Here is a 57671-nt window from a genome sequence, read left to right as displayed (position 1 = left end):
GCGCATCGCCGCGGTCCTGGCCTATATCAAGGGCTTCAAGCCCGAGCAGATCGACGGCAGCGAGGGGCGGGAGGTCGTCCTGACCATCGCCGGCAGCCCGCTGAAGCTGACGGGCGAGCAGTATCTTCTGCATTTCGCCCTGCCGAACTTCTATTTCCACTGCACGACCACCTACGCAATCTTGCGCCAGTCCGGTGTCGAGATCGGGAAACGCGATTTCTTGGGCGCGGCTTAGGAATACTTGTGCATAACCGCCCCGCGTAAGCGTCCCCAGCTTGGGCTTGGCTTGCGCGCAGCGGTGTGTATAAAGGCTCGCCAACCCGGCGGCCCTCTCCGAGGGCCGCCGTTTTTATTTCTCCACGATGGAGGTTGGTATGCAGATTCAGGAAGCGCTCACCTTCGATGACGTCCTCCTGAAGCCTGCTGCCTCGTCGGTCCTGCCCGGACAGACCGACACCCGCACACGCCTCACGCGCACCATCGAACTCAACATCCCGCTGATGTCGGCGGCGATGGACACGGTTACCGAATCGGGCATGGCCATCGCCATGGCCCAGGCCGGCGGCATCGGCGTCATTCACAAGAACCTCGACGCCGAGGCGCAGGCCAACGAGGTTCGCCGGGTCAAGAAATTCGAGAGCGGCATGGTGGTGAACCCCGTCACCATCAATCCCGAGCAGACGCTGGCCGACGCGCTGGCGCTGATGGAAGCCAACCAGATCTCCGGCATTCCCGTGGTCGAGCACAGCGGCAAGCTGGCCGGCATCCTGACCAATCGCGACGTGCGCTTCGCCACCGACACCGGCATTCCTGTCAGTGCCCTGATGACCAAGGAGAAGCTGGTCACGGTCCGCGAAGGTGCCACCAAGGAAGAGGCCAAGCGGCTCCTTCACCAGTTCCGGATCGAGAAGCTGCTGGTCGTCGACGATGCCTATCGCTGCATCGGCCTGATCACCGTCAAGGACATCGAGAAGGCCAACAAGTTCCCCGGCGCCAGCAAGGACGAGAAGGGCCGCCTGCGCACCGCCGCCGCGACGGGCGTCGGCGAGGACGGGCTGCGCCGCGCCCAGCTGCTGATCGACGCGGATGTCGACGTGATCGTGGTCGATACCGCGCACGGCCATTCGCGCGGCGTGCTCGAGGCCGTGTCGCAGGTGAAGAAGCTCAGCAACTACACCCAGGTCATGGCGGGCAATGTCGCCACGCGCGAGGGCGCCCAGGCGCTGATCGACGCCGGCGCCGACGCCGTGAAGATCGGCATCGGCCCGGGCTCGATCTGCACCACCCGCATGGTCGCGGGCGTCGGCGTGCCGCAGCTCACCGCCATCATGGAAGCAGCCGAAGCCTGCCGTGCGGCCGGCGTGCCGGCGATCGGCGACGGCGGCATCAAGTATTCCGGCGACCTTGCCAAGGCGATCGCGGCCGGCGCCGACTGCGCCATGATCGGTTCGCTGCTGGCCGGCACCGACGAGGCGCCGGGCGAGGTGATCCTCTACCAGGGCCGTTCCTACAAGTCGTACCGCGGCATGGGCTCGATCGGCGCCATGGCGCGCGGCTCGGCCGACCGCTACTTCCAGCAGGAAGTGCAGAGCACGCTCAAGCTGGTGCCCGAGGGCATCGAGGGCCGCGTGCCCTACAAGGGCGGCGTCGGCAGCATCCTGCATCAGCTGGTCGGCGGCCTGCGTGCGGCGATGGGCTACACCGGCAACGGCACGATCCGCGAGATGCAGAGCAATTGCCAGTTTCTGCGCATCACCGGCTCTGGCCTGCGCGAGAGCCACGTGCACGACGTCGAGATCATGCGCGAGGCGCCGAACTATCGTGGCGGCATGTAGGTCTTGAGGGCTCCGGAAATCCGCTCCGCCGCGATCTGGTGGCCGAGCGGGCCGGGATGCGATGTCCTGAACACGGCCGCATAGCCTTCGCGCTTCACGGCCGCATCGATGTCATCGAACAAATCGAGCGCGCCGAAGCCTGAGGCGCGGGCGCAATCCAGCACGACGGCCGACAGACGGCGCTGCTCGCGCGCATAGTCGGCGTCCTTCCAGACATAGGGATCGTATTCCGCGACCACGAGCGTCGGCACGTCGAGGCTCGCCAGGCGCTTCATCAGCGGGCAGGCCATCGCTTCGCCGGTGCCGCGCGGCAGCACGCGGGCATGGTCGATCGACCATTCGTACTGCCAGCCCTTGTGGCGCAGGATCGTGTCCAGAAGGACCGACCAGCCGAACAGGCGCTGCCAGAGATCGAGCGTCGCGGCCGGCGGCGGCGAGGGCGGCACGGGCACGTTGCGCAAGGTCAGCGTGCCGGCGTCGTGCTCGAAGTAGGGTTTCTCCGCACCCCAGACGCGCTTCATCTCGGCCCGCCGCAGATCCTCGGCGATGAAGACGACGATCAGCGCGGACGGTTTGGACTGGCGCACCACCTGCTCGGCGCGCAGCACGATCTGGTCGAGACCGTAGCCGCTCACGCCGGCATTGACCGCGCGATGCCCGATCATCGACTGCAGCAGCGCCACCCAGGTCTCGCCGTCACGCACCTCGTCGCCATGGGCGTAGGAATCGCCGACGGCCACCAAGGGCGGCTCTGCCAGCACCGTGCCGGCGGGGGCCGGCGCGAAGCGGTAGCCGTGCAGGTCGTAGGTGACGCCGTCGCCGGTGTAGCCAGGACGTGTCACGAATCCCAGGTCGCTGTGATGCGTCAGACGCCCGTCTCCCGAGCGCCGCGTCATCTCGCGTTCCTTCAGGATGATGTTAGACCAGTCGAGCAGCGCGGCGGGGCCTCGCCACAGCCGGCAGCCGAGCTCCAGGACGAACAGGCCCACCACCAGCGAGACGAGGACCAAGGTCGCCCGTCCGAGCATGTCAGTGAGCCTTGCCGCCCAGCGCACCGGCGATCAGCCGCGCGATCAGCGCGTTGCCCGCAGCATTCATGTGCCACTGGCTGTAGAGGTCGCGCGGCTGGGGCGTGGCGGCCATCGCCTCGTAGCTGTCGAGCGTGGCGAGGCCATTCTGTTTGCCGCAGGCCAGCAGGCCCGCCGTCAGGCGGCGCTGCTCGGTCGCGAAGGCCGGATCGTTCCACACGACGGGATCGTATTCGGCGACCAGCAGGACCGGCGCGCCGCTGCTTTTCTGCAGCTCGGCCAGCCGCGCCGTGAGCTGACAGGAGATCCGCTCGCCGGTACCCTTTGGATGGACGCGGACATGATCGCCATACCAGGTGTGCAGCAGGCCCAGCCGCCGGATGACGAAGTCGAAGGCGGCGGAATAGCCCAGCGTCCACTGCCAGAAGTTCAGCGTCGCGGCCACGGGCGGGGGCGGCGGCACCGGGACGTTGCGAAGGCGCAGCGCATCGCCCTCGAGATCGAAATACGGCTTGTCGGCCCCCCACATCCGCCGCATCTCGGTCCGGCGGATGTCGTCGGCGATGAAGGCGACGACGATCGATTTCGGCTTGTAGAGCGGCGCCAGTGCCTCGGCGCGCAGCACGATCTGGTCGAAGCCATAGCCGCTGACGCCGCCATTGAGCACGGGCCGGCCGGTCAGCCGCTGGAGATCGGCCGGCCAGGTTTCGCCGTCGGACACTTCGTCGCCGAACGTGAAGGAATCGCCCACGGCAAGAATGGGCGATTTGCCCTCGACAGGTGCGCTCGCCATGCCGCGCAGCCCGTTGCCGTCGATCGTGAGGCCGGGCGCGCTGTAGCCGGCCCGCAGGACGTAGCCGACCTTTTCGTCGTAGAGGCTGCGGCCGCTTTCGCGTTCGACCAGTACCTTGCGCGCATCGAGCACGAAGTTGGGCCAGACGAACAGCCAGTGCCAGGTCACGGCGCGAACGCCGATTTCGAGCAGGCCGAGGCCGATCACCACGGACACGAGGATCAGGGCCGCGCGGCGAAGGGGCTCGGACCGGGGGCGTTGCGCGTCGGGCTTATTCATCGTAGCGGCATGCTTTGAAAGGGAGACAGACGTGACACCGGGCGCGCGGGTGGCCGCCACCATAGAACTCCTCGACGAAATCGTCAGCCATAGCGAACGGCCGGCCGATCTCGTCGCCAACGCTTATTTCCGTTCGCGCCGCTATATCGGCGGCGGCGACCGCCGGGCCGTGTCCGAGCGCGTGTGGAACATCCTGCGCCGCTACGGGCAGCTCGCCTGGTGGCTGGATCGCACGCGCCATCCCGATCGCGGGGCGCGCGCCATCGTGGGCGCCGACCTGATGCTGGTGGACGGGCTCGACATCGCCGCGGTCCAGGGCATGTTCGACGGCGGGACCTATCGTCCGTCGATGCTCGACGAGGCCGAATACCGCGCGCTGCGCCAGATGGACGGCCATTCGCTGCCCCATCCCGAGCAGCCCGACTGGGTGCGTCTCAACGTCCAGGAATGGGTCGCGCCGCACTTCAAGGAAGCCTACGGCGAGAACTGGGGGCGGGAGGTCGCCGCCATCGAGAATCCGCCGCCGGTCGACCTGCGCGTGAACCGCCTCAAGGCGACGGTGGAGCAGGCGCGCGAGGCGCTGGCCCGCGAAGGCATCGACACCGAGACGATGCGCTACGCCACCGATGGGCTGCGCCTGAAACGGCGGCTGTCGGTCGTGAAGGGCGAGGCCTTCCAGAACGGCCTGGTAGAAATCCAGGACGAGGGCTCGCAGCTCGTGGCCGCTTTGGTCGATGCCCAGCCCGGCATGCAGATCGCGGACTATTGCGCCGGCGCCGGCGGCAAGACGCTCGCCATGGCCGCCTGCATGAACAACAAGGGCCGCGTCGTGGCGATGGACGTCTACGAATCGCGCCTCGACCGCTCGGCGCAGCGGCTGCGGCGGGCAGGGGCGCATAATGTCGAGCGTCGCGCCATCGATGCCGACAATCGCAAATGGTTGAAGCGCCAGGCCGGCGCCTTCGACCGCGTGCTGGTCGACGCGCCCTGCACCGGCACGGGCACCTGGCGGCGCAATCCCGATGGCCGCTGGACCCTGCGGCCGGAGGATCTGGCGGAGCTTCTCCCCAAGCAGGCGATGATCCTCGATGCCGCGTCGAAGCTGGTGAAGCCGGGCGGCGGGTTGATCTACGCCACCTGCTCGGTGCTGCCGGCGGAGAACGAGAAGCAGATCGCGGCCTTCCTGGAGCGCAACGACAATTTCGAAGTCGTGCCGGTCGCCGCCATCTGGCGCGAGGTGCTGGCCAGCGAGCCGCCGCCCGAGGCCGAGACCGCGCCCTATCTGCGCCTGTCGCCGCTGAAGCACGGCACCGACGGCTTCTTTGCCGCCGCACTTGTGCGCAAGTCGGCCCAGAAAGCCGCGCCGGCGGAAAAGGCGCCCGAAGAGCCGCAGCCCGAACAGCCGCAGCCCGAACAGCCGGAGCAACAGCCCGGCGAGTCCACCGAATGATCCGCATCCGTCGCGCGGCCCGGCGGGACGCCTCCGCCATCGGGCGGGTCCATGTCGAGACATGGCAGGCGACCTATGCCGGCCTGCTGCCCGACGCGATGCTGGTGGCCATGTCGGACGTGCGCCAGTCGGCCTGGTGGTCGCAGCTCCTGGAGGACCCGGGCGAGGCGCGGGGCGTCTTCGTGGCCGACGACAAGGACATGGGCGTCGTGGGCTTCGGCAGTTGCGGCCCGGTGCGCGACCCGCCGGAGGGGCTGGACGGCCGCGAACTGAAGGTCGGCGAGGTCTACACGCTCTACGTCGAGCCGGATTTCCAGAACATGGGGCTGGGGCGGCGGCTGCTCGATGCGCTGTTCCGCCAGCTCAAGGCCGACCGCTGCGACACCGCCGTCCTGTGGATGCTGGCCCAGAACCCGACCCGGTTCTTCTACGAGGGGCTGGGCGGGGAGCGGGTGGGCGAGCGGATCGACACGATGGGCGGCACCGACGTCGACGAGATCGCCTATGTCTGGCGCACCCTCGGCGCACCCCTGATCCGGCGCAAGCTGGCCGCGGACGACTAGGATCAAGCCGGACCGCGGGCCTCCAGGCCCGCTCAGATTCTTGAGGCGGGCTCGCGCGGGGTAACCCCCCGCGCTGAGGAGGCCCGCGGTCCGCATGAGAAGACATCCACACCACAACGGTTGCTGCCCCGGCCGGGCGCGCTTATATCGCTCCATGACCGACCGTTTGCTGATCGTTGATTTCGGGTCCCAGGTTACCCAGCTCATTGCCCGCCGCGTGCGCGAAGCCGGGGTTTACTGCGAAATCCTGCCCTTCCAGTCCGTCGACGAAGCCAAGATCAAGGCCTTCGACCCACGAGGGATCATCCTCTCCGGCGGCCCGGCGTCGGTGACCGAGGGCCAGTCGCCCACCGCCCATCCCGCCATCTTCAAGGCCGACGTGCCCGTGCTGGGCATCTGCTACGGCGAGCAGACCATGGCCAAGGAGCTGGGCGGCTCGGTGGAGAGCGGCCACCACCGCGAGTTCGGCCGCGCCGAGGTCGAGATCAAGGCCTCGACCCGCCTGTTCGACGGCGTCTGGCAGCCCGGCGACCGCAAGCAGGTCTGGATGAGCCACGGCGACCGCGTGACCAAGCTCCCGGCCGGCTTCTCGGTCGTCGCCACCAGCGAGAACGCGCCCTTCGCCGCCATCGCCGACGAGAGCCGCGGCTATTACGGCGTGCAGTTCCACCCCGAGGTGATGCACACGCCCGACGGCGCCAAGCTTCTGCGCAACTTCGCGCTGAACATCGCCGGCGCCAAGGGCGACTGGACGATGGCCGCGTTCCGCGAACGCGCGATCGCCCAGGTCCGCGCCCAGGTCGGCAAGGGCAAGGTGATCTGCGGCCTGTCGGGCGGCGTCGACTCCTCGGTCGTGGCCGTGCTGCTGCACGAGGCGATCGGCGACCAGCTCCAGTGCGTGTTCGTCGACCACGGCCTGTTGCGCAAGGACGAGGGCGAGCAGGTCGTCCGCCTGTTCCGCGACCACTACAACATCCCGCTGATCCACGCCGACGCCTCGGAGACCTTCCTGAAGGCGCTGGCGGGCGTCAGCGACCCGGAGAAGAAGCGCAAGACGATCGGCGCGCTGTTCATCGACGTCTTCGAGGCCGAAGCCAAGAAGATCGGCGGCGCGAACTTCCTGGCGCAGGGCACGCTCTATCCCGACGTGATCGAATCCGTCTCCTTCACCGGCGGACCTTCGGTGACGATCAAGAGCCACCACAATGTCGGCGGGCTTCCCGCACGCATGAACATGAAGCTGGTCGAGCCGCTGCGGGAGCTGTTCAAGGACGAGGTGAGGGCGCTTGGCCGGGAGCTCGGCCTGCCGGCTGACCTGGTGAACCGCCACCCGTTCCCGGGCCCGGGCCTCGCCATCCGCATCCCCGGCGACATCACCCGGGAGAAGCTAGACCTGCTGCGCGAGGTCGACGCCGTCTATCTCGACGAGATCCGCAAGGCCGGCCTCTACGACGAGATCTGGCAGGCCTTCGCCGTGCTGCTGCCGGTCCGCACCGTCGGCGTGATGGGCGACGGCCGCACCTACGACCAGGCCTGCGCGCTCCGAGCCGTCACCTCGACCGACGGCATGACCGCCGACTACTACCCCTTCGACCACGCCTTCCTCGGCCGCGTCGCCAACCGCATCATCAACGAATGCCGCGGCGTGAACCGGGTGACGTACGACATCACCAGCAAGCCGCCGGGGACGATTGAGTGGGAGTGACGGGAGTGGCTGAAACCGGCGGCTAGCGTCGTCGGCGTTGGATGATCACTCGAACGCCTCTTCCTGTGAACTCTCACGCTTCCGCTCGTTCGCGATCCAGTGGTCAATGGCTTTGTTCGCTGCAGCCAGCCAGGTATCGACTTCGGCGTCCCTAATATCCGCGAGTCCCGCGAGCTTCGTCTTCCTCAGCTCAAGTATCGTCGAGAGTGGGCCCCAGCCGCCGTCCGGATGGATGCGGGAATGGAAATCACCAAGGAAGGCGGCCTTGTTTGGCGCATGCTGCAACAAGACGATAAATTGCTCGGATAGACCGGTGACTTCGTCGAGGTTCCCGAGCTTGAATATTGGAAAAGCGCGCCCAAGATTTGGGTAGCGCCGCTCGGGCGCAATATTCGCCCAATCGACTAGTATCGACATCTCAACAGCAGCCAGCGGTGACAGTTGGTTGGCGTGGGTGTCGAACATATCTTCGACCAAGTCGCCGTCCTCAGGATCCACTAGGCAGTCAAGTGCTACGACCGGTTGCACTTTGAACATCGCCGAGAGCATGAAGTGAGCGTCGAATGCGTAAATCTCGTACGCCCTCACCGTCTTGAGAATGCGCTGACAAAGTCGTCGAGCCGCGTCTGCTGCGTCGACTCCTTTGAAACACAGTTCGACTAGGCTGCCGAGATGATGGTCGCGCGACTGCCTTTCCTGGCCAAAGCCGCGCTCCGTTAGGAGTTGCCGCCCATAGTCTACCAAAGCTTTTGGGGGAGGCTCCTTGTCTTTGGTGAAGGCAAGATGGAGATAAACAATATCCAATGCGACACCGAGACCGTTGTCCAACCTTGTGATCGCGTCGAGCAGTTGGATGAAATTCTCTGCTTCAGTGCGATCAACCACTCCGCCCCGTAGGCTGTAGAAATTTGAAGCTTGGACCGGCCCACCATCGGCTAGCCGGCGAAGGCGATCAAGGCCGTCCCCGTCGAGGCCGACGTGAGACTGGAGATATGGAAGACAGGGGCGCATCACGTCATCCTGCATCGCTGCCTCAAGAAACCTTGAGACGATCGCCGGCTCTGTGGTTTTCAATTGCGTGACGAAACCACCCATCACCGCGGCGTTGCGGTTTGCGGGGGCGACCTTGCGATATGCGTCTGTGAGCATAGCCCAAGCTGTCTCGACGTCGGATGTTCCCTGTGCGAGACCTTGTCCAAACTCAAACGCGCGAGCCGCCTGCTGCGCCGAGACTTCCGCAAGAAATGCAGCAAGCTCTTCGTCGTCTGCAGCCATGGCTTTGCCGAGGTCAACGGTTTGCGAGGATGCTCGCTGGTGGGCCTTCATCGGGTCGGAGTCCCCGTCATCTGCGACATCGAAGTCGACATTGTGTTGTGAGAGGACTAATGCTCGGGTGCGGTCGAGCAAGCGTGTCGGCTTCAGTCGCTCGATAAGTGCCTCTAGGCGTGGTCGGTCGACGTGCTTACCATCGCCATCCCATCGCAGTGATGCGCGCAAGCCGATCCAGCCGTCTATCCAAGCGCCATCTTTCAGGAAGTAGTCAGCGGCGGATTCGATGTGCGAGCGGCAGCCCTCTATCCGCCAAAGTCCCCGCGCGTGCTTGCCGAGCAACACCCTGGCATTGTTGCTGCTACCAAGAGCGTAGAGCGCAAGGTCGATCGCACCATTGAACCAAGCATCGACGTCATTATCCGTTGCTGGCCTCCAACCGAAATCGCGAGGCCGCGCGCCGAAGTCGAATGTCGTGCTCGAACTGAAGTGCGAAGTCTTCAAAAGACCGTTGAGGGCGATACGGCCCACCGACGCAATGGTGGGATTGCTGTCGAGGAGAAGAGTGCGGGCCAGCTCGCGGCGTTGGTCCGGTGATGCTTTGGTTCCCGAAAGGTGGATGTGGAAAAGTTCGGCAAATGGCCCGCGCGCGGGATCGGTGTTGAAGCCGTCGGGTTCGACGCTCGCGAATTGCGCTAGCATCCGCCCGGTCCTTTCAAATAGTTCCGGCGTGTAGGCCATCACCTTCAGTAGTCGGATCCACCTGAAGCGCACCCGATTTGCCAGTGCCGTCACCTGCTGACCGTCCTCTTCAGCCAGCACGTGTTCCATCGCCGCGAGGACTACATCAGGGGATGCCGGTGCGAGGTTCGTTAGAATCTCGAAGCCAATGTCTCCGAGATCAAAGATGTTGCCAATTGGCCCCGTCGGCTTGAGCAATCGGCTGACGATCGCGCGGGCTTCGGCACTGTCGTGAAGATATCCCAGTCGACGTGAGATGGATTTGATCAGTCGAAGAGATGCCGTGCGGCAAAGAGTGTCAAACTCGTTCGGTAGGACCCGTGTCAGCGCACCTGCCGCAAGTCTTGTCGCGATCGCCTGTGGTAGGACGGCGCGCCATCTGCCGCGTACCTGGACAATGTCGCGCGAGCGAAGCACCGCGGTTGCCGCAAACAAGTCTTTCACGCTCCTTGCGGTGAGCGAGGCGAGCCTCGCCATCTCTCCGCTAGGCGAGTCGTCCTCGCCGTCATACGAGTAGGTGAGGGCAAGAATCTCAGCATCGCGCAGAAGTTGCTGGTCGGGTTCGTTGCGTTGAAAGAACAGGCGCGCGAATAGGTCTAGATTGCGAAGTTGCCCCAGAGTCTCCCCATGCTTGAGCGTCTCAGCCAAGGCGCGTGCGACACGAAAATTCCCGGTACTGAACTCGGCAATCTTCCACCTATCGATTTGTGAGATGTGCGGGAATTCGCGGCGAATCCACTCTTCGACGGTTTTGCCCGACCCGCCGACGAGGCGGAAGACCTCCGTGCTCTCCGGCTCGTCGTCCTTAACATCGTATTCAATAGTTAGCAGGCTCACCGAACTATTTGCGGCCGAGCAAATAGCAGCAAGCTCCCCGTGTGTGGTGGGATTGCAGTTGTCGATGACGAGAATCGCTCGCTGTTTGGCGGCGATCAGTCGCCGTGCCATCTCACGCGCAGTCGGCGTGATGTCCTCCGCGTAATCCGTGTAGACCGCAAGTGCAGGATCAAGCGGAGATGCGTCGCCGATGCCGGATTCGAAAAGCGCTTTCACGAAGCGTGTCTTGCCGACGCCTGACATTCCAATCAGCCGAATGCAGTGCTGGGGTTTATCAAGCTTGGCGCGCAGCGTATCGAGTCCCTGCGGCACTGACATTGCATCGCGCCCCCCTGTCTGCTCGCTGATAACCTTCGCATCTTCACTGACGAGGTAAGGATGCTCTTGGGAGATCTCTGAATCCTTCCAAGTGCCGATCACATTCCAGCCCGAAAGCGTCTTGCCGATACACGCGCGGACCCATGCCGCCGCGCCGGGGTAGAGATTGGTCCAATTTGCTAAGCGTTCGCGATCATAGAAATCGGTATGAAGATTTTCGCGATTTGGGCAATCCGCTAGCGCACTGCGAATCGCCTTTCGGCGACTTTTGAGAGGCTTGTCTGCCACAGAACCTTGCGCGCTAACTATAATATAGGCGCCGCCACGTTCTGCGAGTTGCCTGATGGAAGGACGTAAGGAGTTCGAAGGTCGCATCTCTTTGGTGATCTCAGAGGCGGGCATGTCGGGCCGCTTGACCTGGAAGCCAGTCACGGCTCGGGGCACAAAGTCGGCATTGGGCATGCTCGCGGTAACCTCGACACGTACGTCAATTCCGCCGTCGGTGGCATCTTGGTGGCCACCTGCGGTGACGCTTGAGCGTGGCAACCCCTGGGCAGCGAGTTCGGCGAGCGCCAAGCGCACAACAAGCGTGCGGAGGTCGGCATCGCCAAGCTTATCAATGTCGTCACCGATGATTTCGAACATCCAGACAGCGTAGCCCTTGCATTGGCAATCGTGAAGATTTTACCGCAAACCAGAGAAGTCGATGTTCAAGCGGCTGTCGAATTTCACTCTTGCAGATAATATTCGGCATCATCCAAAGTCACCTAAAGATCAAAGGCACCCATGGACAACCGCGCAGGCGAGATGTTGGTGTTTGTCCGGGTCGTGGAGGCGGGGAGCTTCTCCGAGGCGGCGCGGGCGATGATGATGACGCCGTCGACGGTCTCGAAGCTGATCGCGCGGCTGGAGGCTCGCATCGGGGTCCGGCTGATCGAGCGGTCGACGCGGCGGCTCGTGCTCACCAGCGAGGGGCAGTTCTACTACGAGCGCAGCCGGTCGCTGGTCTCCCAGATCGACGAGACCGAGCAGCTTCTGGCGCAGGGGAATGCCAAGCCCGAGGGGCTCATCCGCGTCAGCTCCTCCGTGACCTTCGGGTCGGCCGCCCTGGAGCCCGTTCTCGCTTCCTTCCTGGAGGCCTATCCCGGCGTCGTCGTCGACCTGTCGCTGTCCGACGAGATGGTCGATCTCTATCTCGACCGCACCGATGTCGCGATCCGCGTCGGCTCGCTGCCGGATTCGACCCTGATGGCGCGCAAGATCGGCGAGACGCGGCGCTGCATCGTGGCGTCGCCGGCCTATCTGGAGCGACGGGGAACGCCGCGCACGCCGGAGGATTTGGGCGTGCACAATTGCCTAGGCTTCAACTTCCGCCGCTCCCAGCCGGTCTGGCCGATGCGGGAGGGCGGCCGCATCGTCGAGCGCATGCTGAGCGGGTCGCTGCTGGCCAACAACGCCGAGACCCTGCGCCGGATGGCCATCGCCGGCGTCGGCATCGCGCGGGTCGCCGAATATCATCTGCGCGAAGCGATCGACCGCGGCGAGCTGGTCGAGGTTCTGGCCGACCATGGTCTCGAAACCTGGGACGAGATCCATGCGGTGTATCGGGGCGGCCAGTTGCTGCCGGCCCGGGTGAAGGTGTTCTTGGACTTCGCCGTGCCCCGGATGGCGAAGTTTCTGGCGGCCACCAGCTCGCGCGGCCGCGCCGCCGGTCAGTCGACGAACCAGGCCTCGACCTGAGCCGCGTTGGCCGCCATCCACGCCGCCGCGGCTTCGCGCGGTGTCTTGCCGCCCGCGTTCACCTGCCAGTCCATCTCGGTCACCGCGTCAATGCCCAGCGACAGGCGGGCCAGCACGGTGCGGGTGCGGGCGGGCAGGGCCTGCCAGCGCGCCTCCGGGGCGACCAGGCTCGCGTGGTTCTTGCCGCCCAGGATGCCCTTGGGATCGCCGAGCGGGCGGAGCTTGCCGTCGCGGTTGAGGTATTGCGGCGCCCAGGTCGGGAACACGACCCAGGCGTTCGCGGCCCGCGCCGCTTCATAGGCCTGTATCCATTGGGCCTGCGTGCCGGGCGTGAAGCTGTAGCCCAGCGGTTCGAGCCCGTAGGCCGGCAGCGCGGCCTTCGTGAGCTGTGAGATGGCCGCTCCGGCGCCGATGCCCTGGATGCCCTTGGTGAAGCGGTTGGCGATCTCAGGCTTGGCGAGGTCCGCCATCGTGCGGACGGCGTCGGCGGGCACATAGTCCGGCACGCCCCAGAAGAAATGGGCGCCCTCGTAGAGCCGGGCCACCTCGCGCGCCGAGCCGCCGTAGCGGCGCCAGTAGTCGGCATGGCCCTCCGGCAGCCAGGCGGCGGCCATCAGGTCGATCTCGCCGCTGGCGAGCAGGGGGAACATCTGCTCGTGCAGGCCCTCGCGCACCGTCACCTTGTGGCCGAGCCGTTCGAGCACCTGATGCACGACGGCGCCAGTCACGGCGTAGAAGCTGAGGGACACCTGGCCCAGGGTCACGGGCCCGGGGTTGCTGCGTTCCGCGAGAGCGGGAGCCGCGAGGGTGGCGAGGCCGGCCGTCAGGACCGTTCGACGCGAGAGGGACAAAGCGCGCATGACTTTTCTCCGGGGGAAAGGGCTTTAGCCGGCGATGGGCAGCGGCGCGGCCGGATCGACCAGACCGCCGTCGCGCAGCTCCCGCCAGAAGGCGGCGGGAATCTTCTCCGCCAGCGCCGCGCTGTCCTCGGCGATGCGGCTGGGCTGGCTGGCGCCGGGAATGACCGCGCCGACCGCCGGATGGGCGAGCGAGAATTGCAGGCCGGCCGCCTTCATCGAGATGCCGTGGCGATCGGCGATCGCCTTGATGGCCGCCACCTTCGCGAGGATCGCCGGAGTCGCCGGCGCATATTCGAAGTTCGGCCCCCCGACCAGCGCACCGGAGCTGTAGGGGCCGCCGACGACGATGCCCAGGCCACGCTCCGCGACCATCGGCAGGGTACGTTGCAGCGCGTGGCTGTGGTCGAGCAGCGTGTAGCGGCCGGCGAGCAGGAAGGCGTCCGGCCGCGGCTCCTCGAGGGCGAGCAGCAGCTCGATCGGCTCGACCTTGTTAACGCCGAGGCCCCAGGCCTTGATGACGCCCTCGTCGCGCATCCGGTCGAGCGCCCGGAAGGCGCCCTTGCGCGCGCTCTCGAACACGCCCAGCCATTCGTCGCGATAAAAGTCCTGGGCGACGTCGTGCACGAAGGCGATGTCGATGTGATCGGTACCCAACCGCTTCAGGCTGTCCTCGATCGAGCGATAGGTCGCGTCCTCGGAATAGTCGTTCACGACCCTGTTGGGGCGGCCGTGCTTGAAGACGTCGCCCTTTTCGCCGAGGTCGCGCGCCGAGACGTCCTCGACCTCGTCGAGGATGATCCGGCCGACCTTGGTGCTGATCACATACTGGTCGCGCGGCTTGCCGCGGAGTGCAGCGCCCATGCGGATCTCGGCCAGGCCCGCGCCATAGAAAGGCGCCGTGTCGAAATAGCGGATCCCGTCGGCCCAGGCGGCTTCGACGGTGGCCTGCGCTTCTTCCTCGGGGATGGCGCGGAACATGTTGCCGAGGGGCGCGGCGCCGAAGCCGAGCTTGCTGGGAAGAATGTCGGTGAGTTTCACGCCTTACTCCTGTTTCGTCGAACCGGCGCGACTGACCGCGCCACTCCCGACGAAATAGGCACTCCCTCCGCCGGGCAGTAGCCAGCGGAAGGTCGAAGGATCTGTGAATTCCGTTCACAGACCGGCCGGGGGCTCCCTGGCCCGGTTGGAGAAGTCCGGTCAGAGAATGAAGTCGCCGGCGACGAACGCGATGTTGCCCTTCACCAGGATGCTGAAATCGGCCACGGCATCGCCGTTGATGTCGCCCGATACCAGCGTATTGGCGCCGCTCGTGGAGGCGCGCAATTCGCCCGAGGTGCCGGAGAAGGCCGCGTTCGAGATGAAGGTGAAGGTCTGATTGCCGGCGGCGGTCGTGCTGGCATCTATGGTGACGAGGTCGATCCGGTCGCCCTCGGCCTGGCTGAAGTCGGCGACGAGGTCGCGGCCCGCGGCGGCCACGGTGCTGTCGGCCACCGAGTCGAAATCGAACGTGTCCGCGCCCAATCCGCCCTCGAGGCGGTCCGAACCGAGGCCGCCGTTCAGTTTGTCGGTGCCGCCGCCGCCCGTCAGGTTGTCGTCACCGTCGCTGCCGGTCAGCGTGTTGTTGGCGTCGTTTCCGGTGATCTTGTTGGCCAGCGCGTTGCCGGTGCCGTTGATGTTCGACGCGCCGGTCAAGGTCAGGTTCTCGACGTCGCCCAGCACCTGGGTGCCGGGCACCAGGCTGAGCGTCCGGCTGCTGGAAATGGTGTCGATGCCGTTGCCGCCGGTCTCGTCGGCCACATCGCCGGCATTGTCGATGACGTAGGTGTCGTCGCCCAGCCCGCCGACCATGCTGTCCGCGCCGCCGCCGCCGTCGATCGTGTCGTCGCCGGCGCCGCCGTCGATGAAGTTCGCGCCCGACGTGCCGGTGAGGCTGTCGTCGCCGATGCCGGAGATCAGGTTCGCCATGTTGATGAAGGATTCGCCGGAGAACCGGGTCAGGCCGGTATCCAGGTTCACCGAGTAGTTGCCGGTGAAGGCGGTGGTGTCGAGCGTATCGACGCCGGCGCCGCCGTTGATCGTCTCGCGCGTGCCGACCGCGGCGAAGATGTAGTCGTCGCCATCGCCGCCGTTCAGCGTGTCGATGCCGTCGCCACCGTTGATCGTGTCGTTGCCGTCGCCGCCGCTGATCAGGTTCGCGCCGGACGTGCCGGTGAGGCTGTCGTTGCCGCTGCCGGAGATCAGCTTCTCCATGTTGACGAAGGACTCGCCCGCGAAATTGGTCAGGCCGGTCGCGAGATTGACGACGTAGTTGCCGGTGAAGGCGGTGGTGTCGAGCGTGTCGATGCCGGCGCCGCCATCGATCGATTCCGGCGTTCCGAGCACGGCGAAGATGTAGTCGTTGCCGTTGCCGCCGAGGGAAGTATCCGCGCCGCCGCCGCCATTGATGGTGTCGTTGCCGTTGCCACCGCTGATGCGGTTCGCACTCCCCGTGCCGGTCAGGCTGTCGTTGCCGTTGCCGGAGGAAATGTTCTCCATGTTGATGAAGGACTCGCCCGCGAAGCTCGTCAGGCCGGTGGCCAGGTTGACCGTGTAGTTGCCGGCAAAGGAGGTAGTGTCGAGCGTGTCGATGCCGGCGCCGCCGTCGATCGTCTCGGTCGTGCTGGTCCCGGCAAAGATATAGTCGTTGCCGTTGCCGCCGAAGGCGGTGTCGGCCTTGCCGGCGCCGTTGATCGTGTCGTTGCCGTCGCCACCGTTGATGAGGTTCGCGCCGGCGGTGCCGGTCAGGCTGTCGTCGCCGGAACCCGCGATCAGGTTCTCCATGTTGACGAAGGATTCGCCCGCGAAGTTGGTCAGGCCCGTCGCCAGGTTGACGACGTAGTTGCCGGTGAAGCGGGTGGTGTCGAGCGTGTCGTTACCGATGCCGCCGTCGATCGACTCCGGCGTGCCGAGGACGGCGAAGATGTAGTCGTCGCCGCTGCCGCCGAAGGACGAATCTGCGCCACCGCCGCCATCGATGGTGTCATTGCCGTTGCCGCCATTGATGCTGTCGTTGCCGGTGCCACCGTTGATGGAGTTCGCGCCGGCGGTGCCGGTGAGCGTGTCGTTGCCGGAGCCAGCGATCAGGTTCTCCATGTTGATGAAGGATTCGCCCGCGAAATTGGTCAGACCGGTTGCCAGGTTGACCACGTAGTTGCCGGTGAAGGCGGTGGTGTCGAGCGTATCGGTCCCGTCACCGCCGTCGATCAATTCCGGCGTGCCGAGCACGGCAAAGATGTAGTCGTTTCCGTCGCCGCCGAAGGACGTGTCCGCGCCGCTGCCGCCATTGATGGTGTCGTCGCCGTCGCCGCCGCTGATGCGGTTCGCGCCGGCCGTGCCGGTCAGGCTGTCGTTGCCGCTGCCGGAAATCAGGTTCTCCATGTTGGTGAAGGATTCACCGGCGAAGTTGGTCAGGCCGGTCGCAAGGTTGACGACGTAATTGCCGGTGAACGGCGTGGTGTCGAGCGTGTCATTGCCAGCGCCACCGTCGATCGACTCGGGCGTGCCGAGGACGGCGAAGATGTAGTCGTCGCCGTTGCCGCCGAACGAGGTGTCCGCGCCGCCGCCACCGTTGATCGTGTCGTCGCCTTCGCCGCCGGAGATGCGGTTCGCGGCCCCCGTACCGGTAAGGCTGTCATCGCCGGCACCGGAGATCAGGTTCTCCATGTTGGTGAAGGATTCACCGGCGAAGTTGGTCAGGCCGGTCGCGAGGTTGACGACGTAGTTGCCGGTGAAGGGGGTGGTGTCGAGCGTGTCGTTGCCGGTACCGCCGTCGATCGACTCGGGCGTGCCGAGGACGGCGAAAATATAGTCGTCGCCGGCGCCGCCGAACGAACTGTCGGATCCGCCGCCGCCGTTGATCGTGTCGTTGCCATCGCCGCCGATGATGAAATCGGCAGAGGTCGACGGAAATCCGCCTGACACACCGGACGAGATGACCGATGGGGTGATGATGTCGTTGTTCGAGGTCCCAACGATGGTCGCCATGCGCCGTCTCCCCGTGGTTCGCGTCCAGCCCTAAGTCAGATCGTGATGTCCTCGTCCGATCGCGTTGGCAGAAGCGTCAGCAACGCGATGCCTCAGATAGTAAATTCCGTGTACGGTACTATCGCGCAGAGGCCGTGAATGTAGTTGAAACCGGAAACAGCCGGAAGACTGCGGCGCGTTCGGAAGGCGGCCATTCTGTGACTTATGTGTGACCTTCCCCGCGGGCAGGGAACGAGATCATTCCAGCCGGGATTTTGCCGGCAGCCACCCGTTCATGAACGCGCACCATTTCGGAAACGTTCGTGTCTGGAAATCATAGTCGGCCAGGATTCTTTTACGCGCGGCCGTTCCGATCGATCGGAAGTTCGACTTGTCGGCGAGGACGTCGGCAATCCGCTCCGCCAGTTGCGTCGGCTGGAAGAAATCGACCAGCAATCCCGTCTTGCCGTCCGTCATGATCTCGCGAACCGGGTCGACGTTGCTCGCCACGATCGTCTTCTCCAGCGCCATCGCTTCCAACAGCGACCAGGAGGGCACGAAGGGGACGGTGAGGTAGACGTGGCAGCGGGCGAGCTTCAGCAGCTTGATCAGCTTCGCGTAGGGGATCTGGCCGAGGAAATCGACGCGGGACCAATCGACCGAGTCGCCAAGCTCCTTGGTCAGCCAGTCGCGAAACGTGTGTCCCTTGGCAAGCCTGCGTCCGTAAGAGACGTCGTTCCCGCCGACGATCGCAACCCGCGCCTTCGGCCGCAGCGCCTGCAACCGCGGCAGCGATCGCATAAAGGTGTGGAAGCCGCGCGCCGGCTCGAGGTTGCGGGCGACGTAGGTCACGATCTCCTCGCCGCGCGCGAACTTCGTCGCGGGAAATTCGACGGTGAAATCGCTCTCGTGATCGGGGATCAGGCGGTCGGTACGGACGCCCTCGTGAACCACGGCGAGCCTGTCGCGCATTGACGGCGGGTGCGTGCTCTTCTGCCACTCGGTGGCGGTGAGGCCGAAGTCGCAGCGTTCGAAGGTCAGGTGATTGATGGCATTGTTCGCGAACAGGCGGGGCCCGATGTCGCCGGGCTCGGGAAACTCCGGATCGAAGCCGACCAGGCCGCCTTTGGCGATGAAATAGTATTCGAAGTAGCCGATCAGGGGAGAGTCGGGCCAGGTCTCCTTGAGATAGAGCAGCTCTCCCCAGTTGGCATGCCCGATCATGAGGTCGGGCTTGAAGCCGTTCTGCTTCAGCACCTTGCAGGCATCGCCGGCGCCGATCGCATTGCCGATCGATTCCTCGAACCACACTGAATATTTCCACGCATCCTTGGCCGGCTTGTGAGCCGATTCGTAGACCGCGATCATGTGGTCCTTGGCCTGGGGCAACTTCTTCTGCTGCGTCAGGAACGCGATGCGGTGCCGGCCGGTCGCGGCGAGCTTCGGAACGATCTCCCGGAACTGGCCGGGATAGTTCTGATGAACAAACAGGATGTCCATCAGTTGAGCCTGTCAGGCTTTTCCGGACACGGCTACTCCGCAGATCTTTGGGACATGGTCAGAAAAAAGCCGCCCCGGTTTCCCGGAGCGGCTTCTTTGCCTGTCTCGCGCCGTCTTTAGAGCGCGGCGAGGGCGTCGTTCAGCGTCTTGCTCGGGCGCATGCCGGCGTCGGTCTTGGCTTGGTCGGGCAGGTAGTAGCCGCCGGTGTCGACCGGCTTGCCCTGCGCGGCGATCAGCTCGGCGTCGATCTTGGCCTCGTTCTCTTCCAGCGTCTTCGCCAGCGGCTTGAAGCGGGCCGACAGCGACGTGCTGTTGTCACGGCGGGCCAGCGCCTGGGCCCAGTAGAGGGCCAGGTAGAAGTGGCTGCCGCGGTTGTCGAGCTCGCCGACCTTGCGGGCGGGGGAGCGGTTGTTGTCGAGGATCTTGCCGTTGGCCTCGTCGAGCGTCTCGGCCAGGACCTTCACGTCCTCGTTGCCGGTCGTCTGCGCCAGATGCTCCAGCGAGGCGCCCAATGCCAGGAACTCGCCCAGCGAATCCCAGCGCAGGTAACCCTCGTGCTGGAACTGCTCGACATGCTTGGGCGCCGAGCCGCCGGCGCCGGTCTCGAACAGACCGCCGCCCTGCAGCAGCGGCACGATCGACAGCATCTTGGCCGAGGTGCCCAGCTCCATGATCGGGAACAGGTCGGTCAGGTAGTCGCGCAGCACGTTGCCGGTGACCGAGATCGTGTCCTGGCCCTGGCGGATGCGGTCGAGCGAGAACTTCGTCGCCTCGACCGGCGGCAGGATGCGGATGTCGAGACCCTTGGTGTCCTCGTCCTTTAGGTACTTCTCGACCTTCTTGATGAGTTCCGCGTCATGGCCGCGCTTGGCATCGAGCCAGAACACCGCCGGGGCGTTGGTGAGCCGCGAGCGGCGCACGCCGAGCTTGACCCAGTCGCGGATCGGCTCGTCCTTGACCTGGCACATGCGGAAGACGTCGCCTTGCTCGACCTTCTGCTCCATCAGGACCTTGCCGTCCTCGGCGACGACGCGGACGGTGCCGGCCGTGGCGAGTTCGAAGGTCTTGTCGTGGCTGCCGTATTCCTCGGCCTGCTGGGCCATCAGGCCGACGTTCGGCACCGAGCCCATCGTCTTCGGATCGAAGGCGCCATGCGCCTTGCAGTCGTCGATGACGGCCTGGAACAAGGTCGAGTAGCAGCGATCGGGGATCGCGGCGATGACGTCGTGCAGCTTGCCGTCGGCACCCCACATCTTGCCCGACTCGCGGATCATCGCCGGCATCGAGGCGTCGATGATGACGTCGCTGGGAACGTGAAGGTTGGTGATGCCCTTGTCGGAGTTCACCATCGCGAGGCCCGGGCGCTTGGCGTACTCGGCCTGGATGTCGGCCTTGATCGCGGCCTTCTCGGCCTCGGGCAGGGTCTCGATGCGGGCCAGCATGTCGCCGAGGCCGGTGTCGGGATCGACGCCCAGCTTCTTCAGCGTCGCGCCGTGCTTGGCGAAGACGTCAGCGAAGAACACCGAGAGGCAGTGGCCGAACAGGATGGGATCGGAGATCTTCATCATGGTCGTCTTGACGTGCAGCGAGAACAGGATGCCTTCCTTCTTCGCCGCCTCGATCGCCGAAGCGTAGAAGGCGTTCAGCGCCTTGGCGCTCATCACCGAGCAGTCGATGATCTCGCCGGCCTTCAGCGGAATCTTGGGCTTCAGCACCGTGGTCGTGCCATCGGCGGCGACCAGCTCGATGCGGGCGTTGGTCGGCGCCGCCATCGTCGTGGCGACTTCAGATCCATAGAAGTCGTTGCCCGTCATGTGGGCGACGCGCGTCTTCGAGTCCTTGCTCCAGGCGCCCATCTTGTGCGGATGATTGCGCGCATACTGCTTCACGGCGCCGGCGGCGCGGCGATCGGAATTGCCCTCGCGCAGGACCGGGTTCACGGCGCTGCCCAGCACCTTGCCGTAGCGGGCGCGGATTTCCTTGTCGGCCGGCGTCGCGTCGGTGTCGGGGTAGTTGGGAATGTCGTAGCCCTTGCCCTGCAGCTCCTTGATCGCGGCCTTCAGCTGCGGGATCGAGGCGGAGATGTTGGGGAGCTTGATGATGTTGGCTTCCGGCTTCATCGCCAGCTTGCCGAGTTCGGCGAGCTCGTCGGGGATCTTCTGGCCGGGCTTCAGCTTGTCGGGGAAGTTGGCGATGATGCGACCGGTCAGCGAAATGTCCGCCAGCTTCATCTTTACGCCGGCCGTGGCAACGAAGGCCTGGACGATCGGGAGCAGGGAAAACGTCGCAAGCCCGGGGGCCTCATCGACCTTCGTCCAGACGATTTCGAGATCTGACATACCTGCACCTCCGTGCGCCGCTTTGGGGTCGGCTGGGTTGATCGATAGCTGAATTTGGCCCGTCTTGTTGCACCACCGGGCGGGTAAACGCAACGCTCGGCGCGGCGCCTCAGCGACCGTGCAAGCGGGTGTTTTGGCGCAGTCCGGGGCGCCTAACGGCGGCGTATCAGGCGGAGGCGACTGCCGGACAGGCGGAGCAGGGCGCGGCCGACGATCTCGCTCTCGGACGCGTGGCCGAGATCTATGGCGGGAGCAGAGGCGGGGCCGTCTCCGGACAGGCCGAATCGTCCGGCCCCGTCGCGCGCGCCCAGTCGCTTGATCAGCATCGGTCCGTCGCCGCGGCGGATGCAGGCCACGTCACCGGGCCGCGGCCGGCGGAACCGGCCGTAGCGTTTCAGCAGGACATGATCGCCGTCGTCGAGTGTGGGGATCATGCTGCGGCCGCGCACGCGGATGATGCGCCAGCCGAACCAGCCTCGGCGAGCTCTCTCAGAGGACGGGATAGACGACCTCGATGTTCGGCGGATAGGGGCAGGGCTTGCGCACGGTCTTGATGTCCTTGGTCGCCCAGTAGATCTCGGCGAAGCGGTTCACGAGGTCGACCAGCTTCAGCCCGTCGGCGCGATGGACATCCTGCTTGCAGGCGCTGCCGGCCAGCATGATCTTGTGCGCGAGGTCGTGGATCTCCGGATACTTCTCGATCTGCGGCGCCTTGAAGTAGTCGCCCCAGATGATGCGGACCTCCTGCTTCACCTTCTCCGCTTCCTTCTCCTTCATCGCGACGTTGCGCGCGATCGTGTTCTGCTTCGACACCGGATCGACGTCGGTCTTGGCGGCAACCTCGTGGAGGATGTCCATCATGCGCACCACCGAAACGGCGGCGATCAGGGCCGGGGCGGTGTCGTAGATGCGGCAGGGAATGTCGCAATGGGCGTGGGCTTCCTCGATGCCGGGCACGCGGTCGAGCAGCTTCTGAATGGAAATCATCGAACGGTCCTTCACTCTCAATGTTGGTTGGTGTTTCGGGCGATGTATCGAAGTGCGACGTCCTTCACCTGCAGGGCCTCGCGCTCCGTGCGCGCCTGCGGCCAGCCGGCGCGCGGGAGCTTGTCGAGCAGTTCGGCGACCAGCGATCGCAGCTGGCGGAAGCATTGGTCGCGGACGTCCTGTTTCGTCTCCCTGGCCTCGATGACTGCGCATAGGCGCCGGCGGAGCGCGACCAGGTGGTCGGCGGCGCGGACGGCCTGATCACCTTGCGTCTCTCCGGCAGCGAGCCAGCATTCGACGAGATTGGCGGTGGCGACGACCAGCAGCGGTGCCGGATCGGCGTTCCCGGCGAGCCGTCCTTCGCACCAGGCGTTGAAGATCATGTCCGCTTCCGCGAGTGCCTCGAGGTAGAGGCGCTCGGCCACGTGCCATCGCTTTGCCGCGAAGGCCGCATTGGCGGAGGTCGTCAGTTCCTTCCACGGCCGGTCGTCTCGCCGGAGGGCAGGCTCCGCCTCCGGTGAGGCGGGCAGGGTGGCGTGGAGAAGCGCGGGCTTGGGCGAGCGGGCCATGGGACTGGCTCCCGTCGGCGCCTCAGTGCGTGGTCAACCTGCCGCGGGCGATAAGGCCGATGCCCAGACCGGCGAGCATCCCGGCACCCTGAAGACCGGCCGTCCCAGCGAGGAAGCCGCCGACATAAGCGAGCGAAAGGGCACCCTCCGCTTCGGCGCCATGGGCGTGGCCGTGGAGTAGCGCGGCTGCAGCGACCAGCGGCGCGGCGATCGTCAGCGGCGTGCGAATCCGGAATGCGACAATGGCGCCGAGCCCGACGACCGACAGCGCGATGCCGATCTCGGCGGCCGACGAGGTGATGCCGGACACGCCCGCCAGGCTTCCGACCGTCATGGCTGCGAGGAAGGTCGAGGGCAGCAGCCAGAGCGCCCGGCCGCCGAGCTGCACGGCAAAGAGGCCGACCATGACCATCGCCAGCAGGTGATCGGCACCGGAAAGCGGATGGAGCAGGCCCTGCAGGAAGGTGGCCGTCTCGTCATGGCCGGGATGAGCGAAGGCCATCGAGGGCAGGAGAGCGAGGGTGGCCGAAGCCAAAATGATCCTGGGGCGCATGTGCCGTCTCCGGTGAGGGTGGAGCTGGCTCATGGCTGGCGAGTAATAATTACTCGCACTTATCGGTCAGGCAAATCAAGAGTCAAAGGTCCCTCGCTGCGTTCGGGATGACATTGCTTTCTGCACCGGCGCACTGCGCCGATCTCAACAAAATTGTCATCCCGAACGCAGTGAGGGACCTTTGAACCAAGTGCGACAGCCTTGCTACGCGGCGGTCCGCTTGAGGGCGGCGAGCAGTTCCTTCGCCAGCGGTCCCGCCGAAGCGGGGTTCTGGCCGGTGATGAGGCGGCCATCGACGACGACGTGGGGCTGCCAGTTGGCCACCGACGAGTAGTCGGCGCCTTCGGCCCGCAGCGCGTCCTCAAGCTCATAAGGGACGTCTTCGCGGGCGTAGTCGAATTCTTCCTTGGTCGAGAACGAGGTGAGCTTCTTGCCGCGCACGAACGGCGTGCCGTCGCCCAGGTCCACGCCGAGCAGCGAGCACGGCCCGTGACAGACGGCGCTCACGATCTTGTTGGTGCTCCAGGCGCGCACGACGGCCTTCTGCACTTCGCCATTGCGCGCGATGTCGACCATCGGGCCGAGGCCGCCGGGAATCAGGATGGCGTCGTAGTCCGCGGCGTCCACTTCGGACAGCTTGCGGCTCCGATTGAGACGGCGGAACGCCTTGCTCTCGAAGAATTCCTTCTGGGCGGGATCCTTCTCGTCGTAGGCGTCATAGGGCGTCCATCCGCCGGCCGGCGAGGCGAACTCGATCGCAATGCCTGCCTTGTCGAGCACCTCGAAGGGATGGGCGACCTCGGCGAAGAAGAAGCCGGTCTTGCGATTGTGCGGGCCGATCACGGCAGCGTTGGTGACGATGAAGAGGACGTGCTGGGTCATCGTTTTCTCCTTGGAGGGCTTGGCTTGTTTACCATCGGAGCCGGCATCCCGGAGGATAAGTTAGGTAAATCGCGGCCGTCGGTCGGGAACGGGGAGACAATCAGCCGCAATATTGTCATCGGCCTGTTGCTTGCGTTGCCCGGGCTTTCCCGCCAGCACGTGCGCCATGATTCGCCTCGACAACATCAGCAAGCAGAACGGCCACCAGATCCTGTTCATCGATGCCTCCATGGGCATCCAGAAGGGCGAGAAGGCGGGGCTCGTCGGTCCCAATGGCGCCGGCAAGACGACGCTTTTCCGCATGATTTCGGGGCAGGAGCAGCCAGATGACGGCCAGGTGACGATCGATCCCGGCATGACCATCGGCTATTTCAGCCAGGACGTCGGTGAAATGTCGGGCATGAGCGCCGTCGCCGCGGTGATGGACGGTGTCGGCCCGGTGAGCGCGCTGGCGATCGAGATCGCCCAGCTCGAGGCGGCCATGGCCGACCCGGAGCAGGCCGACAAGATGGACGCGCTCGTCGAACGCTACGGCGAGGTGCAGGGACGTTTCGAGGAGCTCGACGGCTATGCGCTCGACGCGCGGGCGCGCGAGGTGCTGGCGGGTCTCAGCTTCAGCCAGGAGCGGATGGACGGCGATGTCGGTCTCCTCTCGGGCGGCTGGAAGATGAGGGTCGCGCTTGCCCGCATCCTGCTGATGCGTCCCGACGGCATGCTGCTCGACGAGCCCTCCAACCATCTCGATCTCGAAAGCCTGATCTGGCTGGAAGACTTCCTCAAGAAGTACGACGGTGCGCTGCTGATGACCTCGCACGATCGCGAGTTCATGAACCGCATCGTCGGCAAGATCATCGAGATCGACGGCGGTACGCTGATCACCTATTCGGGCAACTTCGATTTCTACGAGCAGCAGCGCGCGCTGGGCGAAAAGCAACGCCAGGCCCAGTTCGAGCGCCAGCAGGCGATGCTCGCCAAGGAGATGAAATTCATCGAGCGCTTCAAGGCGCGCGCGAGCCACGCCGCCCAGGTGCAGAGCCGGGTGAAGAAGCTCGACAAGATCGAGAAGGTGGAGCCGCCGCGGCGTCGCCAGTCCGTGATGTTCGAGTTCCGCACCCCACCGCGCTCGGGCGAGGACGTCGTGAGCTTCAAGAACGTGCACAAGGGCTATGGCGCCCAGCCGATCTATGAGGGGCTCGATTTCCGGCTGCGTCGCCAGGAGCGCTGGTGCGTGCTGGGCGCGAACGGCGCGGGTAAATCCACCTTGCTGAAACTGGTGGCGGGCGAGACCGAGCCGGATCAGGGCGCCGTGAACGTCGGCGCCAGCGTCAAGATGGGCTACTTCGCGCAGCATTCCATGGATCTGCTGGACGGCGACGATACGGTGTTCGAATCGCTGGACGGGTCGTTCCCGCAGGCGGGCACGGGCGCGCTGAAGTCGCTGGCCGGCTGCTTCGGCTTCTCCGGCGACGATGTCGAGAAGCCCTGCCGCGTCCTGTCCGGCGGCGAGAAGGCGCGTCTGGTGATGGCCAAGATGCTGTTCGATCCGCCGAACTTCCTGGTGCTCGACGAGCCGACCAACCATCTCGACATGGCGACCAAGGAGATGCTGGTCGCCGCGCTGGCGGACTTCGAAGGGACCATGCTGTTCGTGAGCCACGATCGCCACTTCCTGGCGGCGCTCTCGAACCGGGTCCTCGAAGTGACGCCCGAGGGCGTTCATCAGTATGGCGGCGGCTACACCGAATACGTGGCGCGGACGGGTCGGGAAGCGCCCGGGCTCCATCCGGGGTGATGCCGGCCTGGCGGGAGGTCCTGACCGACAGCGGCGTCCTCGATCTCCTGGCCGGCTTCGATCCACGGATCGCGGGCACGCTGCCGCTCGGCGTCTCGGTCGCAGGCAGCGACATCGATCTGCTATGTCACGCGCCGGAGCCCAACGACGTCGCCGATCGGCTGTGGCAATCGCGCGACCGGCTTTCCGCGCTGAGCTTGCGACGGTGGATTTCGGGAGGGCGACCGCTCGTCGCGACATTCAATCTCGACGACTGGCCCGTCGAAATATTCGCCAGTCCGGTCGAGGTCGACCTGCAGGAGGGCTGGCGGCATTTCGTTGCCGAACAGCGGCTGCTGGGACTGGCGGGCGTTGCGCTGCGCGAGCGTGTCGTGGATTTGCGACGCGCCGGCGCCAGGACCGAGCCGGCCTTCGCTGCGGCACTTGGACTTGGCGGGGATCCGTATGCCGCGCTTTACCGCCTTTCGCAGGCACCGGACGCCGAATTGAACGAATTGTTGATCGCGGCAGGTTTTTAGCCGGCACGGAATATTCGCGAGGACCTGTCGGTTCCGAGCAGCCTCGTTCGTCGTTCCATCACAAGCCGGCGAGGCCGGCTCGAACAGGAGACTGACGATGCGCGTGATGGTGATCGTGAAGGCGACCGAGGACAGCGAGAAGGGGTTTTTCCCGACGCCCGAGACGGCGGCGATGATGGAAGCCATGGGTAAGTTCAATGACGAACTCGTGAAAGCCGGCATCCTGCGCGATGGCGACGGGCTCAAGCCGACGTCCGAGGGCAAGCGGATCGCCTTCGACGGTCCTGGTCGCACGGTGGTCGACGGGCCGTTTTCGCCGGCTCGCGAGCAGATCGCGGGTTTCTGGCTCTGGGAGGTCAAGGACATGGACGAGGCGGTGGCCTGGGTGAAGCGCTGCCCGAACCCCATGAAAGGCCCGAGCGAGATCGAGATCCGGCCGCTCTACGAGATGGCCGATTTCGCCTGAGCCCTGGAGCCGGTCGTTCCCTTGACGCCCCACAGGGCGTAGAGGGTGCGCTGCAGAGTCGCCGCAATCGCTATTATAGTGGGCGGCAAGCTGGCGCGCATGCCGGCAAGGGGATGGGATGTCTGGCAAGGAGATCGAGGGTACGAAGCTGGCGAGCGCCGCCATCGAGGATATCCTGTGCCACTCCTCCGCGCTGGGCACGCTCGACGATCTGGTGCCGCGTTCACCCGAGGCTTGGTCGGTCACCTATCCGGGGCTGAACAGCCTTCGCCGCTTCGACGGCGAGACGCGCCGGCTTCGCATCTGCATCGCCACCGAGGATATCGTCGGACCGGTGCGTAACGGTGGCATCGGCACGACCTATGCCGCTCTGGCGGAGTTGCTCGCGACGCTCGGTCACGACGTCACGATTCTCTATCTCAAGGGCCACGAGGTCGAGAACGAGACGATCGAGCACTGGTCGGATTTCTACGCCCTGAAGCAGGTCCGGTTCGTGCCGGTGCCGAACTACGCCCGGCTCGATCGTTATCCCGCGGGCGGCGATCGCTGGGCGCACGCGTCCTACAACATGTTCCGGTATCTCTCGGACCATCCGATGGACGTCGTGCATTCCTCCGAGTGGCGTGCCGCCGGATATTTCAGCCTTCTGGCCAAGCGGCAGGGACTGGCCTTCCAGGACACGCTCTTCATCGTGAAGACGTCGTCGCCGTGGCTGTGGAACAGGCTGTACGGGCTGCAACCCTTCCAGCGGCTGGACGATCTCGCGAAGGTCCATGCCGAGCGGCGATGCGTCGAGCTGGCCGACATGGTGATCGGCGGCAGCCTTCACTTGCTGCGCTGGATGCACAGCCAGGGCTACGACGTGCCCCGCGACCGGACTTTCGTGCAACCCAACGTCGCCACCTTCGACCATCTCGCGGGCCTGGCGAGAAGCCGCGACTGGGAGCGGGGCAGCCGGCATCCGGTCGACGAGATCGTCTTCTTCGGGCGGCTGGAATCGCGCAAAGGCCTGCTGATCTTCATCCAGGCGATCAAGCGCCTGATCCGGCAGGGCGTGAAACTGCCGCCGGTCATATCCTTCATGGGCAAGCCCGGCGCGCCCGTGCTGGAGCACCGGGGCGAGGATGTCGTCGGCTACATAAAATCGGAAAGCGCGAGCTGGCCGACCAAGGTCGAGATCCTGTCCGACTTCCAGCAATACGAGGCCGTCGAATATCTGCTGGGCGGCAACCGGCTGGCGGTGATGCCGTCGATGATCGAGAACTCGTCGCTGGCCGTCTATGAAGCCGTCCTCTGCAAGGTGCCGTTCATCGCCTCGGATTCGGGCGGAACGCCGGAGCTGGTCGATGCCGCCGACCATCCTCACGTGCTGTGCGCCGCTCATCCGATCCCGCTCGCAGACAAGATCGTCGAGGCACTCGACATCGGCGCCTATGTCGCCGCGCCGAGCTTCGACAACGAGGAGATCCTCGCTGAGTGGCGGCGCTTCCACGACGATCTGGGACGCGGGCTGCTGACCGATCTGCTGCCACCGTCGCCGCCCAAGCCGGATGCGCCGACGAAGATCTCGGTGTGCATTTATCATCCTGAGTCCGACGACAAGCTCGGCGCCACGCTGGCGTCGCTAAAGGCGCAGGACCACCTGGCCTTCGACGTCTTGATTGCCATCGACACCGACGACAAGGACGCGGTGGAGCGAGCGCGCGCGCAAGCTGGCGAGGTCGGCCTGTCCGCGACCATCGTCGCGACCTTCGACTTCGATGCTGGCCTCGCTTTCAACCGGCTGGCGGGCGACAGCACGGGCGACTTCGTGCTGTTCTTGTGGTCGGGCTCGACGCTCACGCCCGCGGCGCTCACGACTCTCGCCAACGTGGCAGCCGGCTGCAAAGCTGATCTGCTGACCTACTTCTTCCGTGTCGTTTATGACGACATGGAGCCCAGCCGCTCCACCCTCAACGCCGCCGTCCTGGGGGACGTCGCACAGGCCTTCTTCAACACCGATGTGACGCCGCTTCCGCTGTTCATGCGGCGGGAGGCTTTCCTGAAGCTTGGCGGCTTCTCCCACGATTACCGCGTCCTGGGGCACGATCACGAGTTCGTCGCCAAGGCGCAACTGGCGGGAGTCCAATGCCAGACCGTGATCCGGGAACTCGGCCTCGTCGAGGGCTGGAGCGACGAGCGGTTGCGCGCGCGTGGCTACGATCGCTCGGTATCGGAATACAGGTCGTCGCGTCCCCAGCTTGCGGCAGCGCCGCTGGCGCTTCGCGAGCTCTTGATCATGGCCAAGGGCCTGCAGAAGAACCTCGGCCGGCGCGGCAGGCTGAGCGGTTCCGCGCCACAGCCGGCGCGGCCGCCCAAGGAACCCGGGACCGCCCGCAAGCTGGTGCGGCTGCTGGCGGTCCTGGCGCCCAAGCTCACCGGAGGCAGACAAAGCAGGAAGGCGAAGGCCGACCGCCGCGCGCAGTTCGTCGCGTCGCGCGACATCGCGCAGGGGCGCAGTCTCGTTCATCTGGTCAACGATCAGCCGGTGGCGGACGAGAAGCCGGCGACGTCGCAGTCGGCGGTGCGCAATCTCGCCATCCACTGGCACTCGGAAGCCGACGGCAAGCGTTATGTCGGGCGTCTCTTCGGCGTGCACAAGGGCGTCATCTACGGCTGGGTCCGGGACGAGGACCGGCCCGACAGGACGGTCGAGGTCGAGGGTGACTTCGGCGAAGGCCGCACGCGCGTGGTCCCGGCGAACATCGGATCGACGGCGATCCTGCCGGCGCGAGTCGGGATGAGGGGCCATGGCTTCGCCTTGCCGATCTGGCGCGGGCCGCGGGGCTTCCGTGGAGACTGGCGGTCGACCGACGTCATCCTTCGCGTCAAGGGAACGGACCTGACGCTCGGCGAGCTCTCGGTGTCGGCCGATCCGCGGGCCCTCGAGACGAACGGCTACGACGGCTATTGCGACCTGGTGGATTCGACTATCCGCGGCTGGGTCTGGCAGCCCGCGCATCCGGAGAACTCGGTCGACGTCGCAGCCTTCGTCGATGGCAAGTTCCTGGGACGTGCAACCGCCAATGCCGTTCGCGACGATCTGCGCGCGGCCTATATCGGCACGGGTGCCTACGGCTTTGCCATGTCGGTGCCGCGGCAGCTGCGCGATGGCGCGCCGCATCGGGTGGATGTCGTCGTGGCCGATGCGGGTGTCCTGCTGAAGCACGGCCGCCTGCGCCTGGAAGGCAGCAAACTGACGGCGCTGAAATAGCGCTTCAGAGATCCGACAGTTCGGTCTTCTGGGCGTAGCGGGCGACCAACCGGGCGTCGATGGAATCGCCGCACGCCTCGAAGACCAGCGCCCGCGCACCGGCCTCGTCCAACTTGATCGACTGCATGTCGGCGCGCGTTGTGTTGCGGCGATAGCGGACGGTGGGCCATTGAAGGGCGCCAATGCGCAGCCCGGCGCCCTGGGCCTTGGCGAGAGTGACCCAGTCGAGGCTCGGATAATCGTAGCCCAGTTCGTGGAAGCCGCCGAACGCCAGGAACGAGTCGCGTCGCACGGCCATGGCGGTGTCGCCGAACGCATTGAAGAACAGGCCGGCCGAATGGGCAGTGCCGAGGAAGAGCAGGCGGCCGGCGCTGGCGATCGACGAAGGATCGCCTTCGCCGTCGTCGAAGACATCCAGCGACGTGACGACGATATCGTGCGTGCCTGTCGAGGCCGCGCGAGCGAGGCGCTGCAGGCCGTCGGGCAAGAACAGGTTGTCGTCGTCGAGGAACACGACGATGTCCGAGCGTGCGTCCGTGAGGCCCCGATTGTAGGCCGCGGTCTGCGGCAGCGGTTCGGTCAAGGCAAGGACGCGCAGGCCGGGGCGATCGCCCGAGGTTTCCCGAATGGCGCGCTCGACCTCGGCGATCGGGCTGGCATTGTCGATCACCAGCACTTCGACATCCTGACCGTCGATCGTGCGGGGAATGGACGCCAGCGCCTGGCGCAGGAAACCGAGACGATTGTAGTGCAGGACGCAGACCGTGACCTTGTCCGTTCCCTTGGGGCGAGGAGGCGAGTCGAGACGCGTCACGTCTTCGAGAAGAGTCGCCCAATCGATTTCTTCGCGACGCTCGGCCGTGGGGCCATGCTCGAGTGCGGCCGTGATGGCATCGACGAGTTGGGATACGAGGCGCAGATCGCTCATCGGTCGCGCTACGAGCGCCACATGATGGGGATTGCAGGCGCGAAGCGCGTTGAGTTCGTCGGAGTCCGGAGAGAGGCCAACGACCAATCGTCCCGGCTCACTGGCATAGTGCAGCGCTTTTGCTTTTTCGGTCTCGTTGACGACCCGGAAGGGGAACGGCCAGGCGGTGGCCTTCTGGCCGAGCCATTCCTTGCTGAGGCCATGTGCCGATTCGCTGACAGGTCCCAGAAAGGTCACCGTCCTGTCGCCGAGCCGACCCGCACGAGCGAGCTGTTCGATCGCTTCGATGAATTCGCCGGCTCCAGTGGAGCGCTGAAAGGCGCCCATGAACACGATCTCATGAATTTGTGTTCGGGCGCGAGCGCTCGCGGCGCCTGCGACGCGAGGACAGCGCAAGAGAGGGATGCGTAGGTCCAGTCCGGGAAACGAGGGCGCCGCTGTCTTCGGGTCGGACAGGATCAAGGCATCGGCGAGGGTGACGCACTGTCGTTCCATCGCATCGGCGATCAGTGGACTGATATCGGAGGCCATCGCATCGCCGGCCAGGAACGCGTCGCGGCTCGCTCGATTGCCCCAGAGCACGACACGAGTGTCCGCGAATGCCTCGCCGCAGGCCCTCGCCATCAAGACCGCCTGGGCGATGCCGCCGCGCAGCGGTGCGATCAACAGATCGGGCGGATGTCGTGACAGTTCATGAGCCAGTCGATGGCTGTCGGTCATGGGACGGACGGCAACCGCTCGATTGAATCCCGTGAGCAGGGGCGTGTCCTGCGAGAGATTGGCGATCGCCGAATCGTCGATCGACCGGACATCGTGACCCAAAGCTGCGAGCGCGCGTGCAGCGCCGTCGAAGAGGCCGACCGGACCTTTCCATCCGTCCAATGGACAGGCGTCGACGAGAGCGATGCGCAGACCCACGATCAGGCGATCCGGAATTCCAGCCCGCCCGCCAGATCATCGACGAACAGGGGGCCGGTGTTCGTCGGCAGCGGGAGGGAGAAGCCATGGAAGCCATCGCTGCCCCGTTCGACACAGTCGGGACGGAAGAGCGTGGCTGTCTGCTGGCTGAGGATCTGTTGGCCGGCACGCAAGCGAAGGCGTCGCCGTTCATCGGGATGACGCCGATGGATGGCCCAGCCGGTGAGGGAAGGACCGACCGGCTCATGGTCGAGATACAGAACGTAGTCGGCGCGTTCGAAGATCTTGTGAGGGGAAGTCGTCGAGGTGGGCCTGGGTCGTGGCAACTCGGTGCGGGCTTCGCCGCAGAAGAAACGCATCCTGTCGATGGCGGCGAGACCTGATGCCGACATGGCGAAGCCGTAGTGACCGTCGCCGTGGCCTGCCTTCTGTACGTCGGCGCGATAGCGATCCGCGAGGACCTTGGAGATCGCTTCGCCGGCTTCGTTCTCGACATACACGACGAGGCGCGAGGTTGGCGCGGCCAGGTCCATGGCCCATCCGCGAATCATGCCGCGGCGTTCACCGTCGATGCAGCCCACGATCGTGGTCCGCTTCGCGGATGCGCCCCATCGAAGGAGATTCGTCGTGTCGAGGAGCTTGGCCAATGTGGAAATCAAGAATCCATTATCGGAGGTGGACCTATCTGGTGCAATCCGGCGATGCGATGTCCGATCGGTTGCCCACCGCTGACGGATTGACCCGTGTTGGCTTCGCGGATACCCATTGTTGCCAGAGAAAATCGCGCTCCGCGTTCTTCGATTGCAGTTCTGATTTCGGTATCGAGAAAGTGTCTACTCCTATGACTCTCTTGAATTTTTTGCCGTATCAGCGCGCTGGAATGAATGTCGGACAGGACAACGAGCTTCTCCACACTGCTTCGATCGGGAATGGGATCGCTGGCCGGCTGAAGAGAAAAATGGCGTCGACGCTGCGGGTCTTCGGCTGCCTGCTCAGTCTCTCCGCCGTCAGCTGCAGCAGCTTGCCGTCTGCAGCGCCGACATCGGCGCAGCTCATTCGTACACAGGATGAGAACTGGGAAGTCTATGTCGTCAAGGTGACGTCGTTGGTCACCAAGGCGCTGGCCCAATACAAGGGCCCGACTTTCCCACAGGCTTTCCGCGTGGCCAAGTATACGCCGAGTGTGGCGTTGAAGCCGGGCGATACGATCGGAATCACTGTCTACGAAACTGCAGGCTCGACGCTGTTCCAGGGAACGGTGCCGCCGCTGATGACGGGCACGCCCGGACTGCCGGCGCCGCAGTCGTCGACGCTGCCGCTTCAGCTCGTCGAAGCCGACGGCAAGATCATGGTGCCTTACGTCGGTCGTGTGCATGTCGCGGGCAAGACGCCCTCGCAGGCCGCCGCGATGATCCAGGACGGTCTGGCCTCGCAGACGGTGCGCCCGCAGGTCGTCGTCTCGCTCGCCGCCAACACGGCCAACACGGTTTCGGTCGGCGGCGAAGTGAACAAGGCCGGCCTCATGCCGCTCACCCTGCGCGGCGAGCGGTTGCTCGACGTTGTCGCCTGGGGCGGGGGACCGAAGTTCCCGGCGGTCCAGACAGACCTTCGTCTGATGCGCGGACAGCAGGTCGTGTCGGTTCCGCTGCAGCAAGTCATGGCCAATCCGGCGGATAATGTCGTGGCGCAGCCGAACGACAACGTTGTGCTCGTGCGCAATCCCAAGACGTTCCTCGTCATGGGCCAGACCCAGAAGGTCAACCAGTATCCGTTCGAGACAGAGTCGGTGACGCTGGCCGAAGCCATCTCGCGGGCCGGCGGCGGCATCGACGCCACGAGCAATCTCGCCGGCGTCTATCTCTTCCGGTACGAGCCCGGCAATTTCGCCAAGACCCTGCTGACGGCGGACAGGCAGGCCGTCGATGCGTCCTACGTGAAGAATCGCGTGGGCGGCCTCGACAGCGGTGCCGACGCGCCGATCATCTACCGGATCGATCTCACCCAGGCCGACGGCTACTTCTTCGCCCAGCAGGTCCAGCTTCGCGACAAGGATGTCGTCCTCGTGACGACGGCTGATTCGGTTCAGTTCCTGAAGATGATGCAGGTCCTGCGGTCGATCACCGGCGCCTACTACGACGTGACCAGAAGCTCGAACTTCTAGCGGCGGATCAACAGGCGGTTGTTGGCCAAATTTCGGCTGGCATGAATGATGCCTCAGGTCGGTCACACTCGTGTGTCTGACTGCAGGCTGCAGTGAGCGTGCCATTGCTCCACTGTGCGGGGCGTTGTAAGCAAATGAGGGGCGGGGTTCGCCCTGTATCGGGGTGCGGGAGGCGATGAAAAAAGGCGTCGTGATCGTTTTCGGCGGCGACGGCTTTTGCGGCTGGCCGACGAGTTTGCACCTCAGCAGTGCAGGCTATGACGTCGTTATCATCGACAATCTGTCCCGCCGGCGTATCGAGGCCGAACTCGGCGCCGAGTCGCTGACGCCGATCCGCACGCTGGCGGAGCGGCTGGACGCCTGGCACAAGATTTCCGGCCACCGGATTGCCTTCCACCAGCTCGACGCCGCGACCGATTTCCAGGCCATCAAAGAAGTGTTCACAACGCACAAGCCGGTCGCCTGCGTTCACTTCGCCGAGCAGCGGGCCGCGCCTTACTCGATGAAGTCGGCGCAGCACCGGATCTACACCGTCAACAACAACCTGAACGCCACCAACAGCATCCTCGCGGCCATCGTCGAGGCCGATCCGTCGATCCACTGCGTCCATCTCGGCACCATGGGCGTCTATGGCTATGGCGCGATGGGATCGGTCATCCCCGAAGGCTACTTCAACGTGAAGATCCCGCAGGAAGACGGCAGCTACCTGGATCGCGAGATCCTGTATCCGGCCGATCCCGGCAGCATCTATCACATGACCAAGACGCAGGATGCGCTGCTGTTCCAGTTCTACGCCAAGAACGACAAGCTGCGGATCACCGACCTGCACCAGGGCATCGTGTGGGGCACGCAGACCCCCGAGACCGAACTCGACGAGCGCCTGATCAATCGTTTCGACTATGACGGCGACTACGGCACGGTGCTGAACCGGTTCCTGATGCAGGCGGCCGTGGGCGTGCCGCTGACGGTGAACGGCACGGGCGGCCAGACGCGCGCCTTCATCCACATCCGCGACACCGTGAACTGCATCCGGCGCGCCATCGAATCGCCGCCGAAGAAGGGCGACAAGGTCCGCATCCTCAACCAGATGACCGAGACCCATCGCATCCGCGATCTCGCCAAGCTGGTTCACGGCATGACGGGCAGCCCGATCGTCAATGTCGTCAATCCCCGCACGGAGCTGGAAGAGAACGACCTGCAGGTCGCCAATCCGCAGTTCCGCGCCCTGGGCGTGGCGTCGACGACCCTGGAGCAGGGCCTGCTCGAGGAGGTCTCGAACGTGGCGCGGCGCTATCGCGACCGCTGCGACTTCTCGAAGATTCCCTGCGTCTCATATTGGACACAGGAACGCGCTCAGATCGCCTCGGCAGCCTCGGGCAAGCTCGTCGCCGAATAGGCGATTGGCCTCCGGGCTGCCTTCGACTCTTCTTCTGAATAAGGGCGGCGGATCGCTGTGACGGCGCAAAAGATTCTCATCACGGGCGGCTGTGGTTTTGTCGGTTCGAACCTCATCCGGCGCCTCGCGGCGTCGGGCAGGGCCGCGAACCTGGTCGTGCTCGACAATGAAACCATGGGCTCGCCCGGCGAATTGCCATCGAACGCCTTCGCCTACGAGAAGGGCGACGTGCGCGATTTCGAGGCCGTGCTTCGCGCCGCCAAAGGCTGCGACGCGATCATCCATCTTGCAGGCCATACGCGGGTGCTGGAATCCATCGAGGATCCGGTGGGCGATTTCGAGATCAACGTGCGGGGCACGCTCAACGTGCTGATGGCCGCCCGCGACCTGGGCGTGCCTCATGTCGCGATGGCCTCGACCGGCGGCGCGCTGTTCGGCAGCGAGACCGCGCCCATCCATGAAGGGATGGTGCCCGAACCGCTGTCGCCCTATGGCGCCTCCAAGCTCGCGATGGAGGGGTATGCCCACGCCTTTGCGAGCTCTTACGGCTTTCGCACGACGGCGCTGCGTTTCACCAACGTCTATGGCCCTTACTCGCGGCGCAAGGGTAGTGCGGTCGCGCATTTCTTCCGCCAGATCCTCGCGGGCCAGCCGATCACGGTCTATGGCGACGGCAGCCAGGCGCGCGACTTCGTCTTCGTAGAGGATCTGTGCGACGGCATCCTGCAGGCACTCGATGCCTCGGCGACGGGTGTGTTCCATCTGGGGTCGGGCAAGCCGACGACCATCACGAGCCTGCTCGATGGCATGCGTGCCGTGGTCGGCCCGGAATGGCCGTTCGAGATCCGTTACGCGCCCTGGCGAACCGGCGAGGTCGTGCGGACTTACAGCAACATCGACAAGGCGGCTCGCGCGTTCGGCTACCAGCCCAAGGTCTCGCTCGACGCCGGCCTGCCGCGGACGTGGCGCTGGTTCCTCGATCAGTAGTTGTCGTTGCCGGGCAGGACTTTTTCGAAGAGCTCGATATAGGCGCTTCGCACGGCCTCGGGCGAATGACGCCGCCACATCTCCTGTTGCACGTCGCTCACATATTTGCGGCGGTATTCCGGATCCGAAAGCCTGGTCATGGCTTTCCCAAGGGCGAGTGGGTTGTCGACCGAGAACATTCCGTAGCCCGTCGCATCCAGGATCTCCGAACAGGAGGGCGAATTGCTGACCAGGGTCGGCACGCCATGCATCATCGCCGTGATGAAGCGGTTGGCGCTTTTGCTCGGCTCCTCGGCGGCGTGGGAGACGATGCAGAGCTCGGCCGTCGCCAGCTCGCGCTGCATCGTCTCGACCGACCAGGGGATGCAGAAGGGAGCGTAGTCGGGATACTTGCGCGCCATCGGCCGGGGCGTGGTCACGAGGACCGGCTGATAGTCGTAGTGCGATCTCACATAGTCGATGATCCAGCGCGCGCTGTCGAAGTTCCCTCGCGTTATGTGGCCGAACCAGAGAAGGCGGCGCGATCCCGTGGCGGTCGCGGGATGGGGAGAGGCGCCGTAGTCGACGGGCTCCGGGATGAAGAAGCAGGGCTTCTTCGGGAAGAGCCGGGAGATCTCGGCCTGCAGTTGCCGGGTCGGCGCAATCAGGACCTTGGCGCGGTCGATCACCTCGAGGCAGCGGCTGCGCGCGTGGATCGCTCCTTCGTCGGTCTTGAAGACGTTGTCGGTCGCAAAGAAACGATCGCAGATGTCGTAGATGACGATCTGGTCCGGATTGTCGGTGATGCATTCCAGCGTGTGATCGCTGCACAGTTGGACGATGACGGCAATGTCGGCGGCCGCGTCGTATTCCAGGTCGACATGCCACGTCGGATCGCCAGCGAGCAGTTCGACCACGTACTTCGCGCGCAGGCGCGACGTGGCGTACTGCTCGGCGGGATACCAGATCGGCGCAAAGGATACTTTCGGCACGAGCCCGCCCTGACCTCGATATACGCTTGAGTGAACCCGCTTGCGCGACTGCCCGCCAGGGTTTTATCGGTCCGAAGCGGGGACCTCACCGATGACGGCCTCCAGTCCCTTGGACCAGGAGGGCGTCGATCTACCCAGCAAATTGGACAACTTTGTGAGGTCGAGCCGGGAATTGAGCGGGCGCTGCGCCTTCACCGGATATTCGTGGGTTGCGATCGGCACGATGCGGGTGGTCTTCAACTTCAGTCCGCTGGCGCGCAATCCCTCGATGATCGCCGAAGCGAAACCGTGCCAGCTGGTGCTGTCCGATGCGGTCAGGTGAACGAGGCCGCCGGAGCGTGCGATCACGTCGGAGACACCACGCGGGTCGGCAAACATCGCAGCGATCGTATCGGCGATGATCGCGGCCGATGTTGGCGCCCCGAACTGATCGGCGACGACGCGCAGTTCCTCGCGCTCCTTCGCCAGGCGCATCATGGTGCGGAAGAAGTTGGCGCCGGTCGGTGCATAGACCCACGCTGTCCGCGCGATGAGATGCGGACCGCCAACGCTCCGGATCGCCGTTTCGCCCGCAAGCTTGCTCGCGCCGTAAACGGAGAGGGGAGACGTGGCATCCGTCTCCTTGCGCGGCGCCGTGCCGCTGCCGTCGAACACGTAGTCGGTCGAGAAATGGATCAGGGGCACGCGCTTGCCTGCGGCCCAGTGGGCGATGGCGAGCGGTGCGGTCTCGTTCACGAGGAAGGCGAGGTCGCGCTCGTCCTCGGCCTTGTCGACGGCGGTATAGGCCGCGGGATTGACGATGATGTCGGGTGCCAGTTCGTCCAGCCGTTGGCCGATCTCGTCGGGCCGCGTCATGTCGATGAGTTGTCGCTGGGCCGGGATGACCGTGCCGAAGGGCTGGAGGCGGGGGATCAGCGCCGATCCGACCTGGCCCGTCACACCTGTGATCAGAATGCGCAACGTCTAGCCTTCGTAGGTGGGCAGGCGGTCGATCTGCGAAAGCGGCAGCGCGGCGGCGTCCTTGGCCGAGATCTTCGGATCGGGAACCCGCCAGTCGATGCCGAGTTCGGGATCGCACCAACTCACCGTGAGCTCGTCCTTCGGGCTGTAGAGGCTGTCGCACTTGTAGAAGAAATCGGCGGTCTCGGAGAGGACGACGAAGCCGTGGGCAAAACCCCGCGGAATGAACATCTGGCGGCCGTTCTCCTCGCTCAGCTCGACCGTGACCGACTTGCCGAACGTCGGGCTGCCGCGTCGCACGTCGACGGCAACATCCATCACCGCGCCGCGCAGAACACTGACGAGCTTGCCTTGCGGGTTCGGGTTCTGCAGATGCAGGCCGCGCAACACCCCGTAGGATGATCGCGAAAGATTGTCCTGGATGAACGGTCCGGGAACGCCGAGTGACGCGTAGCGTTGCGCCTGGAATGTTTCGACGAAGAAACCACGTGAATCGCCAAACCGGCGAGGTTCGAAGACAACCACTCCCGCCAGTGAAGTCTCGAACGTTTGCATACGCACTCACCTGCCAATCACGTAGCGCTTTTTATAGGAACGATTGTGGGCTATTGGCAAGAACATGAGGGGTGCAGTGCGATGAAGGGTATCATCTTGGCGGGTGGTTCGGGCACCCGGCTCTATCCAGTGACGGCCGTCGTTTCCAAGCAGCTGCTCCCCGTCTTCGACAAACCGATGATCTACTACCCGCTGACGACGCTGATGTTCGCCGGCATCCGCGACATTTTGATCATCTCGACGCCTGCGGATAAGGCGCTTTTCCAGCGCCTCCTCGGGGACGGCAGCCAGTGGGGAATGAGCTTCTCCTATGCGGCCCAGGACTCGCCACGCGGCCTTGCCGATGCCTTCATCATCGGGCGTGAATTCGTGGGCTCCGACCGCGTGGCCTTGGTGCTGGGCGACAACATCTTCTATGGCCATGGTCTTTCGAATGCGTTGGCCAATGCGGTGGCCCGCGAAGAGGGTGCCACCGTGTTCGCCTATGTCGTCGCCCAACCCGAGGCGTATGGCGTTGTGGAGCTGGATCCGAGCGGCCGCGCGATCTCCATCGAGGAGAAGCCCGCCCATCCGAAATCGAATTTCGCGGTGACCGGCCTCTATTTCTACGACAATCGCGTGCTGGATATTGCGGCCGGGCTGAAGCCCTCACCGCGCGGCGAGATCGAAATCACCGACGTCAACAGGGCGTACATGGAGGACAGCAAGCTTTTCGTGGAGATTCTGGGCCGGGGCTTTGCCTGGCTCGATACCGGTACCCACGAATCGCTCACCGAGGCCAGCCAGTTCGTCCAGATCCTGGAACAGCGCCAGGGATTGCGAGTGTCGTGTCCGGAAGAGATCGCCCTGAGGCTGGGTTACATAACGCTCGACCAGTTCCACAAGCTCGCGACCATGGCGAGCAAGAGTCGCTACGGCCTCTACCTTTTGAACGTGCACCGGGCTTTTGCAGCCGGTCAGGAAAGACTTGAGGCGAAGTGAGCCCGCTTGTCATAATGGCCTGACATATCTCTGCCATCGTGGCATGGCTACGTTGGCATTTTTATTGCTCATTTCGGCGTGAAGGCGGGGCAGGGTATGTCTGGGACTACCGGCGGCGACCAGCAGATCAATTCGAAGTTTTCGGAATGGGTTTCGGCAAATGTTGCGAACCCCAAGAATGGCTTTGTCTTCTGCCGGGACTGGTTCGTAACCAACGTGAACCGCGGGCGGCCGATGGATATCGCGCTGGAGCCGCTGGATGCCCAGGGTGAGAGTGGCGTCAGGTTGCTGCTGCGCGATCCGCCTGAGCAGGTGCGGATGTGGCACGCCCTGCCGGACGGTCTCGTCGAGCCGGCAACGAAGGTCGTGAAGGTGCGCATGCGCGGCCTGCCGACCGACAAGGAGCCCCTGCAGCTCGATTCCATGGCGCTGTTCAACGGCGACGATACCGAGCGCAAGGTCGACCGCCGGCTGGTCGGTGCAATCCCCCTCAATTCCAACTGGCATGAATTCGCTGTCCCGCTGAAGGCGAGCGGCATTGCCGTCGACGGTCGGCGCTACCTCTCCCTGCGCTTTTCCGGCAAGGGCACCGTCGAGGTCGACTTCTGCCGGATTGAGGACAGCGCTTCGGCCGCCGGCGTTCTCTCTTCCGCCAAGACCCTGGCGGCGAAGGTGTTCGCCGGTTTCCGCCGGACCGTACCCGCCGAGGAAGTGCCGACGCCCGAGGACGAGCGCGTGATCGCCGACGCGCCGCTGGTGGTCAGCCGCGACGATGTCGACGAGATTCCCAGCGTGAAGAACGCGCCGGTCGAGGCGCCGGAAAACACGCGCAATCCCAACGTGCTGCGTAACGCCGATTTCCAGTCGTGGTCGGGCGCGCAACCGGACACCTGGAAGATCTCCATGCCGGGTGGCGTGTCGCTGAAGCGCCAGCCGCCGTCGCGCGAGCAGCCGTTCAAGACCAGCTATCTTTCGATCAGCTTCGACAAGCCCGCGTCCGACCAGACCGTTTCGCTCGCACAGCGCATCGTGGGGCTGGGCGCCCAGCAGTTCGTGGATGTCGCGGTCGTCGGCAAGGCGGACACGCGCACCGAGATCGAGATCGTTCTCACGAATCCCGCCGGCAAGGTCATCGCCGGATCGAGGGCGGTGATGACGCTGTGGCCGGCCTGGCAGTTCCGGACGGTGGGGATCAGGTTGCCCGCCAAGCTTGCCGACGGTCAGCACGGCTTTGCCCTGATCGTTCGCGGCGGACAGAGCCGCACGGTGAACATCGCCTTCGTCGCCGCCAGCGTCGCGGGCCGGCGCCATACCGGGCATTTCGAGTTCCGCGAGACGCCGACGATGGGCAGCAACGCCGTCGTGAACGGCAAGTTCGATCATTGGCAGGGGCCGCTGATGCGGAACCTGGCGACGCGCCGCACCGACGTCACCGACGAATGGCAGCTGGTCGCCAAGTCGCCGAGCCCCGAGGTCGAGGCACGCCTTACGGAGATCTCTCCGCGCGGACTGCGCGACGGCCGCGACCATGCCGACGTGCTGGGCATCGCGCTGCATGGCGAGGTGACCGGGCCGTATCTGCGCATGGAGGGGACCCTCGACGCGCTGCAGATGCTGGCGGGCCCGCCACGGCAGCTTCGCTTCTATGCGCGCACCGCGCTCACCTCGCTGCCGGCGGCCGGTCGCGAGCGGCCGGTCATCCAGCAGGTCTTCGTCGCCGAGCGCGTGCGGATTTCGCCCGAGCGCAACGAATACGACGTGAAGCGCCTGTTCACGCTTCGCCGCAACATCCGCATCGGCAAGATCGGCGAGCTGCACACGCTGCCCCTGAGGGCCGATCAGCGGACCGTCCTGGCCGGCAAGGTGAAGGAGACGCTGCGCGACCCGGGACATTCGCTGCTCCTGATCTTCGAGTTCGCCGGAACCGTCGACGTTGCCATCGGCGACGTCTATCTCGGCAACGACGGCGCGGCCTCCGATGTCGTGGCGCGCCCGGTGCTGAACGATGCGGCGATGGAAGACGCCAACATCGCGGGTCAGCTCATGCTGCTGAAGGGGCTGGACCACTGGCGCTCCAGCCAGCCCCTGTCGGCCGTGCCCTACAGCCCGCAGACGGCCACGCTGCAACAGCCCCACTGGAGCTGGCTGCCGGATTCCAAGCTGACGGTGGACATCGTCATCTGCGTCCACAACGCCGTCGAGGAAACGCTCGGTTGCCTCGACTCGATTTGCCGTCACACGACGGTGCCGCACACCGTCACGATCATCGACGACAAGTCGAGCGACGTGACGCGCGAGCAGTTGCGCCGCTATGTCCAGGGCAAGCCGTGGATGCGGCTGTTCGAGAACGAAACGAACCTGGGCTACACCCGGTCGGCGAATATCGGGCTCAGCTCGTCGACGGCCGAGTGGGTGGTCCTGCTCAACAGCGACACGATCGTCACGGCCGGCTGGCTCGAGGGCATGTTCGAGGTCGTGAAGGCACAGCCCAACGCGGCCATGATCGGTCCGCTGTCCAATGCGGCCTCATGGCAGTCGGTGCCGAACCTGCATGACGTGAAGGGCGGCTGGAGCAGCAATCCGTTGCCCGAAGGCTTCTCGCCCGACGATATCGCCGGCCTGGTGCGGGAGCTGTCACCAGCGCAGTTCCCCGAGGCCACGCTGCTCAACGGGTTCTGTACCCTGATGCGGCGCAGCGTGATCGAGGAAGTGGGCTATCTCGACGAAGCCTCGTTCCCGATGGGCTACGGCGAAGAGAACGATCTTTGCCTGCGGGTCCGGAAGGCCGGCTACTTCCTGGCACTCGCGGACCATGTCTATGTCTATCACGTCAAGTCGGCGAGCTTCGGGACGGCCCGTCGTGCCGAGCTCTCCAAGCGCGGAACGGCGCAGTTGCTGGCGAAGCATCCCGACGTGGACATCAAGGCCGTGCAGCGCGACATGGCCGAATTGACGTCGCTGATCGAGCTGCGCAAGAGGCTGCGCCGGAAGCTCGATCCCGAGCTGGTGCAGCGGGAGAAGCGGCCGCTGGAAGGAACCGCCACGGCGGCTCCGCCGCGCGTCGTATCCTCCCAGTTGCACTGATCGGCGCGACAGACCTGAGATCGGATTGATGTGAGCGGCAATATGGAAACCGTCAGCGTGATGTTCGTCCTGCCTTCGGGAGGCGGTGGCGGCGGTTCGAACTCCGTGGCTCAGGAGGCGATGGGTCTGGCCCGACTGGGCGTCGACGCGCGTCTTGCCGTCAATGCGCCGAACTACGAGAAGTTCGTCGCCGGCTACCCGGAGCTGCAGGCGTTGAAGGTGCCGGTCCTCTCCTACGCGGATGCGGCGGAGCTGGCGCCGCAGATGGCTTCCTGCCAGGTCGTCGTGGCGACGACCAACCGTTCGGTCTTCGACGTGAACCATGCGCGCATCGAGTTGCAGAAGAGCAACCCGCAGGCGCCCGTGAAGTTCGCCTATTACGTCCAGGACTACGAGCCGCTGTTCTATGCCGCGAACAGCGACGCGTGGACGAAGGCGTACCAGTCCTACGGGATCCTGAAAGACGCGATGCTGTTCGCGAAGACGAAGTGGCTGTGCGACATCGTCTACGCGAACCACGGCCTCCGGGTGATGAAGGTCGCGCCGTCGATCGATCACGATGTCTATTTCCCGGACCTGAAGCATCGCAACCCGAAGCTCGTGATCGCCGCGATGTTGCGGCCGTCCACGCCCCGGCGCGCGCCCTGGCGGACCATTCGGATCATGGAGGCGATCGCCAAGAAGCATGGCGATGTCTCGATGCAGGTCTTTGGCGTGACCGAGGAAGAGCTCAAGGTCGCCGGGATCGAGCTGCCGTCGAACATCAAGAACTGGGGCGTCCTGCGGCGTGCGGAAGTGCCGGACCTCCTGCGTCACAGCGATTTGTTCCTGGATCTGTCGGACTACCAGGCCTTCGGTCGCACCGGGCTGGAGGGCATGGCCTGCGGCTGCATTCCCGTCGTCCCGGTCCTCGGCGGCACCGCGGAGTATGCCGAGCACGGGCGCAATGCCTTCGTCGTCGACACGCGCAGCGACAAGGAGATCCTGGCCGCGGTCGATACCTTCGTTGCGATGGCGCCGAAGGAACGCGCCGAGATGCGGCAGGTCGCCCTCGAGACGGCGGCTGGCTTCACGATCACGAAAGCGGCGCTTTCCGAACTGCGTATCTTCCGGCAGCTGGCGGCCAGCGACGCCTAGCTTCGAGATCGCTCGCAGCGGCGCGCGCGGCGGGCGGAAAGGCTGCCCGTTCAGTGGATGTGATATTGCAGCCGCTGGGGGTGTGCGCTGTCAGAGCCTGTGGCGGCATTGTGCCGCCGGATCACACGTTCGCCGCAATAATTGGCTATGAATCCTGCGTTTTCCGCTGGGAGCTGCTCGCTAAAAGGGTCTTTCCGCGCGAGAGGCCGAATGCGGCGCTCGCTACATGTGGTAGTATGGCTCCCGTCGGACGTTAGGAAATCCGCTTGAATTAGTGGAAATTCACTCACGCGGTAGGACTGTCTGTTTGCAATTCCCCTTCGAATTCCGATCCGCGCCGGGGACCGGGGCAGTCAACCAGCTGTGTTAGGCAGGAAGCATGTCGAACGCTGATAACATCAAGCGCTTTTCTCCGCTGGATCCGCCCTCCGACGACCCGCCGGCGCCGAGTGACAAGCAGACACCCGCCGCCCTCAATCCCGAAGAGACGAACCTGAGGGCGAGGCGGGCGGGGAGGAGAGCCGCAACTCCGGACGAACCCGCTTCCGAGCGAGCCCCGGTTGCGCCCAGGAGGCCGCCGCGGGCACGGCAAGATCTGGAAGCCCGGACGACGCCGGAGCTGCAGGAAGTGCAGACCACCGTACCGGACGAAGCAGCGCTCGCATCGATGCCGCAAAAGAGGCGCAGGGGCTCCATCGGGGGCTTGGTCTCGTTCATTTTATGCGTGCTGCTACCGACCGTATTGGCTGCGGTTTACTATATCGGCTACGCCTCCAATCAATACGTTTCAGGCTTCCATTTCTCGGTTCGCACCACGAGCACGGCGGCGAGTACATCGAGCGCCTCCTCAAGCCTGACGGCCCTTCTCGGTGTCTCGACCTCTTCGAATCCTGCCGAGAATTACATGGTGGCCGACTACATCATGAGCCGGCAGGCCGTGGACGACCTTCAGGCGAAGATCGATGTGACGAAGCTATATGGGCGCTCCACGATCGATTGGTGGGCCCGCTTCGATCCCTCGTTGTCGATGGAGCGGTTCCTCAAATATTGGCAGTACGTCACCACGGCGACCTACGATGACGTTACGGGAACCGGCATGGTGCAGGTCCGGGCCTTCACGCCGGAAGACGCCTATCTCATCGCCAACACTTTGATCACCCTGTCGGAAGACCTCGTGAACGAGGTTGCCCAGCGTCCCCAGAGAGAGGCGGTGGCGTACGCGGAAAGCGAGGTTAAGCGTTCCGAAGACCGGCTCAAGCAGAACAGGGCAGAGCTTACCGAGTACCGGAATAAGGAAGCCATCATCGATCCGACGTCGAGTGTCGTGCTGGGCAATGCCACGCTGACTTCTGCTCTTCGCACGACCCTGGCGCAGATCCAGACCGATCTGGCGGCCGCTCAAGCCCAGAAACTCAATCCCAACGCACCGGCGGTCGTCTACCTGAAGAGCCGCCTGAAGGCGACGCAGGATCAGCTGGCTGCTGTCGAGGCGGAAGTCAGGACAGCGAAGGAGGGGACCGGCGCGCTGTCGCAGGTGGTCGCGAAGTACGAGCAGCTGGATCTCGAGCGCCAGTTTGCACAGAACATGGTGATCTCGACCATGCAGTCGCTCGAGCAGGCACGCTCCAATGCGATGGCAAAGCGTGTCTTCATCACGCCCTACGTGCGTCCTGTGCTGCCGCAGACCTCTCTCTATCCCAATCGAACAATCGCCATCCTGACCGTTGCAGGCGCGAGCCTGCTGCTTTGGACGATCGCCCTCCTGTTGGCCCGCTCGATAAGAGAGCATCTGGCCTGAACTCGACTGAAGTTTGACGCTGATGATCGCAGCAATTCACAACAATTTCGTCGCCTTCTCCAATTGGAGGCAGATGATATGGCTGGCCGTTTGCCAGATCCTCAATGCCCAGACGCGAGGCAGCAAGCTTGCCATGGTCCTCGCGCTGGCGGAGCCGCTGATCTTCATCGGCATTCTCTACTTCGTCCGAGGGTATCTGAAGGGCGCCGTTCCTAAATTCGGCCCCTCCCTGTTGTTGTTCCTGTGCTCCGGCGTGCTTCCATTCTTCCTGTTCATCCGGGTGTCGTCGCGGACACGAGGGATCAGTACGCACCCTCGCTCGCGCCTTCCGGGTCTCAGCGCGCTGGATATCTACATCGCCACGGTGATGCTGACCTCGATCATCTGGGTTGGCATGCTGGTCGCCATGTTCGTGGGCATGTGGCTATACGGCATCGAGGCGGCGCGACCCGCGTCCATGCTCGATTGCGCCATTCCCATCATCCTGCTGATCCTGCTCGGCACCGGGCTTGGCATGATCAACAACGTCATCTCGCGCTATTTTCATTTGTGGACGCGCTTTTACAGCTTCTTCAGCCGGGCGCTCATCCTGACCTCGGGCGTCATGACCGTTGTCGACTTCTATCCCTACTGGATACGCCAGTGGTGCATTCTCAATCCTTTGTCGCATGCGATCGAATGGTTCCGGGTAGGTGTGTACGGGCGCTATCCGCACATCTTCCTCGATGAGAGCTATCTAATTACCTGGACCGTCATCGCATTGTTCCTTGGGTTTGTCGTCGATCGTGCGGCGCTCCGCAGCCTCGGCAAGTGAGGGCGTCCGGGCCGGAAAGAGGCTCGTCGACCAGCCAGTGATTGCAAGTCGGGCAGTCGGAAGGCTTTAGCCAACCTTCGCGGCAATCATCACAACTCGACCAGCGGGCTGGCGGTACCTTTAGGGGGCGTTGCCGGAGCATCCGGGCCTGCAGCAGGCTTGGCGGTTGTTGACGGTGCCGGTTTCGCCGCAGCCTTCGGGGCAATCGCCGGCTTCGGCTTCGTCACCGCCGCCTTCGGTTTGGCGGTGAGTTCTGGCTTGGCCTTGCCTTTGCCCGGGGAGTTGGCGGCACTTGCACCCAGTTGCTCCTCGACCACCCCATCGATCTGCTTCAGGAATCCCTGGATGCGCTCCGAGAGCATCGTTCGCAGGCGGCGGAAATTCTCATCCTGGTTCAGCCTGGCCCAGTTCTTCTTCTGGGATTCCACACCCCAGCCGGGCTTGACGTTGCCTTTCTCATCCAGCGTTTTCAGCATGGAGCGATTGGGGCTGATGTGAATGCCGTGGATGGGGCGAAACCAGCGGTCGGGGATTATCTGCAATCCCTTTCGCTCGACCATTATGTAGAGCAGCGCTTCGTCGTTGGTGTTCGTGAGCGTGAGGTCGCTGATGTCCGGCAACGGATAATATGCGTCCATCCTCGTGAAGTGGAGGCCCGACATTCTCTTCGTGCCGGGACGCACGGAATTGCTGTAAGGCAACCCGGTCTGGTTCATGCTCTCCAGATGGCGGGGCACCAGCTGGCTGTCCAGAACAACGATATCGACGTCGCCGATATAGACATATTCGGCTTGGGTGTCGGGAACGTTGATGAATCTGACGCTGTTGGGGAGGATCTTGGCCCCGCTGGCCGTCGACCACGGCACGCGCCCGATCCGGACGCGGTCGTCGCCATAGGTGGCGGATATCAGATCTATCGCCTTGCCATGGTCCTGGCGGAAGCCTTCGACATCCTCGACGCCGAATTCGACCTTCGAATCCGCAATGTGGTGCAGCACCGAAAACGCATAGAGCGGGATGAAATCTTCATAGGGCTTGTTCGCGCAGGTATAGAACAGAACAGACATCACCCTATGCTCCCTCCAGGGGCTTCGGCGGCACGTTAGACGTCGAAGAGTCCAATGCCAACCGATCGCTCGGATGACTTGGACGGCGAGGATCCGGTGTCGATGCCCAAGTCCGAGCCGACGGCATCGACGATCTTCAGGAGTGGCGGATAGCAGGCCTCCCGGAAACTCGGCTCAAACGAGGCATCGAAAAACTGCTGCACGACCGCGGACGGAACGGTGCGGAGAGACGGCAGGAATTCCCGCGCTTTGATCGGTTTGACGGCGGGGGCGGGAATGGGAACGCCGGTTTTTCCTCCGACATACTCTAGGTCGTTCCTGTATTGCGTCGCGAGTTCCTCGGACTGGTCTTTCGTCAGATATTCCGCGCGACCGACCCGGTGGGCCTCGATGCACTTCCTGAGGCGCTCGCGGGGCAGCCGTATCGCCGTCTTGGCCTGGGGGTCCTTGCGGAAGGTCGGGGAATGCTGATGGATCGCGCGAATGAATTCGATCTCGGCCCAATGCGGGGACAGGTTCGTATCCGAGGTTTCCTTCAGCTCGACGTCGAGGATCGATGAAAAGTCCGTCATGATGTCGCCGCCGACGAGGGACGCAGCATCGAGCGATCGAACGCGAAGCTTTTCCCAACCGAAGGCGTCTGCCCAGCAGTCCAGATTGCGGACGATCGAGCACCTGGATTTGGTGCGTTCGAAATATTCGTCAAAGTCCTTCTTGTTCTTGCCGGTGCGTGTCGACTGCGCATAGAGCGAAGGCAACCAGCCCGTATAGTCGCGTACATAGGCGACGAGCTGAACCTCATGCCTTCCCAGCAGTCCCTTGAGGGTCTCGATCTCCGGCGGGCGTAGCGGGAACATGAACTCGCTGGAAATCACGACGCGCTTGGGATGTGCCTGTTCCAGGAACTCGGAAAACGCCTGGAGGGCAGGGCGGTCGCCGGCCTTCAAGGCCGCGGGCAAGGCGGCGAAGTGGCCGCCCTGGAGGCGAGCGGGCATCACGATACCGTGCTCCTCGAGCAGGGCGCGATTGGCCACCAAGCCGCGTTGGATCGTGCTCGAACCCGCTTTGCCTCGGCCTATATGCAGCACTAACATGAACAAACGCTCTATGCTGGAGCCCGATTGGGAGACATCGGGCAGGATCTATTCAAGCGATCCGCGCGGGATCGGGCTCTGTCGTCAGGTCAAACCAGCACAGATCACTATAGCTCAGCAAGGGGACTGAGCCGTGCCGATGACACGCTGGCCGGCTGCTCCTTTTTTCCCTGGAAGGGGAACGACTGGACGAGACGCTCCCGGAGCGTGTCCAGCGAAGGCAGCGGAAACTTCTCGACGAATCCGATCCAGTCGTTCAGCTCGAGCGGGCGCCCATCCGCGACATCGATCCGGGCCGGCAGCTCGTAGCGCCCCGTCGACTGATGATAGTCGATGAACTTGAAATCTCCCCCCGACAGGCGATCCCCGAAGCTGACGGGCGCACAGGGTACGCCGAGCGCCTGCGAGAAGATGAGGCCGTGGAGGCTGCTGGAAACGACCCTTTTGCAGCGCACGATGTCGGCGGCAAGGACGGTGGGCAGATCCGTGTTCTGAAGTATGTGGGCGGCGGGCCATTTTTCCCGGAAGAATGGCTTGTCGACCGAATGCACGATGAACCCGCATTCGATGTCCGGGCGCCGAGTCGGAACCGGACAGACTTCATTGATGAGCAATCCCGGATCGCCGACGACCGGCGGATTGATGCCGAATCGCCGAAGTATCTGTTCCCGGGATCGTGGGCCGCGGACCCCCAGGAAGACCGAGCGCGTCGGTCGCGCCTGCGCTTCGAAGCCGAGCGGCTGGATACAGCCCGACCCCCAGACGAGTCCGCGATCGCGGGCATGCTGCATGATCGAGCCGACGCTCATCATTACGGGATGGTCGTTCTCGACCCAGGTCCCGAAGGGCGAAATCGGCCGTTTGCCGAGATGGGCCGTTACATGAAGCCCGAAATTGTCCCCGACGTTGCCGCGTTGTCCGATAAGGCGCTTGGCCTTCTGCTTGGTCGAAATGAGCAGCTGAATCTCGCCGTCGACGACGAAGCGCTGCTCCAGCTCCGCCTCGACCGGGCGTGCGTCCGTGCCCTGCTGGTAGGTGGTCGGGACGAAAAGATCCAAGGCCCTGTCGAGATTGTAGTCGCGACGGCCTTGCGGCGATAACCGGGTATCGCCGACCTCGAGGAACCCATGTGCCCGCAGGTCGTGGCTGAGGGTCTCGATATCGTCCCTTGCCAGCGCCGCTCTTGCCAGGTCCGTCCAGTCAGAATTTTGATCGAGGCGAACGGCGTTTGGAGAGGGCAGATTCGGCTGCCCACTCCCTTCGCGTTCGCGCAGCCAGGGCGTCAGCAACATCTGACGCGCATCGGCCGGCGAAAGCTTCTTGTCGGGCATGAGAAGATCTACCTGATGGATCGGGCCGAGCGAGAAGGGGGATATCGCGCCGGAACTTCACTGCCGCGAGTGCAGCGGCCTATCAGCCCTGCGGCTTTCGAGCCGGCGCAACAATGCGCATGAGGCTACGATTGACGGTACGGCTCGTCCTCGCCAGGGAGTTCGGCCGGGCGGCAAGCGCCGACGAGACGAGGGGTTGCAGGCTCGCATTCAGCTTCTTCATGCGATCGGTCCCGAGCGTGGTGATCGTGATGAGCTTCTTCCGCGCATCGCCCTCGACCGCCGAGAGTTCGATCAGCTTTTCCGTCTTGAGCGAGTCGATGATCTGGCTCACCCGCTGCTTGCTGACGCCAAGCGTCCTCAGCAATTGAACGCTGCTCATCGGCTTGCCCTTGGACAGGATCGACAAGACCGACCATTCGGCAAATCCCAGTTTGGCCTGTTCGAACTGCGGCAGCTTGGAGAGGCCGCTCATGAAGCGGCTGAGGCCAGCGACGAGCGCGGCCAGGTCTTCCATTTGCGGCTCGGCAGAAGCTTTGACGTCGCTCATCGATAATTCTCCCTTTTTCCCCGGATGTGCGAGGGTGCAAGAAAACCAGTTAGTCTAGTATATTGACTATATGGTCGGGCCGGCAAGAGGTTCTTGAGGGCGGAGGAGGCAAGGTCCCCGGCAATTTGATCCCGTGTGCCGGGTCTGCTGAGTGGCGTGACGGCGCCCGCCGCCCAGACAGGAAGTGGTGGGCCTGCAAGCCAAGGATCATGGGGCGATATTTGATCTGGATCGGCCGGAATTGCGTAGTCGAGGTCGACGATACCGCCGGAAAATTCCCCCCGGTCATCCCGCTGCAGGTGTTGTTAGCCACTCTGTAGATGTGGGATTGTAGCCTATGTCGATTCTCTTCTTTACGTGCGCAAATATTCCGTACGAAGACTTCATCCCGCTCTACGCGTTTTCAGCACTGTTCCATGTCGACGAGGCCCGTCTTGAGTTTGGAGTTGAGGACGTCCCTGGGTTTTCTGCGCGCCATGGGCGGGCGCTTGGACTTCTGAACGAAGTCTACGGCGGCGACAGGATGCATATCCGGCAGGTCCCATGGAGTACGCCGGAAGGCGGAAAAATCGTGCCCAACAGCGTACGTTTCGTCAACGAACCGGAGTCGCGCGCGAAGTACGTCTATATCGGCGATGTTGACATCATCGTGCTGGATCGGGAGCTGGTGTCGAAGCACGTCGCGCACATGGAGAAGATGAAGCTGCCGTACAGCAATTCGGTTCGGCCCGGGACGAAGCGAATGTCCGGCCTGCATTTCGCGCCAATGGATGTCTATTATCCAGTCCCCGACGTGAGCGACCTCGATGTCGGGACGATGAACGACGAGATGCTCCTCTACAAGATGGTGGAGCGGAAGGGGCTGCCGATCATCGACGATCACTGGTTCCGGCCCACGCATGGAATTCACATCAGCCCGAATCGTCCCGTGCTCAAGACAACCGACGAGAAGGGCAATGTGACGCCGGGATGGAGTATCGACGCTCACAAGAAGCCGTGGCTCGCGCTCAGCCGGAATCCGTCATTCCGGCGCTTGCGAGGCATGCTCTCCCCGAGGGTTCAGAGTTGCCTGCGGGAGATCGACCGGGTCGTGGAAGATATCGAGCGCAAGGCCACGAGCCGCCTCGGGGAGCTCTGAGGGAGCGGTCGATCGCTTGACCCACTCCGCCTTACTTCGCTGCGCCTGACAGTCTGCGGATTTCACTCAGTAGACCGTCGATATCGGGAACGACCCACGTGTCTTCTTCCCGGATCGCCTCGGGAGGGGAATTGATCGAGTGGTGGATCGCGCCGGCGCGCGTGGCATATGTCTTCCAGAGAGCCGTCGCTTCGTGCTTGGGCGGCTTCAATTCGATGACAATCGCGCCGCGCTTGCAGAATACCGTATTTATGAAGCCGGCACCCATTGGCCCGACGACGACGTCTGCCTGTGCGAACGTCAGGACCTGCTGGTCGTAGGTCATTTCCGCGGGGCGCAGTACGAGAAACCCTTCCTCCTGAAGTCGTGCCGCGAGTTCCAGCTCGTTCAGGCACCGGCGCTTGGGGTCACCTGATCTATCGAGATAGATGCGTTGAGGCTTGGGAAGCTCGTTCGCGCGCATCGCCGCCACAAGGATGCGATCGTAGACATTGCGTTGAGAGAGGGCGACGTTTCCGTAATGGACGGATAGAGGCGACGGAAACAGGAGCCGCTCGCAGGATACGTGTCCGTCCAAATCGGAGATTTCCTGTACCTGGCTGAAATCGACACCCAGCAATTCGAGGCTTCGCCGCCTGTAAGAATTCAAGGTCGATGTCAGGAGCTTCACCTTGCCGGCGATCTGGAGCTCCTGCAGCAGCATGAGGCTCGGCAATACATCGATGTGCCAGTGGCCGTAATTCCGGTTCGCCTGGGCCAGCAGGGCGGCGGTACCTTCGATTCGAAGAGCGCAATGCGTTGCGAGGGCCCGTCGAATGCGCGGCTCCATCCGTGCGAGCGAGCTGCCGCTTCTCCTTCTGACGCGCCCATTGAGAAACTCGATCCTCGGAGTACGCGGAATTGTCTCTCCGACCAGGGTGTTTCCCGTGGCGACGATGAATCTGTTCGTGATGATTTTGGCATCGTTGACGCCACCGACGAACAGCGCAGGTGACACCCGCGCCGGCGAGCCACCCTTGAGGTGTGAGGTGTAGCGCAGGACCGACAAGGGCTGTTGCTTGAAATCGATGAAGTCTTCGACGTCAGCAATTTCCTTTACGCTCTCATGTGCATGCTTGCCGTCCAGGAAGCGAACGGCATCGTCACTGCTAAACAGGCTCTCGGTCATTGGCTACCTTCGTGGCGGGATGTTCCCAGCCAGCTCGGAAAATTCTCTGGCATATGCCCGTCCTGGATCAAACACGAATCAGGATCGATCGATCATGCTCCGGCGCTATCGTCGGGAGGCTGCGAGCGCGCATCTGTTCGCCTGGTTCGTCCGGTCTGCTCGTTCGAATGCCTGTCGATCTTGACTCGATCCCGAGTAAGAAGCCCTATCACCGCCGCGATTGCCAGCACAACGAGGGCAAGGCCGACAACGTAATCCGTTCTGCCCCACAGCATGATCAGAACTCCTCCTCTTCTTCGGACTCCAGTGGGACCGAAGCATCGAAGGGCGTGGGGACGACATCTTCTTTCGGCAAGCGCTCGAATACCGTGATCGCCTCTTCGACCGTCTGGTACAAATACAATTTCCTGCGAAAAAGAATCCCTCCTGCGGCGTCCTTTCCGAGGGTTCGGGCCGTTTTGGCCGAGTTTGTCGTCACGATCGTGGCGGCTCGTTTCTGGCGTAACTGAAAAGCCTGCTCGCAGAAGCTGCGAAACTCAGGGTCCCGGCCCGCGCCGATGAACCCGTCGAAAAGATAGTAGTCGCAGGGCAGGGCGTAGGTCAGGGTGACGGTCAGCTGGGAACGCGTAATGCCGCGCAGTTGGCGTATGGGAACATCCAGGATGTTGTGCAGGTTGGGCCGGCGTTCGGTGAAATCCACGATCTCCTTCGGATCCACCTTGTATATCTCGGCCATCCGATAGATCAGCTTACGCGCGGTGTCGTGAGGGCCGTATTTCAGAATGCCGCCGGGAATCGACACGATGGCGCGGCGGTCGATCCAACCTTCGGAGGGCATCATCAGGCCCGACAGGAGCTGCAGCAGGACGGACTTTCCTGCCCCCCGTTGCCCCAGGATCAAAAACTGGCTTCGACGCGGGATTATCCAGTTTATGTCTTCGAGAACGAGCTTTCTCAGCTGGCCTCTGCCGACTTCTTTCGAGACTGAATGGAAGGCAATCATGAGGTCGAGCCCTGAGCTACCCGGATATGTCGCGGAGCGCGACAAGGCCGGAACACGGCGACATTCGACACTCGTTCAAATGCACAGCACGAACCAATTTCCACCTTATTCAAGGGCAAAAATGCGGTCAGACCGGCAAGCAGAGAGACAGCAGCGGAGAGCCTGCCAGCCAAGAAAGCCTGCATCTATTCATTCGAGCCCCAATTGCCGGGAAATGCATCTTATATCGCCGGCAGTATTGTAGCGCAGAACGTGGGCGGCTAAAAAGAAGTCAATTGACTAGACAGACGCCTGCCCCACGAGGAGGAGTGATCAAGTGCCCGACGTCGCTCATCGGCTGACGCATCTCCAACGGCTCGAGGCCGAAAGCATCTTCATCATGCGCGAGGTGGTCGCGGAATGTGAGAAGCCGGTGATGCTCTATTCCATCGGCAAAGACTCTTCCGTCATGCTGCATTTAGCCATGAAGGCCTTCTATCCGGCGAAGCCGCCGTTTCCCGTGCTGCACGTGGATACGACCTGGAAATTCAAGGAGATGATCGCGTTCCGGCAGGAGATCACGAGCAAGCTGGGCCTCGATCTGATCGTTCACATCAACCAGGACGGCGTCCGGCAGGGCATCAACCCCTTCAGCCACGGCTCGTCGATTCACACCAATGTCATGAAGACGGAAGGGCTCCGCCAGGCGCTCGACCAGCACGGTTTCGACGCAGCCCTCGGCGGCGCCCGCCGCGACGAGGAGAAGTCCCGCGCCAAGGAACGCATCTTTTCGTTCCGCTCCCAGCAGCATCGCTGGGATCCGAAGAACCAGCGTCCGGAACCCTGGAACCTCTACAACACGCGCAAGAACAAGGGCGAGAGCATCCGGGTCTTCCCCTTGTCGAACTGGACCGAGCTCGACATCTGGCAATACATCTACCTCGAGAACATTCCCGTGGTGCCGCTCTACTTCGCCAAGGAGCGCCCCGTGGTGGAGCGCGACGGGATGCTGATCATGGTCGACGACGATCGCATGCCGCTGGAAGTGGATGAACGCCCGCAGATGAGGAAGGTGCGTTTTCGCACGCTCGGCTGCTATCCGCTGACCGGCGCGATCGAAAGCGACGCGGACACCATGCCGGCGATCCTCGAGGAAATGCTGCGCGCCCGGAACTCGGAGCGTCAGGGTCGGATGATCGATCGCGACAGCGCGGGCTCCATGGAGAAGAAGAAGCAGGAAGGCTATTTCTGATGAACGTGGAAGCACCTGGCCTGGATGCCTACCTGCGGGCCCAGGAGAAGAAGGATCTGCTCCGTTTCATCACGTGCGGCAGCGTCGACGACGGCAAGTCCACCCTGATCGGGCGGCTGCTCTATGAAGGCAAGATGCTGTTCGACGACCAGCTCGACAGCCTGAAGAGCGAGAGCGCGCGTGTCGGCACGCAGGGCGGGGACCTCGACTTCGCGCTGCTGGTCGACGGCCTGTCCGCCGAACGCGAGCAGGGCATCACCATCGACGTCGCCTATCGCTTCTTCGCGACGGACAAGCGCAAGTTCATCGTCGCCGACACGCCGGGCCACGAGCAATATACGCGCAACATGGCGACCGGAGCGTCGACTGCGGACCTCGCCATCATCCTGGCCGACGTCCATCGCAGCAGCGAATTGCTGACCCAGACGCGCCGGCATTCCTACATCTGCTCGATGCTCGGAATCCGGCACATCGTGCTGGCGGTCAACAAGATGGACCTCGTCCAGTACGACCACGCCGTGTTCGAGGCCTATGCCGCCAAGTACATGGCCTTCGCCAAGGAACTTGGTCTGGCGCAGGTCGAATGCATCCCGATCTCGGCCCTGCGCGGCGACAATGTCGTCGCCCCGAGCAAGCACATGACCTGGTACCGCGGGCCCGCTCTGCTTCCGTACCTGGAAACCGTGGAGTTCGGTCGGGAAGCCTCGACGCGGCCGTTGCGCATGCCGGTGCAATGGGTCAACCGGCCCAACGCGGATTTCCGCGGCTTTGCCGGAACGATCGCCAGCGGCACCGTGAAGCTCGCGGACAAGATCAAGGTCCTTCCGTCAGCGCAGGAAGCCACGGTTGCTCGCATCGTGACCCAGGACGGCGACCTGGACACGGCCGTCGATGGCCAGGCCGTGACCCTGGTGCTGGACCGGGAAATCGACGTCAGCCGAGGCGACGTCGTCTGCGCGGCCGGCGCGCCTGTCGCCATCTCCGACCAGTTCGTCGCGCATATCCTGTGGATGGCGCCCGAGGAACTCCTGCCGGGCCGGACCTATCTCATGAAGTCCGGCACGATCACGGCGCAGGCCACGGTGACCGCGCTCAAGCACAAGGTCAGCATCAATACGCTGGAGCACACCGCCGCCAAGACCCTGCATCTCAACGAGATCGGCCTGTGCAACCTGTCCCTGGACAAGCTGATCGCGTTCGAGCCGTACGCGGAAAGCCGCGATCTCGGCAGCTTCATCCTGATCGACCGCATCACCAACCAGACGATCGGCCTGGGGCTGATCGACTTCGCACTGCGCCGGGCCAGCAATATCCACTGGCAGAATCTCGAAGTGAGCCGTGTGGCGCGCGCCGAGCAGAAGGGCCAGAAGGCGGCGGTGATCTGGTTCACCGGTCTGTCGGGGTCGGGCAAGTCGACCATCGCGACGGCTCTGGAAAAGCGGCTGTTCAGCCTCGGGCGTCATACCTACGTCCTGGACGGCGACAATGTCCGCCACGGCCTCAACCGGGACCTGGGCTTCACCGATGCCGATCGCGTCGAGAATATCCGGCGCGTCGCGGAAGTGTCGAAGCTGATGGTGGATGCCGGCCTGCTGGTGCTCGTGTCCTTCATCTCTCCCTTCCGCAGCGAACGCGATGCTGCGCGCAGCCTGATGGGCGAGGGCGAATTCATCGAAGTGTTCGTCGATGCGCCGCTCGACGTCTGCGAAGCGCGCGATCCCAAGGGCCTCTACAAGAAGGCCCGGCGGCAGGAGCTCATGAACTTCACCGGTATCAGCTCACCGTACGAATTGCCGGCGAATCCCGATGTCCATCTGGAAACAGCCAATCTCACGGTCGACGCTGCCGTCGAGCAATTGATTGCTGCGCTGGATGCCAGGGGCCTGACGAAGGGACGGTAGCGAAAGCAGACGAACCCGGGTCGATTGTTTTCACCCAAGCGGGGTTAACATGATGAAGCTTGCGGCGACCTCCTTCCTGCAACTGTTCGGGCTCGTTGCATTTCTTGGCCTGGCGGCGGTGCCCGCACGCGCTCAGGCATCATCCGGGTTTGAGCAGCGCCGTCAGGCGGCGTTGGCGCAGTTCACGCAGAAGGCATCGGTCAAGAAGGACTGCGAGGA

General features: G+C 64.1%; 46 protein-coding genes (2 of these 46 only partly in view). 22 read left to right on the top strand and 24 right to left on the bottom strand.

What is annotated here, in order from left to right:
* Together AC1RP5_RS20800 and guaB are read left to right on the top strand one after the other, a co-directional pair.
* Positions 1–235 carry the 3' portion of a DUF1993 domain-containing protein gene (locus tag AC1RP5_RS20800; protein WP_493113858.1) on the top strand. 275 nt of this gene lie to the left of the window's left edge, so 235 of the gene's 510 nt are visible here — the last part of the coding sequence; its start codon lies off the left edge, out of view; it ends in the stop codon at positions 233–235.
* 139 nt (positions 236–374) lie between these two features.
* Entirely contained in the window at positions 375–1835 is a 1461-nt protein-coding gene (guaB, locus tag AC1RP5_RS20795) for an IMP dehydrogenase (RefSeq protein WP_493113856.1), read from the top strand.
* Here the strand turns inward: guaB and AC1RP5_RS20790 are convergent.
* Both AC1RP5_RS20790 and AC1RP5_RS20785 read right to left on the bottom strand, forming a co-directional pair.
* On the bottom strand, positions 1817–2863 hold the full coding sequence (locus AC1RP5_RS20790; protein ID WP_493113854.1) for an SGNH/GDSL hydrolase family protein: 1047 nt from the start codon (positions 2861–2863) through the stop codon (positions 1817–1819). The two genes, guaB and AC1RP5_RS20790, sit on opposite strands and share 19 nt — an antisense overlap.
* A gap of 1 nt (position 2864) precedes the next feature.
* Positions 2865–3935 carry an SGNH/GDSL hydrolase family protein gene (locus tag AC1RP5_RS20785; protein WP_493113853.1) on the bottom strand — a complete coding sequence of 357 codons (1071 nt, stop codon included), beginning with the start codon at positions 3933–3935 and terminating at the stop codon, positions 2865–2867.
* 31 nt (positions 3936–3966) lie between these two features.
* On the opposite strand from AC1RP5_RS20785, the gene AC1RP5_RS20780 reads away from it, so the two are divergent.
* From AC1RP5_RS20780 to guaA, 3 genes are all read left to right on the top strand, one after another.
* A complete protein-coding gene (locus AC1RP5_RS20780) occupies positions 3967–5385 on the top strand; it encodes an RsmB/NOP family class I SAM-dependent RNA methyltransferase (RefSeq protein WP_493113852.1) in 1419 nt (472 codons plus the stop codon).
* Positions 5382–5948 (top strand): GNAT family N-acetyltransferase, encoded by a 567-nt coding sequence (locus AC1RP5_RS20775; protein WP_493113850.1) that lies wholly within the window; start codon positions 5382–5384, stop codon positions 5946–5948. Before AC1RP5_RS20780 ends, AC1RP5_RS20775 begins: the two co-directional genes overlap by 4 nt.
* Positions 5949–6102: 154 nt before the next feature.
* Positions 6103–7653: a glutamine-hydrolyzing GMP synthase gene (gene guaA / locus AC1RP5_RS20770; protein WP_493113848.1), complete on the top strand. Its 1551-nt coding sequence runs from the start codon at positions 6103–6105 to the stop codon at positions 7651–7653.
* Between the two features lie 45 nt (positions 7654–7698).
* Here the strand turns inward: guaA and AC1RP5_RS20765 are convergent, their stop codons facing one another.
* On the bottom strand, positions 7699–11463 hold the full coding sequence (locus AC1RP5_RS20765; protein ID WP_493113846.1) for a hypothetical protein: 3765 nt from the start codon (positions 11461–11463) through the stop codon (positions 7699–7701).
* 141 nt (positions 11464–11604) lie between these two features.
* Between AC1RP5_RS20765 and AC1RP5_RS20760 the strand changes: the two genes are divergently transcribed.
* Positions 11605–12558 carry a LysR family transcriptional regulator gene (locus tag AC1RP5_RS20760; protein ID WP_493113845.1) on the top strand — a complete coding sequence of 318 codons (954 nt, stop codon included), beginning with the start codon at positions 11605–11607 and terminating at the stop codon, positions 12556–12558.
* Here the strand turns inward: AC1RP5_RS20760 and AC1RP5_RS20755 are convergent.
* The 10 genes from AC1RP5_RS20755 to AC1RP5_RS20710 all read right to left on the bottom strand — a co-directional run bounded on the left by AC1RP5_RS20755 (position 12531) and on the right by AC1RP5_RS20710 (position 24250).
* The gene (locus tag AC1RP5_RS20755) at positions 12531–13418 is read right to left on the bottom strand and encodes a glycine betaine ABC transporter substrate-binding protein (RefSeq protein ID WP_493113843.1); all 888 of its coding nucleotides are present in this window, start codon (positions 13416–13418) and stop codon (positions 12531–12533) included. The genes AC1RP5_RS20760 and AC1RP5_RS20755 overlap by 28 nt on opposite strands.
* Before the next feature lie 24 nt (positions 13419–13442).
* Positions 13443–14456 carry an aldo/keto reductase gene (locus tag AC1RP5_RS20750; RefSeq protein WP_493113841.1) on the bottom strand — a complete coding sequence of 338 codons (1014 nt, stop codon included), beginning with the start codon at positions 14454–14456 and terminating at the stop codon, positions 13443–13445.
* A 159-nt stretch (positions 14457–14615) separates the two neighbouring features.
* Complete coding sequence (locus tag AC1RP5_RS20745; protein WP_493113839.1) at positions 14616–17441, bottom strand: beta strand repeat-containing protein; 2826 nt, start codon at positions 17439–17441, stop codon at positions 14616–14618.
* Positions 17442–17678: 237 nt separating this feature from the next.
* Positions 17679–18920, bottom strand: coding sequence for a glycosyltransferase (locus tag AC1RP5_RS20740; protein ID WP_493113837.1), 1242 nt, complete (start codon positions 18918–18920; stop codon positions 17679–17681).
* A gap of 116 nt (positions 18921–19036) precedes the next feature.
* Entirely contained in the window at positions 19037–21259 is a 2223-nt protein-coding gene (locus AC1RP5_RS20735; protein WP_493113835.1) for an NADP-dependent isocitrate dehydrogenase, read from the bottom strand.
* A gap of 152 nt (positions 21260–21411) precedes the next feature.
* A complete protein-coding gene (locus AC1RP5_RS20730) occupies positions 21412–21708 on the bottom strand; it encodes a S24/S26 family peptidase (RefSeq protein ID WP_493113833.1) in 297 nt (98 codons plus the stop codon).
* Between the two features lie 40 nt (positions 21709–21748).
* A complete protein-coding gene (sodN, locus tag AC1RP5_RS20725) occupies positions 21749–22246 on the bottom strand; it encodes a superoxide dismutase, Ni (RefSeq protein WP_493113832.1) in 498 nt (165 codons plus the stop codon).
* A 17-nt stretch (positions 22247–22263) separates the two neighbouring features.
* Entirely contained in the window at positions 22264–22815 is a 552-nt protein-coding gene (locus AC1RP5_RS20720; RefSeq protein ID WP_493113830.1) for a DUF2753 family protein, read from the bottom strand.
* 22 nt (positions 22816–22837) lie between these two features.
* The gene (locus AC1RP5_RS20715) at positions 22838–23368 is read right to left on the bottom strand and encodes a HupE/UreJ family protein (protein WP_493113829.1); all 531 of its coding nucleotides are present in this window, start codon (positions 23366–23368) and stop codon (positions 22838–22840) included.
* 204 nt (positions 23369–23572) lie between these two features.
* Positions 23573–24250: a type 1 glutamine amidotransferase domain-containing protein gene (locus tag AC1RP5_RS20710; protein WP_493113827.1), complete on the bottom strand. Its 678-nt coding sequence runs from the start codon at positions 24248–24250 to the stop codon at positions 23573–23575.
* Positions 24251–24416: 166 nt separating this feature from the next.
* On the opposite strand from AC1RP5_RS20710, the gene AC1RP5_RS20705 reads away from it, so the two are divergent.
* The 4 genes from AC1RP5_RS20705 (at position 24417) to AC1RP5_RS20690 (ending at position 30279) form a co-directional block, all read left to right on the top strand.
* Positions 24417–26042: an ABC-F family ATP-binding cassette domain-containing protein gene (locus AC1RP5_RS20705; RefSeq protein WP_493113826.1), complete on the top strand. Its 1626-nt coding sequence runs from the start codon at positions 24417–24419 to the stop codon at positions 26040–26042.
* Positions 26042–26560, top strand: coding sequence for a DUF4269 domain-containing protein (locus AC1RP5_RS20700; RefSeq protein WP_493113825.1), 519 nt, complete (start codon positions 26042–26044; stop codon positions 26558–26560). The genes AC1RP5_RS20705 and AC1RP5_RS20700 overlap by 1 nt, the downstream gene beginning before the upstream one ends.
* Before the next feature lie 97 nt (positions 26561–26657).
* A complete protein-coding gene (locus AC1RP5_RS20695; RefSeq protein ID WP_493113823.1) occupies positions 26658–27026 on the top strand; it encodes a YciI family protein in 369 nt (122 codons plus the stop codon).
* A gap of 118 nt (positions 27027–27144) precedes the next feature.
* Complete coding sequence (locus AC1RP5_RS20690) at positions 27145–30279, top strand: glycosyltransferase (protein WP_493113822.1); 3135 nt, start codon at positions 27145–27147, stop codon at positions 30277–30279.
* Positions 30280–30283: 4 nt separating this feature from the next.
* Here AC1RP5_RS20690 and AC1RP5_RS20685 read toward each other — a convergent pair whose 3' ends face one another.
* Together AC1RP5_RS20685 and AC1RP5_RS20680 are read right to left on the bottom strand one after the other, a co-directional pair.
* Complete coding sequence (locus AC1RP5_RS20685) at positions 30284–32125, bottom strand: glycosyltransferase family 2 protein (RefSeq protein WP_493113820.1); 1842 nt, start codon at positions 32123–32125, stop codon at positions 30284–30286.
* Positions 32126–32127: 2 nt separating this feature from the next.
* A complete protein-coding gene (locus AC1RP5_RS20680) occupies positions 32128–32772 on the bottom strand; it encodes a hypothetical protein (RefSeq protein ID WP_493113819.1) in 645 nt (214 codons plus the stop codon).
* 311 nt (positions 32773–33083) lie between these two features.
* Between AC1RP5_RS20680 and AC1RP5_RS20675 the strand changes: the two genes are divergently transcribed.
* The 3 genes from AC1RP5_RS20675 (at position 33084) to AC1RP5_RS20665 (ending at position 36669) form a co-directional block, all read left to right on the top strand.
* Positions 33084–34286, top strand: a complete 1203-nt coding sequence (locus AC1RP5_RS20675; protein WP_493113818.1) for a polysaccharide biosynthesis/export family protein — start codon at positions 33084–33086, stop codon at positions 34284–34286.
* A gap of 175 nt (positions 34287–34461) precedes the next feature.
* Positions 34462–35682 carry an NAD-dependent epimerase/dehydratase family protein gene (locus tag AC1RP5_RS20670; RefSeq protein ID WP_493113817.1) on the top strand — a complete coding sequence of 407 codons (1221 nt, stop codon included), beginning with the start codon at positions 34462–34464 and terminating at the stop codon, positions 35680–35682.
* Positions 35683–35739: 57 nt separating this feature from the next.
* Entirely contained in the window at positions 35740–36669 is a 930-nt protein-coding gene (locus tag AC1RP5_RS20665) for an NAD-dependent epimerase/dehydratase family protein (RefSeq protein ID WP_493113816.1), read from the top strand.
* Here the strand turns inward: AC1RP5_RS20665 and AC1RP5_RS20660 are convergent.
* The 3 genes from AC1RP5_RS20660 to rfbC all read right to left on the bottom strand — a co-directional run bounded on the left by AC1RP5_RS20660 (position 36663) and on the right by rfbC (position 39155).
* The gene (locus tag AC1RP5_RS20660) at positions 36663–37640 is read right to left on the bottom strand and encodes a glycosyltransferase family protein (protein WP_493113815.1); all 978 of its coding nucleotides are present in this window, start codon (positions 37638–37640) and stop codon (positions 36663–36665) included. The genes AC1RP5_RS20665 and AC1RP5_RS20660 overlap by 7 nt on opposite strands.
* A 63-nt stretch (positions 37641–37703) precedes the next feature.
* Complete coding sequence (gene rfbD / locus AC1RP5_RS20655; RefSeq protein WP_493113814.1) at positions 37704–38600, bottom strand: dTDP-4-dehydrorhamnose reductase; 897 nt, start codon at positions 38598–38600, stop codon at positions 37704–37706.
* 3 nt (positions 38601–38603) lie between these two features.
* Positions 38604–39155, bottom strand: coding sequence for a dTDP-4-dehydrorhamnose 3,5-epimerase (gene rfbC, locus AC1RP5_RS20650; protein WP_493113812.1), 552 nt, complete (start codon positions 39153–39155; stop codon positions 38604–38606).
* Between the two features lie 81 nt (positions 39156–39236).
* Here rfbC and rfbA point away from each other — a divergent pair, with 81 nt between their 5' ends.
* The 5 genes from rfbA (at position 39237) to AC1RP5_RS20625 (ending at position 46969) form a co-directional block, all read left to right on the top strand.
* Positions 39237–40136 carry a glucose-1-phosphate thymidylyltransferase RfbA gene (rfbA, locus tag AC1RP5_RS20645; RefSeq protein WP_493113811.1) on the top strand — a complete coding sequence of 300 codons (900 nt, stop codon included), beginning with the start codon at positions 39237–39239 and terminating at the stop codon, positions 40134–40136.
* Between the two features lie 96 nt (positions 40137–40232).
* Positions 40233–43220 carry a glycosyltransferase family 2 protein gene (locus AC1RP5_RS20640; protein WP_493113809.1) on the top strand — a complete coding sequence of 996 codons (2988 nt, stop codon included), beginning with the start codon at positions 40233–40235 and terminating at the stop codon, positions 43218–43220.
* A 42-nt stretch (positions 43221–43262) separates the two neighbouring features.
* Positions 43263–44357, top strand: coding sequence for a glycosyltransferase family 4 protein (locus AC1RP5_RS20635; RefSeq protein WP_493113808.1), 1095 nt, complete (start codon positions 43263–43265; stop codon positions 44355–44357).
* 379 nt (positions 44358–44736) lie between these two features.
* Positions 44737–46155 carry a KpsE/RkpR family capsule polysaccharide export protein gene (locus tag AC1RP5_RS20630; protein WP_493113807.1) on the top strand — a complete coding sequence of 473 codons (1419 nt, stop codon included), beginning with the start codon at positions 44737–44739 and terminating at the stop codon, positions 46153–46155.
* Positions 46156–46177: 22 nt separating this feature from the next.
* Positions 46178–46969 (top strand): ABC transporter permease, encoded by a 792-nt coding sequence (locus AC1RP5_RS20625; protein WP_493115233.1) that lies wholly within the window; start codon positions 46178–46180, stop codon positions 46967–46969.
* A gap of 89 nt (positions 46970–47058) precedes the next feature.
* Here AC1RP5_RS20625 and AC1RP5_RS20620 read toward each other — a convergent pair whose 3' ends face one another.
* From AC1RP5_RS20620 to AC1RP5_RS20605, 4 genes are all read right to left on the bottom strand, one after another.
* A complete protein-coding gene (locus AC1RP5_RS20620; protein WP_493113805.1) occupies positions 47059–48036 on the bottom strand; it encodes a hypothetical protein in 978 nt (325 codons plus the stop codon).
* A 35-nt stretch (positions 48037–48071) separates the two neighbouring features.
* A complete protein-coding gene (locus tag AC1RP5_RS20615) occupies positions 48072–49070 on the bottom strand; it encodes a hypothetical protein (protein WP_493113804.1) in 999 nt (332 codons plus the stop codon).
* A 167-nt stretch (positions 49071–49237) separates the two neighbouring features.
* Positions 49238–50461 carry a polysaccharide pyruvyl transferase family protein gene (locus tag AC1RP5_RS20610; protein ID WP_493113803.1) on the bottom strand — a complete coding sequence of 408 codons (1224 nt, stop codon included), beginning with the start codon at positions 50459–50461 and terminating at the stop codon, positions 49238–49240.
* Between the two features lie 82 nt (positions 50462–50543).
* The gene (locus tag AC1RP5_RS20605) at positions 50544–51011 is read right to left on the bottom strand and encodes a MarR family winged helix-turn-helix transcriptional regulator (RefSeq protein ID WP_493113801.1); all 468 of its coding nucleotides are present in this window, start codon (positions 51009–51011) and stop codon (positions 50544–50546) included.
* Positions 51012–51348: 337 nt separating this feature from the next.
* On the opposite strand from AC1RP5_RS20605, the gene AC1RP5_RS20600 reads away from it, so the two are divergent.
* Complete coding sequence (locus tag AC1RP5_RS20600) at positions 51349–52149, top strand: hypothetical protein (RefSeq protein ID WP_493113800.1); 801 nt, start codon at positions 51349–51351, stop codon at positions 52147–52149.
* A gap of 31 nt (positions 52150–52180) precedes the next feature.
* On the opposite strand, the gene AC1RP5_RS20595 is transcribed toward AC1RP5_RS20600, so the two are convergent.
* Positions 52181–53317 carry a glycosyltransferase family 61 protein gene (locus AC1RP5_RS20595; RefSeq protein WP_493113799.1) on the bottom strand — a complete coding sequence of 379 codons (1137 nt, stop codon included), beginning with the start codon at positions 53315–53317 and terminating at the stop codon, positions 52181–52183.
* A 277-nt stretch (positions 53318–53594) separates the two neighbouring features.
* Positions 53595–54320 carry an ATP-binding cassette domain-containing protein gene (locus tag AC1RP5_RS20590; protein ID WP_493113797.1) on the bottom strand — a complete coding sequence of 242 codons (726 nt, stop codon included), beginning with the start codon at positions 54318–54320 and terminating at the stop codon, positions 53595–53597.
* A gap of 316 nt (positions 54321–54636) precedes the next feature.
* Here AC1RP5_RS20590 and cysD point away from each other — a divergent pair, with 316 nt between their 5' ends.
* The 3 genes in view from cysD to AC1RP5_RS20575 are tightly spaced (at most 49 nt apart) and all read left to right on the top strand, a layout consistent with a single transcriptional unit that may run on beyond the window.
* On the top strand, positions 54637–55551 hold the full coding sequence (gene cysD, locus AC1RP5_RS20585; RefSeq protein ID WP_493113795.1) for a sulfate adenylyltransferase subunit CysD: 915 nt from the start codon (positions 54637–54639) through the stop codon (positions 55549–55551).
* Positions 55551–57452 (top strand): sulfate adenylyltransferase subunit CysN, encoded by a 1902-nt coding sequence (gene cysN / locus AC1RP5_RS20580; protein ID WP_493113794.1) that lies wholly within the window; start codon positions 55551–55553, stop codon positions 57450–57452. Before cysD ends, cysN begins: the two co-directional genes overlap by 1 nt.
* A gap of 49 nt (positions 57453–57501) precedes the next feature.
* On the top strand, positions 57502–57671 hold the 5' portion of the coding sequence (locus AC1RP5_RS20575; protein WP_493113792.1) for a hypothetical protein. The gene runs 1672 nt beyond the window's last position; only the first 170 of its 1842 coding nucleotides appear in the window; it begins with the start codon at positions 57502–57504; its stop codon lies off the right edge, out of view.

It is taken from the genome of Reyranella sp. GW821-FHT12G01 (genome assembly GCF_058806575.1).
The sequence above is the reverse complement of the archived record's forward strand: the minus strand, read 5'-3'. Positions and strand labels throughout refer to the sequence as shown.

Bases quoted from the DNA above. Each gene is read 5' to 3' on its own strand.
- guaB (WP_493113856.1), top strand. From the start codon at position 375: ATGCAGATTCAGGAAGCGCTCACCTTCGATGACGTCCTCCTGAAGCCT.
- AC1RP5_RS20790 (WP_493113854.1), bottom strand. From the start codon at position 2,863: ATGCTCGGACGGGCGACCTTGGTCCTCGTCTCGCTGGTGGTGGGCCTG.
- AC1RP5_RS20785 (WP_493113853.1), bottom strand. From the start codon at position 3,935: ATGAATAAGCCCGACGCGCAACGCCCCCGGTCCGAGCCCCTTCGCCGC.
- AC1RP5_RS20775 (WP_493113850.1), top strand. From the start codon at position 5,382: ATGATCCGCATCCGTCGCGCGGCCCGGCGGGACGCCTCCGCCATCGGG.
- guaA (WP_493113848.1), top strand. From the start codon at position 6,103: ATGACCGACCGTTTGCTGATCGTTGATTTCGGGTCCCAGGTTACCCAG.
- AC1RP5_RS20765 (WP_493113846.1), bottom strand. From the start codon at position 11,463: ATGTTCGAAATCATCGGTGACGACATTGATAAGCTTGGCGATGCCGAC.
- AC1RP5_RS20760 (WP_493113845.1), top strand. From the start codon at position 11,605: ATGGACAACCGCGCAGGCGAGATGTTGGTGTTTGTCCGGGTCGTGGAG.
- AC1RP5_RS20755 (WP_493113843.1), bottom strand. From the start codon at position 13,418: ATGCGCGCTTTGTCCCTCTCGCGTCGAACGGTCCTGACGGCCGGCCTC.
- AC1RP5_RS20745 (WP_493113839.1), bottom strand. From the start codon at position 17,441: ATGGCGACCATCGTTGGGACCTCGAACAACGACATCATCACCCCATCG.
- AC1RP5_RS20740 (WP_493113837.1), bottom strand. From the start codon at position 18,920: ATGGACATCCTGTTTGTTCATCAGAACTATCCCGGCCAGTTCCGGGAG.
- AC1RP5_RS20735 (WP_493113835.1), bottom strand. From the start codon at position 21,259: ATGTCAGATCTCGAAATCGTCTGGACGAAGGTCGATGAGGCCCCCGGG.
- sodN (WP_493113832.1), bottom strand. From the start codon at position 22,246: ATGATTTCCATTCAGAAGCTGCTCGACCGCGTGCCCGGCATCGAGGAA.
- AC1RP5_RS20720 (WP_493113830.1), bottom strand. From the start codon at position 22,815: ATGGCCCGCTCGCCCAAGCCCGCGCTTCTCCACGCCACCCTGCCCGCC.
- AC1RP5_RS20715 (WP_493113829.1), bottom strand. From the start codon at position 23,368: ATGCGCCCCAGGATCATTTTGGCTTCGGCCACCCTCGCTCTCCTGCCC.
- AC1RP5_RS20710 (WP_493113827.1), bottom strand. From the start codon at position 24,250: ATGACCCAGCACGTCCTCTTCATCGTCACCAACGCTGCCGTGATCGGC.
- AC1RP5_RS20705 (WP_493113826.1), top strand. From the start codon at position 24,417: ATGATTCGCCTCGACAACATCAGCAAGCAGAACGGCCACCAGATCCTG.
- AC1RP5_RS20700 (WP_493113825.1), top strand. From the start codon at position 26,042: ATGCCGGCCTGGCGGGAGGTCCTGACCGACAGCGGCGTCCTCGATCTC.
- AC1RP5_RS20695 (WP_493113823.1), top strand. From the start codon at position 26,658: ATGCGCGTGATGGTGATCGTGAAGGCGACCGAGGACAGCGAGAAGGGG.
- AC1RP5_RS20690 (WP_493113822.1), top strand. From the start codon at position 27,145: ATGTCTGGCAAGGAGATCGAGGGTACGAAGCTGGCGAGCGCCGCCATC.
- AC1RP5_RS20675 (WP_493113818.1), top strand. From the start codon at position 33,084: ATGGCGTCGACGCTGCGGGTCTTCGGCTGCCTGCTCAGTCTCTCCGCC.
- AC1RP5_RS20670 (WP_493113817.1), top strand. From the start codon at position 34,462: ATGAAAAAAGGCGTCGTGATCGTTTTCGGCGGCGACGGCTTTTGCGGC.
- rfbC (WP_493113812.1), bottom strand. From the start codon at position 39,155: ATGCAAACGTTCGAGACTTCACTGGCGGGAGTGGTTGTCTTCGAACCT.
- rfbA (WP_493113811.1), top strand. From the start codon at position 39,237: ATGAAGGGTATCATCTTGGCGGGTGGTTCGGGCACCCGGCTCTATCCA.
- AC1RP5_RS20640 (WP_493113809.1), top strand. From the start codon at position 40,233: ATGTCTGGGACTACCGGCGGCGACCAGCAGATCAATTCGAAGTTTTCG.
- AC1RP5_RS20635 (WP_493113808.1), top strand. From the start codon at position 43,263: ATGGAAACCGTCAGCGTGATGTTCGTCCTGCCTTCGGGAGGCGGTGGC.
- AC1RP5_RS20630 (WP_493113807.1), top strand. From the start codon at position 44,737: ATGTCGAACGCTGATAACATCAAGCGCTTTTCTCCGCTGGATCCGCCC.
- AC1RP5_RS20625 (WP_493115233.1), top strand. From the start codon at position 46,178: ATGATCGCAGCAATTCACAACAATTTCGTCGCCTTCTCCAATTGGAGG.
- AC1RP5_RS20620 (WP_493113805.1), bottom strand. From the start codon at position 48,036: ATGTCTGTTCTGTTCTATACCTGCGCGAACAAGCCCTATGAAGATTTC.
- AC1RP5_RS20610 (WP_493113803.1), bottom strand. From the start codon at position 50,461: ATGCCCGACAAGAAGCTTTCGCCGGCCGATGCGCGTCAGATGTTGCTG.
- AC1RP5_RS20605 (WP_493113801.1), bottom strand. From the start codon at position 51,011: ATGAGCGACGTCAAAGCTTCTGCCGAGCCGCAAATGGAAGACCTGGCC.
- AC1RP5_RS20600 (WP_493113800.1), top strand. From the start codon at position 51,349: ATGTCGATTCTCTTCTTTACGTGCGCAAATATTCCGTACGAAGACTTC.
- AC1RP5_RS20595 (WP_493113799.1), bottom strand. From the start codon at position 53,317: ATGACCGAGAGCCTGTTTAGCAGTGACGATGCCGTTCGCTTCCTGGAC.
- AC1RP5_RS20590 (WP_493113797.1), bottom strand. From the start codon at position 54,320: ATGATTGCCTTCCATTCAGTCTCGAAAGAAGTCGGCAGAGGCCAGCTG.
- cysN (WP_493113794.1), top strand. From the start codon at position 55,551: ATGAACGTGGAAGCACCTGGCCTGGATGCCTACCTGCGGGCCCAGGAG.